Origin of the sequence: Streptomyces sp. NPDC050485 (assembly GCF_044458185.1) — a bacterium.
Taxonomy (GTDB): Bacteria; Actinomycetota; Actinomycetes; order Streptomycetales; family Streptomycetaceae; genus Streptomyces.
Genome location: NZ_JBITHR010000020.1, coordinates 1 through 55,206, shown reverse-complemented (window position 1 = coordinate 55,206; position 55,206 = coordinate 1). Strand labels below are relative to the sequence as shown.

Annotated in this window: 58 protein-coding genes and 2 pseudogenes (1 of these 60 only partly in view); 26 read left to right on the top strand and 34 right to left on the bottom strand. The window is 70.1% G+C overall.

What is annotated here, in order from left to right:
- The 4 genes from ACIBK6_RS31750 to ACIBK6_RS31735 form a co-directional block, all read right to left on the bottom strand.
- Positions 1-673, bottom strand: the 5' portion of a protein-coding gene (locus tag ACIBK6_RS31750) for a hypothetical protein (protein ID WP_399055034.1). The gene continues 551 nt to the left of window position 1, outside the view; only the first 673 of its 1,224 coding nucleotides appear in the window; it begins with the start codon at positions 671-673; its stop codon lies beyond the left edge, outside the window.
- Positions 674-839: 166 nt separating this feature from the next.
- Positions 840-2,471 (bottom strand): phospho-sugar mutase, encoded by a 1,632-nt coding sequence (locus ACIBK6_RS31745; protein WP_399055032.1) that lies wholly within the window; start codon positions 2,469-2,471, stop codon positions 840-842.
- A gap of 103 nt (positions 2,472-2,574) precedes the next feature.
- Positions 2,575-3,399 (bottom strand): purine-nucleoside phosphorylase, encoded by an 825-nt coding sequence (locus tag ACIBK6_RS31740; RefSeq protein ID WP_399055031.1) that lies wholly within the window; start codon positions 3,397-3,399, stop codon positions 2,575-2,577.
- Between the two features lie 243 nt (positions 3,400-3,642).
- Complete coding sequence (locus tag ACIBK6_RS31735; RefSeq protein WP_329463393.1) at positions 3,643-4,080, bottom strand: gamma-glutamylcyclotransferase; 438 nt, start codon at positions 4,078-4,080, stop codon at positions 3,643-3,645.
- A gap of 224 nt (positions 4,081-4,304) precedes the next feature.
- On the opposite strand from ACIBK6_RS31735, the gene ACIBK6_RS31730 reads away from it, so the two are divergent.
- On the top strand, positions 4,305-5,744 hold the full coding sequence (locus ACIBK6_RS31730; protein WP_399055028.1) for an NAD(P)H-quinone dehydrogenase: 1,440 nt from the start codon (positions 4,305-4,307) through the stop codon (positions 5,742-5,744).
- Between the two features lie 154 nt (positions 5,745-5,898).
- Positions 5,899-6,858: a DeoR/GlpR family DNA-binding transcription regulator gene (locus ACIBK6_RS31725; protein WP_399055026.1), complete on the top strand. Its 960-nt coding sequence runs from the start codon at positions 5,899-5,901 to the stop codon at positions 6,856-6,858.
- A gap of 46 nt (positions 6,859-6,904) precedes the next feature.
- Here ACIBK6_RS31725 and ACIBK6_RS31720 read toward each other — a convergent pair whose 3' ends face one another.
- The 4 genes from ACIBK6_RS31720 to ACIBK6_RS31705 form a co-directional block, all read right to left on the bottom strand.
- Complete coding sequence (locus ACIBK6_RS31720) at positions 6,905-7,483, bottom strand: TetR/AcrR family transcriptional regulator (RefSeq protein WP_399055024.1); 579 nt, start codon at positions 7,481-7,483, stop codon at positions 6,905-6,907.
- A gap of 40 nt (positions 7,484-7,523) precedes the next feature.
- Positions 7,524-8,711 carry a methyltransferase domain-containing protein gene (locus ACIBK6_RS31715; RefSeq protein WP_399055023.1) on the bottom strand — a complete coding sequence of 396 codons (1,188 nt, stop codon included), beginning with the start codon at positions 8,709-8,711 and terminating at the stop codon, positions 7,524-7,526.
- Positions 8,712-8,897: 186 nt separating this feature from the next.
- The gene (locus tag ACIBK6_RS31710) at positions 8,898-9,167 is read right to left on the bottom strand and encodes a hypothetical protein (protein ID WP_399055021.1); all 270 of its coding nucleotides are present in this window, start codon (positions 9,165-9,167) and stop codon (positions 8,898-8,900) included.
- 62 nt (positions 9,168-9,229) lie between these two features.
- Entirely contained in the window at positions 9,230-9,490 is a 261-nt protein-coding gene (locus ACIBK6_RS31705; RefSeq protein ID WP_399055018.1) for a hypothetical protein, read from the bottom strand.
- Between the two features lie 106 nt (positions 9,491-9,596).
- On the opposite strand from ACIBK6_RS31705, the gene ACIBK6_RS31700 reads away from it, so the two are divergent.
- The 4 genes from ACIBK6_RS31700 (at position 9,597) to ACIBK6_RS31685 (ending at position 11,512) form a co-directional block, all read left to right on the top strand.
- Positions 9,597-10,424, top strand: a complete 828-nt coding sequence (locus tag ACIBK6_RS31700) for a Scr1 family TA system antitoxin-like transcriptional regulator (RefSeq protein WP_399055016.1) — start codon at positions 9,597-9,599, stop codon at positions 10,422-10,424.
- Entirely contained in the window at positions 10,421-10,633 is a 213-nt protein-coding gene (locus ACIBK6_RS31695; RefSeq protein WP_399055014.1) for a DUF397 domain-containing protein, read from the top strand. The genes ACIBK6_RS31700 and ACIBK6_RS31695 overlap by 4 nt, the downstream gene beginning before the upstream one ends.
- 250 nt (positions 10,634-10,883) lie before the next feature.
- The gene (locus tag ACIBK6_RS31690; RefSeq protein WP_399055012.1) at positions 10,884-11,102 is read left to right on the top strand and encodes a hypothetical protein; all 219 of its coding nucleotides are present in this window, start codon (positions 10,884-10,886) and stop codon (positions 11,100-11,102) included.
- Positions 11,102-11,512: a type II toxin-antitoxin system VapC family toxin gene (locus ACIBK6_RS31685; RefSeq protein ID WP_399055011.1), complete on the top strand. Its 411-nt coding sequence runs from the start codon at positions 11,102-11,104 to the stop codon at positions 11,510-11,512. The genes ACIBK6_RS31690 and ACIBK6_RS31685 overlap by 1 nt, the downstream gene beginning before the upstream one ends.
- Before the next feature lie 138 nt (positions 11,513-11,650).
- Here the strand turns inward: ACIBK6_RS31685 and ACIBK6_RS31680 are convergent, their stop codons facing one another.
- Positions 11,651-13,405: an acetyl/propionyl/methylcrotonyl-CoA carboxylase subunit alpha gene (locus tag ACIBK6_RS31680; RefSeq protein ID WP_399055009.1), complete on the bottom strand. Its 1,755-nt coding sequence runs from the start codon at positions 13,403-13,405 to the stop codon at positions 11,651-11,653.
- Positions 13,406-13,826: 421 nt separating this feature from the next.
- Here ACIBK6_RS31680 and ACIBK6_RS31675 point away from each other — a divergent pair, with 421 nt between their 5' ends.
- Positions 13,827-14,282, top strand: a complete 456-nt coding sequence (locus ACIBK6_RS31675) for a hypothetical protein (protein WP_399055007.1) — start codon at positions 13,827-13,829, stop codon at positions 14,280-14,282.
- A 24-nt stretch (positions 14,283-14,306) separates the two neighbouring features.
- Here the strand turns inward: ACIBK6_RS31675 and ACIBK6_RS31670 are convergent, their stop codons facing one another.
- Together ACIBK6_RS31670 and mmpB are read right to left on the bottom strand one after the other, a co-directional pair.
- A complete protein-coding gene (locus ACIBK6_RS31670; protein WP_399055005.1) occupies positions 14,307-14,918 on the bottom strand; it encodes a Maf family protein in 612 nt (203 codons plus the stop codon).
- Between the two features lie 83 nt (positions 14,919-15,001).
- Positions 15,002-15,130 carry a morphogenic membrane protein MmpB gene (gene mmpB / locus ACIBK6_RS31665; RefSeq protein WP_399055003.1) on the bottom strand — a complete coding sequence of 43 codons (129 nt, stop codon included), beginning with the start codon at positions 15,128-15,130 and terminating at the stop codon, positions 15,002-15,004.
- 252 nt (positions 15,131-15,382) lie between these two features.
- Between mmpB and ACIBK6_RS31660 the strand changes: the two genes are divergently transcribed.
- A complete protein-coding gene (locus tag ACIBK6_RS31660) occupies positions 15,383-16,645 on the top strand; it encodes an SGNH/GDSL hydrolase family protein (protein ID WP_399055001.1) in 1,263 nt (420 codons plus the stop codon).
- Positions 16,646-16,734: 89 nt separating this feature from the next.
- Here the strand turns inward: ACIBK6_RS31660 and ACIBK6_RS31655 are convergent, their stop codons facing one another.
- Both ACIBK6_RS31655 and ACIBK6_RS31650 read right to left on the bottom strand, forming a co-directional pair.
- Complete coding sequence (locus ACIBK6_RS31655) at positions 16,735-16,941, bottom strand: acyl-CoA carboxylase epsilon subunit (protein ID WP_399054999.1); 207 nt, start codon at positions 16,939-16,941, stop codon at positions 16,735-16,737.
- Between the two features lie 20 nt (positions 16,942-16,961).
- Positions 16,962-18,575 (bottom strand): acyl-CoA carboxylase subunit beta, encoded by a 1,614-nt coding sequence (locus ACIBK6_RS31650; protein ID WP_399054997.1) that lies wholly within the window; start codon positions 18,573-18,575, stop codon positions 16,962-16,964.
- 131 nt (positions 18,576-18,706) lie between these two features.
- Between ACIBK6_RS31650 and ACIBK6_RS31645 the strand changes: the two genes are divergently transcribed.
- The 5 genes from ACIBK6_RS31645 (at position 18,707) to hutH (ending at position 24,880) form a co-directional block, all read left to right on the top strand.
- A complete protein-coding gene (locus tag ACIBK6_RS31645) occupies positions 18,707-19,567 on the top strand; it encodes a biotin--[acetyl-CoA-carboxylase] ligase (RefSeq protein ID WP_399054995.1) in 861 nt (286 codons plus the stop codon).
- Between the two features lie 186 nt (positions 19,568-19,753).
- Positions 19,754-20,935 (top strand): adenylate/guanylate cyclase domain-containing protein, encoded by a 1,182-nt coding sequence (locus tag ACIBK6_RS31640; RefSeq protein ID WP_399054993.1) that lies wholly within the window; start codon positions 19,754-19,756, stop codon positions 20,933-20,935.
- Between the two features lie 42 nt (positions 20,936-20,977).
- On the top strand, positions 20,978-21,766 hold the full coding sequence (locus ACIBK6_RS31635) for an enoyl-CoA hydratase/isomerase family protein (protein WP_399054991.1): 789 nt from the start codon (positions 20,978-20,980) through the stop codon (positions 21,764-21,766).
- 192 nt (positions 21,767-21,958) lie between these two features.
- Positions 21,959-23,119: a diguanylate cyclase domain-containing protein gene (locus ACIBK6_RS31630; protein ID WP_399054989.1), complete on the top strand. Its 1,161-nt coding sequence runs from the start codon at positions 21,959-21,961 to the stop codon at positions 23,117-23,119.
- A 219-nt stretch (positions 23,120-23,338) separates the two neighbouring features.
- Entirely contained in the window at positions 23,339-24,880 is a 1,542-nt protein-coding gene (gene hutH / locus ACIBK6_RS31625; protein WP_399055185.1) for a histidine ammonia-lyase, read from the top strand.
- Positions 24,881-24,977: 97 nt separating this feature from the next.
- Here hutH and ACIBK6_RS31620 read toward each other — a convergent pair whose 3' ends face one another.
- Entirely contained in the window at positions 24,978-25,259 is a 282-nt protein-coding gene (locus tag ACIBK6_RS31620) for an LPXTG cell wall anchor domain-containing protein (protein WP_399054987.1), read from the bottom strand.
- A 108-nt stretch (positions 25,260-25,367) separates the two neighbouring features.
- Here ACIBK6_RS31620 and ACIBK6_RS31615 point away from each other — a divergent pair, with 108 nt between their 5' ends.
- Both ACIBK6_RS31615 and ACIBK6_RS31610 read left to right on the top strand, forming a co-directional pair.
- Complete coding sequence (locus tag ACIBK6_RS31615; RefSeq protein ID WP_399054985.1) at positions 25,368-25,694, top strand: hypothetical protein; 327 nt, start codon at positions 25,368-25,370, stop codon at positions 25,692-25,694.
- A 257-nt stretch (positions 25,695-25,951) separates the two neighbouring features.
- The gene (locus ACIBK6_RS31610; protein ID WP_399054983.1) at positions 25,952-27,226 is read left to right on the top strand and encodes an Ig-like domain-containing protein; all 1,275 of its coding nucleotides are present in this window, start codon (positions 25,952-25,954) and stop codon (positions 27,224-27,226) included.
- A 43-nt stretch (positions 27,227-27,269) separates the two neighbouring features.
- On the opposite strand, the gene ACIBK6_RS31605 is transcribed toward ACIBK6_RS31610, so the two are convergent.
- Positions 27,270-28,124, bottom strand: a complete 855-nt coding sequence (locus ACIBK6_RS31605) for a helix-turn-helix domain-containing protein (RefSeq protein WP_399054981.1) — start codon at positions 28,122-28,124, stop codon at positions 27,270-27,272.
- Positions 28,125-28,281: 157 nt separating this feature from the next.
- Between ACIBK6_RS31605 and ACIBK6_RS31600 the strand changes: the two genes are divergently transcribed.
- Complete coding sequence (locus ACIBK6_RS31600; RefSeq protein WP_399054979.1) at positions 28,282-29,319, top strand: NAD(P)-dependent alcohol dehydrogenase; 1,038 nt, start codon at positions 28,282-28,284, stop codon at positions 29,317-29,319.
- Between the two features lie 149 nt (positions 29,320-29,468).
- Here ACIBK6_RS31600 and ACIBK6_RS31595 read toward each other — a convergent pair whose 3' ends face one another.
- On the bottom strand, positions 29,469-31,118 hold the full coding sequence (locus ACIBK6_RS31595) for a hypothetical protein (RefSeq protein WP_399055183.1): 1,650 nt from the start codon (positions 31,116-31,118) through the stop codon (positions 29,469-29,471).
- 391 nt (positions 31,119-31,509) lie between these two features.
- Positions 31,510-32,529 carry a multidrug resistance efflux transporter family protein gene (locus tag ACIBK6_RS31590; RefSeq protein WP_399054977.1) on the bottom strand — a complete coding sequence of 340 codons (1,020 nt, stop codon included), beginning with the start codon at positions 32,527-32,529 and terminating at the stop codon, positions 31,510-31,512.
- A gap of 43 nt (positions 32,530-32,572) precedes the next feature.
- Between ACIBK6_RS31590 and ACIBK6_RS31585 the strand changes: the two genes are divergently transcribed.
- Positions 32,573-33,232 carry a GntR family transcriptional regulator gene (locus ACIBK6_RS31585; protein WP_399054976.1) on the top strand — a complete coding sequence of 220 codons (660 nt, stop codon included), beginning with the start codon at positions 32,573-32,575 and terminating at the stop codon, positions 33,230-33,232.
- Positions 33,233-33,262: 30 nt separating this feature from the next.
- Here the strand turns inward: ACIBK6_RS31585 and ACIBK6_RS31580 are convergent, their stop codons facing one another.
- Both ACIBK6_RS31580 and ACIBK6_RS31575 read right to left on the bottom strand, forming a co-directional pair.
- Positions 33,263-33,862, bottom strand: coding sequence for a DUF4291 domain-containing protein (locus ACIBK6_RS31580; protein ID WP_399054973.1), 600 nt, complete (start codon positions 33,860-33,862; stop codon positions 33,263-33,265).
- Between the two features lie 53 nt (positions 33,863-33,915).
- Positions 33,916-34,362, bottom strand: coding sequence for a VOC family protein (locus tag ACIBK6_RS31575; RefSeq protein WP_399054970.1), 447 nt, complete (start codon positions 34,360-34,362; stop codon positions 33,916-33,918).
- Positions 34,363-34,680: 318 nt separating this feature from the next.
- Here ACIBK6_RS31575 and ACIBK6_RS31570 point away from each other — a divergent pair, with 318 nt between their 5' ends.
- The gene (locus tag ACIBK6_RS31570; protein ID WP_399054968.1) at positions 34,681-35,475 is read left to right on the top strand and encodes a helix-turn-helix domain-containing protein; all 795 of its coding nucleotides are present in this window, start codon (positions 34,681-34,683) and stop codon (positions 35,473-35,475) included.
- Between the two features lie 26 nt (positions 35,476-35,501).
- Here the strand turns inward: ACIBK6_RS31570 and ACIBK6_RS31565 are convergent, their stop codons facing one another.
- The 11 genes and pseudogenes from ACIBK6_RS31565 to ACIBK6_RS31515 all read right to left on the bottom strand — a co-directional run bounded on the left by ACIBK6_RS31565 (position 35,502) and on the right by ACIBK6_RS31515 (position 43,224).
- Complete coding sequence (locus tag ACIBK6_RS31565) at positions 35,502-35,702, bottom strand: hypothetical protein (RefSeq protein WP_399054966.1); 201 nt, start codon at positions 35,700-35,702, stop codon at positions 35,502-35,504.
- A gap of 671 nt (positions 35,703-36,373) precedes the next feature.
- On the bottom strand, positions 36,374-37,207 hold the full coding sequence (locus ACIBK6_RS31560) for a helix-turn-helix domain-containing protein (RefSeq protein WP_399054964.1): 834 nt from the start codon (positions 37,205-37,207) through the stop codon (positions 36,374-36,376).
- Positions 37,197-37,721 carry a DUF6879 family protein gene (locus ACIBK6_RS31555; protein ID WP_399054962.1) on the bottom strand — a complete coding sequence of 175 codons (525 nt, stop codon included), beginning with the start codon at positions 37,719-37,721 and terminating at the stop codon, positions 37,197-37,199. The genes ACIBK6_RS31560 and ACIBK6_RS31555 overlap by 11 nt, the downstream gene beginning before the upstream one ends.
- Positions 37,705-37,914, bottom strand: a complete 210-nt coding sequence (locus ACIBK6_RS31550; protein WP_399054960.1) for a hypothetical protein — start codon at positions 37,912-37,914, stop codon at positions 37,705-37,707. The genes ACIBK6_RS31555 and ACIBK6_RS31550 overlap by 17 nt, the downstream gene beginning before the upstream one ends.
- Before the next feature lie 452 nt (positions 37,915-38,366).
- The gene (locus ACIBK6_RS31545) at positions 38,367-38,783 is read right to left on the bottom strand and encodes a hypothetical protein (RefSeq protein ID WP_399054958.1); all 417 of its coding nucleotides are present in this window, start codon (positions 38,781-38,783) and stop codon (positions 38,367-38,369) included.
- Between the two features lie 161 nt (positions 38,784-38,944).
- Positions 38,945-39,100 (bottom strand): annotated as a pseudogene (locus ACIBK6_RS31540) (peptide-methionine (S)-S-oxide reductase); the annotation flags it as partial.
- Between the two features lie 98 nt (positions 39,101-39,198).
- Positions 39,199-39,285: pseudogene (locus tag ACIBK6_RS31535) on the bottom strand (DUF6879 family protein); the annotation flags it as partial.
- On the bottom strand, positions 39,282-39,455 hold the full coding sequence (locus ACIBK6_RS31530; protein WP_399054956.1) for a DUF6879 family protein: 174 nt from the start codon (positions 39,453-39,455) through the stop codon (positions 39,282-39,284). The pseudogene ACIBK6_RS31535 and the gene ACIBK6_RS31530, both read right to left, overlap by 4 nt.
- A 224-nt stretch (positions 39,456-39,679) precedes the next feature.
- Positions 39,680-41,071 (bottom strand): ATP-binding protein, encoded by a 1,392-nt coding sequence (locus tag ACIBK6_RS31525; RefSeq protein ID WP_399054954.1) that lies wholly within the window; start codon positions 41,069-41,071, stop codon positions 39,680-39,682.
- Positions 41,072-41,222: 151 nt separating this feature from the next.
- On the bottom strand, positions 41,223-41,897 hold the full coding sequence (gene msrA / locus ACIBK6_RS31520; RefSeq protein ID WP_399054952.1) for a peptide-methionine (S)-S-oxide reductase MsrA: 675 nt from the start codon (positions 41,895-41,897) through the stop codon (positions 41,223-41,225).
- A 223-nt stretch (positions 41,898-42,120) separates the two neighbouring features.
- Positions 42,121-43,224 (bottom strand): hypothetical protein, encoded by a 1,104-nt coding sequence (locus ACIBK6_RS31515; RefSeq protein WP_399054950.1) that lies wholly within the window; start codon positions 43,222-43,224, stop codon positions 42,121-42,123.
- An 85-nt stretch (positions 43,225-43,309) separates the two neighbouring features.
- On the opposite strand from ACIBK6_RS31515, the gene ACIBK6_RS31510 reads away from it, so the two are divergent.
- Positions 43,310-44,464 carry a cystathionine gamma-synthase gene (locus ACIBK6_RS31510; RefSeq protein ID WP_399054948.1) on the top strand — a complete coding sequence of 385 codons (1,155 nt, stop codon included), beginning with the start codon at positions 43,310-43,312 and terminating at the stop codon, positions 44,462-44,464.
- A gap of 295 nt (positions 44,465-44,759) precedes the next feature.
- On the opposite strand, the gene ACIBK6_RS31505 is transcribed toward ACIBK6_RS31510, so the two are convergent.
- Entirely contained in the window at positions 44,760-45,344 is a 585-nt protein-coding gene (locus ACIBK6_RS31505; RefSeq protein ID WP_399054946.1) for a sigma factor-like helix-turn-helix DNA-binding protein, read from the bottom strand.
- Between the two features lie 33 nt (positions 45,345-45,377).
- Positions 45,378-45,881: a MarR family winged helix-turn-helix transcriptional regulator gene (locus ACIBK6_RS31500; protein WP_399054944.1), complete on the bottom strand. Its 504-nt coding sequence runs from the start codon at positions 45,879-45,881 to the stop codon at positions 45,378-45,380.
- Between the two features lie 154 nt (positions 45,882-46,035).
- Here ACIBK6_RS31500 and ilvA point away from each other — a divergent pair, with 154 nt between their 5' ends.
- The 5 genes from ilvA to ACIBK6_RS31475 all read left to right on the top strand — a co-directional run bounded on the left by ilvA (position 46,036) and on the right by ACIBK6_RS31475 (position 52,630).
- Positions 46,036-47,265: a threonine ammonia-lyase gene (ilvA, locus tag ACIBK6_RS31495; protein WP_399054942.1), complete on the top strand. Its 1,230-nt coding sequence runs from the start codon at positions 46,036-46,038 to the stop codon at positions 47,263-47,265.
- Between the two features lie 183 nt (positions 47,266-47,448).
- Positions 47,449-48,465 carry an ATP-binding cassette domain-containing protein gene (locus ACIBK6_RS31490; protein WP_399054940.1) on the top strand — a complete coding sequence of 339 codons (1,017 nt, stop codon included), beginning with the start codon at positions 47,449-47,451 and terminating at the stop codon, positions 48,463-48,465.
- 17 nt (positions 48,466-48,482) lie between these two features.
- The gene (locus tag ACIBK6_RS31485; RefSeq protein ID WP_399055181.1) at positions 48,483-49,313 is read left to right on the top strand and encodes an ABC transporter permease; all 831 of its coding nucleotides are present in this window, start codon (positions 48,483-48,485) and stop codon (positions 49,311-49,313) included.
- 875 nt (positions 49,314-50,188) lie between these two features.
- On the top strand, positions 50,189-50,569 hold the full coding sequence (locus tag ACIBK6_RS31480) for a hypothetical protein (RefSeq protein ID WP_399054937.1): 381 nt from the start codon (positions 50,189-50,191) through the stop codon (positions 50,567-50,569).
- A 123-nt stretch (positions 50,570-50,692) separates the two neighbouring features.
- Positions 50,693-52,630, top strand: a complete 1,938-nt coding sequence (locus tag ACIBK6_RS31475; protein ID WP_399054936.1) for a recombinase family protein — start codon at positions 50,693-50,695, stop codon at positions 52,628-52,630.
- Positions 52,631-52,748: 118 nt separating this feature from the next.
- Here ACIBK6_RS31475 and greA read toward each other — a convergent pair whose 3' ends face one another.
- Positions 52,749-53,246, bottom strand: a complete 498-nt coding sequence (gene greA, locus ACIBK6_RS31470) for a transcription elongation factor GreA (RefSeq protein ID WP_399054934.1) — start codon at positions 53,244-53,246, stop codon at positions 52,749-52,751.
- A gap of 201 nt (positions 53,247-53,447) precedes the next feature.
- Positions 53,448-53,849 (bottom strand): DUF4307 domain-containing protein, encoded by a 402-nt coding sequence (locus ACIBK6_RS31465; protein WP_399054932.1) that lies wholly within the window; start codon positions 53,847-53,849, stop codon positions 53,448-53,450.
- A gap of 127 nt (positions 53,850-53,976) precedes the next feature.
- Here ACIBK6_RS31465 and mca point away from each other — a divergent pair, with 127 nt between their 5' ends.
- Positions 53,977-54,858 (top strand): mycothiol conjugate amidase Mca, encoded by an 882-nt coding sequence (gene mca, locus ACIBK6_RS31460; protein WP_399054930.1) that lies wholly within the window; start codon positions 53,977-53,979, stop codon positions 54,856-54,858.
- Entirely contained in the window at positions 54,851-55,087 is a 237-nt protein-coding gene (locus tag ACIBK6_RS31455) for a hypothetical protein (protein ID WP_399054928.1), read from the top strand. Before mca ends, ACIBK6_RS31455 begins: the two co-directional genes overlap by 8 nt.
- The last annotated feature ends 119 nt before the right edge of the window (positions 55,088-55,206 follow it).

Here is a 55,206-nt window from a genome sequence, read left to right as displayed (position 1 = left end):
CCGCGAGCGCGATGCCGGTGGGGCGGGTCAGACCGGCCAGCGCGGCGAGCGTGCCGGCCCAGATCCAGCGCCGGGTCAGGACGCAGTGCAGCGACCACGCGGTCAGCGCCGTGAACAGCGACTCGGTGTAGCCCATCCACTGGACGACGCCGACCGGCAGCGCGCCCCACAGCACCGTGAGCAGGGTGCCCGTGCGGCGGCCGTGCAGGCGGTCGCCGACCGCGAACACCCCCCACGCGGCGACCAGCGAGAACCCGATCGCGATCAGCAGCCCGACATCGGCTCGCGAGCCCGGGGTGACGGCGGCGACCGCCTTCACCAGGAGCGGGTACAGCGGGAAGAAGGCCAGGTTGTTCCACTGCTCGGCATGGATCGCATGGTCGTAGCCGTGGTCGGCGATGCCGAGGTACCAGTTGGAGTCCCAGGACGTGGCGAGCACCGGCCAGAGCCCGTGGTGTCTGAGGTGCACCCACTTCGCGAGGACCAGCACCCCGAAGAGGCGGACCGCGAGATAGCCGAGCAGGGCGGGAGCGGCGTACCGAAGGGCGGTGCGCGCCCGCTGCCGGGCCGGGGGCCGGCCGGCCGCGCCGCTCGGAGCCGGGCGCCTGCGGGCGGCGGGGACGGGGCGGCGACGGACCGGGGAGGTCGCCGGTGACGGCGCGGTCGGGGGCACTGCGACAGCTCCTTGGCTCGGGCACGGCGAGAGGTACGGGTCACCCTTTCTCGCAAGTCCCCGCAAGGTGCCGCACCGCTGCGTCAACTGCCGTACGAAATCACTCGGACGAGTGGCAGGGGCGGTGGTCGATTGACCACCGCCCCTGCCACTCGCCTGCCGTCCGTCAGATGCCGGCGGCCGCCGCGAGGTCCTTCTTGATGCCGGCGAGCAGCTCGGCGCCCCGGGCGCGGGCCGCACCGAGGTCGTCGCGGGAGCCCACCGGGACCACGACCTCCAGGTAGCACTTGAGCTTCGGCTCGGTGCCGCTCGGGCGCACGATCACCCGGGCGCCCTCCAGGTAGTAGCGCAGACCGTCGGTGGGCGGCAGCTGCTCGGTGCCCTCCGTCAGGTCCTCGGCCTTCGTCACCGCGAGGCCCGCGAGCTCGGTCGGCGGCTGCTCGCGCAGGCGCGCCATCGCGTCCGAGATGATGCTCAGGTCATCGACGCGGACCGACAGCTGGTCGGTGGCGTGCAGGCCGTGCGCCAGGGCCAGGTCGTCCAGGAGGTCCAGGACGGTGCGGCCCTGCTCCTTCAGGACGGAGGCGAGCTCGGCGACCAGGAGCGCGGCCGTGATGCCGTCCTTGTCGCGCACGCCCTCGGGGTCGACGCAGTAGCCGAGCGCCTCCTCGTAGCCGTAGCGCAGACCGTCCACCCGGGCGATCCACTTGAACCCGGTGAGCGTCTCCTCGTACCCGAGCCCGGCCGCCTCGGCGATGCGGCCGAGCAGCGAGGACGACACGATCGACTCGGCGAAGACGCCGGAGACGCCCTTGGTGACGAGGTGGGCGGCGAGCAGCGCGCCGACCTCGTCGCCGCGCAGCATGCGCCACTCGCCGCCGTCGAGCACCGCCGCCGCGCAGCGGTCGGCGTCCGGGTCGTTGGCGATGATGATGTCCGGGTTCGCGCGGCGGGCCGTCGCGAACGCGAGGTCCATCGCGCCCGGCTCCTCCGGGTTGGGGAAGGCGACCGTGGGGAACGCCGGGTCGGGCTCGGCCTGTTCGGCCACAAGCACCGGCTCGGGGAACCCGGCCCGCGCGAAGGCGGCGAGCAGCACGTCCTTGCCGACGCCGTGCATCGCCGTGTAGACGACGTTCGCGGTGCGCGGCGAGCCGGAGCTCAACACCGTGTCCGTACGCGCCAGATAGGCCTCCAGGACCTCGTCCCCGAGCACCTCCCAGCCCTCCTGGGGCCGCGGTACGTCGTCGAGGCTCCGGACGGCGTCGATCGCGGCGGCGATCTCCGCGTCGGCGGGCGGCACGATCTGCGAGCCGTCGCCGAGGTACACCTTGTAGCCGTTGTCCCGCGGCGGGTTGTGACTGGCCGTCACCTCGACACCGGCGACGGCGCCCAAGTGCCTTATGGCGTAGGCGAGTACGGGCGTCGGCAGCGGACGCGGCAGGACCGCGGCGCGCAGCCCCGCGCCCGTCATCACGGCCGCCGTGTCCCGCGCGAAGTCCGCGGACTTGTAGCGGGCGTCGTAGCCGATGACGACGAGCCCGTCGCCCTGCCCCTTCGCCTTCAGGTACGCGGCGAGTCCGGCGGCGGCGCGGATGACGACCGAGCGGTTCATCCGCATCGGCCCGGCGCCGAGCTCGCCGCGCAGCCCGGCGGTGCCGAACTGCAGCGTGCCGCTGAACCGTGCGGCCAATTCCTCGACGTCAGCGCTCTCGATGAGCTTGGCGAGCTCATCGCGCGTCTCGCTGTCGGGGTCCTCGGCCAGCCAGGCCTGGGCCCGCGCGATCAGGTCCTGCGTCACGTTGTCAGCCTTTCGGGAAGGGCTTGGAAGGGCTTGCGGGAAGGGCTTTCGGGGGCGTTCACGAAGGCGGGGGCTTCCGTGAAGGCGGGTGCCTTCGCGAAGGTCAGATGCGGTCGAGCACCCGGGTCAGCAGCTCGCCCATGCGCGCCGCCGAGTCGCGGCCCGCCTGGAGCACCTCTTCGTGGTTGAGGGGCTCACCGGTCAGACCGGCGGCGAGGTTGGTGACGAGCGAGATCCCGAGGACCTCGGCACCGGCCTCGCGGGCGGCGATGGCTTCGAGCACGGTCGACATGCCGACCAGGTCGCCGCCGAGCACGCGCACCATGTTGATCTCGGCCGGGGTCTCGTAGTGCGGGCCGGGGAACTGGACGTACACGCCCTCTTCCAGCGTCTCGTCGACCTCCTTGCACAGCGCGCGAAGCCGCGGCGAGTACAGGTCGGTGAGGTCCACGAAGTTGGCGCCGATGATCGGCGAGGTGGCTGTCAGGTTGATGTGGTCGCTGATGAGGACCGGCTGGCCGGGGCGCATGCCCTCGCGCAGACCGCCGCAGCCGTTCGTCAGCACGACGGTCTTGCAGCCGGCGGCGACGGCGGTGCGCACGCCGTGCGAGACGGCGGCGACGCCGCGGCCCTCGTAGAAGTGCGTACGGCCGAGGAAGAGCAGCGCGCGCTTCTCACCGATCTTGTACGAGCGGATCTTGCCGCCGTGTCCCTCGACGGCCGGCGGGGGGAAGCCCGGCAGCTCGGTCACGGGGAACTCGGCCTCGGGGGCGCCGAGGGCGTCGACGGCCGGCGCCCAGCCGGAGCCCATCACCAGGGCGACGTCGTGGGTCTCGGCGCCGGTGAGCTCGCGCAGGCGCGCGGCGGCGGCGTCGGCGGCGGCGTGGGGGTCGTCCTGGAGCAGGTCCGGGGTGGCAGATGCGTTCACTGGGTTTCTCGCCTCGCGAAGGAACGTCGTCCCGCCCGGTGACTGTCCGGCCGGGTCCGGGGGGTTTTCCCCCGGTAAAGAAGAATTACGCGCACGAGCGTAACCGCTGAAGTCCTACGCGCGTAGATGTGCAGGATAACGGACCTGGCCGCCGCCTTTGTGGCTTCGCACGAGAGCCGGCTCGCGAACGGCCGGATCCAGCCCCTGAGCAGGGACCGGACCGACGGCGGGCCGCGGGCGGGCTCAGCAGGGGCGCTTGCGGAGCTCCATCACATAGTCGTGCGGCGCGCCCGCGGACTCGGCCGCGTCGGCCAGCTCGCCCAGGTACCGCGCGGAGGGCAGCCCGCCCTCGTACCCGTTCAGCACGTACAGCCAGGCCGGCTCCTCGCCGTCCAGCGTGTGCACCCGCACCCGCATCCGGCGATATATGTCGAGGCCGACGCCCTCCCACCGGTCCATCGACTCCTCGTCGAGCGGCGCGATGTCGTACAGCGCGACGAAGACCTGCGAGCGGGGCGCCTCGACAATGGTCGCGAGGGCGCCCTCCCAGCCCATCTGCTCCCCGCCGAACGTGAGGCGCCAGCCGTTGAGCCAGCCGGTGCCGCGCAGCGGTGAGTGCGGGGCGCGGCGGGTCATCAGCCGCGGATCCAGGTTGCCGGCGTACGCGGCGTAGAGCGACATGGTGTCGAGGGTACGACAGTGACCCGTGGGGGCACTTCGCGCGGCCCGCCCGCACCACGGCCCCGCCGCATCCCGCCACGGCGGCCGAATGACGCCCCCGTGGCGAGAACACTTGAAGCGTGCGGGACAATGAGGTACGTACTGCGTTCCCCCGGGGCCCCGCCCCGGACCCCCGGCCGGGCGGGCAGGCAGGCCGGGATCGACACTACGAGGCGGACTTTTTCGTGACGCGGATCGTGATCATCGGTGGCGGACCGGGCGGATACGAGGCGGCCCTGGTGGGCGCCCAGCTCGGTGCGGAGGTGACCGTCGTGGACTGCGACGGTCTGGGCGGGGCGTCGGTGCTGACCGACTGCGTGCCGTCGAAGACCCTGATCGCGACGGCCGAGGTGATGACCACCTTCGACTCTTCGTACGAGGAGTTGGGCATCCTCGTCGCCGACGACACGCCTCCCGAGGAGCAGTCCGCCCGGGTCGTGGGGGTGGACCTCGGCAAGGTCAACCGGCGTGTCAAGCGCCTCGCGCTCGCCCAGTCCCACGACATCACCGCCTCCGTGACCCGCGCGGGCGCCCGGGTCATGCGCGGGCGCGGCCGGCTCGCCGGGCCGCAGGGCATCGACGGCACCCGCGACGTGATCGTCACCGCCGCCGACGGCACCGAGGAGATGCTCACCTGCGAGGCCGTCCTCATCGCCACCGGCGGCAGCCCGCGCGAGCTGCCCGACGCCCAGCCGGACGGCGAGCGGATCCTCAACTGGACGCAGGTGTACGACCTGGACGAGCTCCCCGAGGAGCTCATCGTGGTCGGCTCCGGCGTCACCGGCGCCGAGTTCGCCGGCGCGTACCAGGCGCTCGGCTCCAAGGTCACCCTCGTCTCCTCCCGCGACCGGGTGCTGCCCGGCGAGGACCCGGACGCGGCCGCCGTCCTGGAGGACGTGTTCCGCCGCCGCGGCATGAACGTCATGGCCCGCTCGCGCGCCGAGTCCGCCAAGCGCGTCGGCGACCGCGTCGAGGTCACCCTCTCCGACGGCCGCGTCATCAGCGGCACGCACTGCCTGATGGCCGTCGGCGCGATCCCGAACACCGCGAACATGGCCCTGGAGGAGTCGGGCGTACGCCTCAAGGAGTCCGGCCACATCTGGACCGACAAGGTCTCGCGCACCTCCGCGCCCGGTGTGTACGCGGCCGGCGACGTGACCGGCATCTTCGCGCTGGCCTCGGTCGCCGCCATGCAGGGCCGGATCGCGATGTACCACTTCCTGGGCGACGCGGTGACCCCGCTGAACCTGAAGACGGTCTCCTCCAACGTCTTCACCGACCCCGAGATCGCGACCGTCGGCTACACGCAGGCCGACGTGGACGCGGGCAAGATCGAGGCCCGGGTCGTCAAGCTGCCGCTGCTTCGCAACCCGCGCGCCAAGATGCAGGGCATCCGGGACGGCTTCGTCAAGATCTTCTGCCGTCCGGGCACCGGCATCATCGTCGGCGGCTGCGTCGTCGCACCGCGCGCCAGCGAACTGATCCACCCCATCTCGATCGCGGTCGACAACAATCTGACGGTGGAACAGATCGCGAATGCGTTCACCGTGTACCCGTCGCTGTCGGGCTCGATCGCCGAAGTGGCCCGGCAGTTGCACACCCGAAAGAAGGCCGGCGAGGCGTAACTCCCCTGGTGGGACAGGGGGTTGCCGAGTGGGAGGCGGGGCCTTCGGGGCGCCTGGAAGGCGTATACCACTCAGTGACCCCCTTTGGGTGCACCTTCTGTTATTCGGCGCAAACTGCTGAAAACATTCGGCCGCTCAAGTTACTGTCAGTTTCGTGTTCGCTGCAGAACGTCGCCAATTGATCCTCGAAATGGTGCGCGCCAACGGGGCGGTATCGCTCCGTGAGCTCGCCCGCGTCGTCCAGACCTCCGAAGTGACCGTACGGCGGGACGTGCGGGCGCTGGAGGCAGAAGGACTCCTCGACCGCCGGCACGGCGGTGCGGTCCTGCCGGGCGGGTTCACCCGCGAATCCGGCTTTCCGCAGAAATCCCATCTAGCGACCGCGGAGAAGACGGCCATCGCCGACCTCGCCGCCGGTCTCGTCGAAGAGGGCGAGGCCATCGTGGTCGGCGCGGGGACGACCACGCAGGAGCTGGCCCGCCGGCTCGCGCGGGTCCCCGGTCTGACCGTCGTCACCAACTCCCTGCTGGTGGCACAGGCGTTGGCGCACGCCAACCGGGTCGAGGTCGTCATGACCGGAGGCACCCTGCGCGGCTCCAACTACGCCCTGGTGGGCAGTGGTGCCGAGCAGTCCCTCCAGGGCCTCAGGGTCTCCCGGGCCTTCCTGTCCGGAAGCGGACTGACCGCCGAGCGCGGCCTGTCCACCTCCAACATGCTCTCGGCCAGCGTGGACCGCGCCCTGGTCCAGGCGGCGGCCGAGGTGGTGGTCCTCGCCGACCACACCAAACTCGGCGCCGACACCATGTTCCAGACGGTCCCGACCGACGTGATCACGCGCCTCGTCACCGACGAGCCGCCGGGCCACGACGACCGGGCCGCCACGGAGTTGCAGGCGCTGGCCGACCAGGGGGTGCAGATCGCCGTGGCGGGCCCGTCGGGCGCGGGCGCGGAGGCCCCGCCGCCCGGCCGCCCGCCCCGCCGCGACATGCCGCTGCCCGGCCAGCGCCGCAGCCACGCCCCCGGCTCGGGCCCGCAACTGCGCAGCGCCGCGGCGATGGGGGAGCAGCAGACGCCGGGGGACCGGGCGCGGGTGGCGGACCTGCGGCGGCGTTAGTGGTGCGGGTTCGGTGACGGTGTGCGAGTGCCGACCTGCGCAGGGGCTACTTCTTCAGGCCCCGGTACGTCAGCGCAAGTAGCCGGTCGGCCAATTCCGGGTCGTCCGGGGCCTGTTCGGCCGCGAGCGCGATGGCGTTGGTCAGCTGCATGAGGTCGGCGATGGTGACGCCGGGGCGTACGGCTCCGGCGTCCCGGGCCCGTACGAGCAGGGCGCCGCCCGCCTCCCGCATCGGCTCGCTGCACTGCGCGAGCGCCGAACTCGCGTCGTGCGAGGCCGACATGAGGGCTCGGGCGAGCCCGCGGTACACCCCCGCGTGCGTGATGATGGCGCGCAGCCACTCGATGAGCGCGGTGCAGGGCTGCTCGGCGGCCAGCAACTCCCGTGACCGTACGAGGAGTACGTCCACCTCGCTCTGGAACACCGCGCTCAGCAGGGCGTGCCGGGTGGGGAAGTGCCGGTACAGCGTGCCGATGCCGACCCCGGCGCGCCGGGCCACGTCCTCCAGGGAGGTGTCCGTGCCGTGCTCGGCGAAGGCGGTGCGGGCGACGGCAAGGAGCCGCTCGTGATTGCGCCGGGCGTCGGCGCGGAGGGGCCGGGGGGTGGCGCTGGGGATGCCTGCCATGCCCCCAGCATGCCACCCGGGGCGCGTGGGCCCCTCGGGACTACCTCCCCGAGCGGACCGGTACGAGCTGGTCCGGCGTATCCAGCCAGGCATGTTCCCCCGCACTGTTCAAGGTCAGTCCGAAACGATCGAAGCCGGGCCGACTCCGACCGTTCCACCACAGCAGCGCGGCGTGCACTTCGTCCCAGAGGCGGCGAGGCCCCGACTGCCAGACCCGGGCCGTGTCCCCCTCACGGAACTGGACGCAGGCCCACGAACGGTCCGACAGGCCGTAGAACCAGACCGGCCGGGCACCCTCGCGCTTCTCGTCAACGGTGAGCACGCAATCAGGGACGCACAGCCCCAGGGCGAACTCCTGCGGGCTGAAACGTCCGCGCATGAACTCGCCTTCCGTGATGGCGGTAGCAGACTCATCGCCTTCGGCCACGCCGTTCGGAACGTACGCGGAATGGGACACGAGTGGTCGGCGCTGATCGCGCAGCTTCATGAACTCGACCGGGCCCGTGAACCCGCCCGACGCGCTCCGCCCATCGCCGGAGACGACCAATCGGGCCACCGCGTCCCCGTGGGTGTAGTGCGTGCCCCAGGGGGCCACGATCACTCCACCGGGTCGGCACTGCTCCACCCACGCGAAGGGGATCGACCGAAGCCCGCACGTGGCGATGATCCGGTCGTACGGTGCTGCCTCGGCGCAGCCTCTGAAGCCGTCGCCGCAGATGACGTGAACGCCCGCGCCAGCGCCCTCAAGTGCCTTGCGGGCGGCTGTCGTTACGGCTGCGTCCACCTCCACGGAGACGACCTGCCCGGCGCCCAGCCGATACGCGAGCAGCGCGGCGTTCCAGCCGGTGCCGGTGCCGATCTCCAACGCGCGGTCTCCGGGCCGCACGCCCAGGTCCCGGAGCATCGAGAAAACGACACTCGGCATGGACGCGGAGCTGGTTGAGACGTGTCCGGGCTGAGCGCCGGAGTGGGCGCCGTCGTCCCATTGCGTGACGATCGGTACATCAGCGTCGGCGTACTGATACCAGCGCTCCGGCTCCTGCGACCGGGAGACGGGCACACTCTGTCCCGTCTTCATGTCGAAGGGCCAGATGAGGTCTGGCAGGAAGGCCGAGCGCGGCACGGCACCGAACGCGGGTGCCCAATCGGAAGAGAGCACGCCTTGGGACATGAGGACGCGCCCCAGTTCTGTACGACTGGGGCGGTCCTGGTGTGCGTTGTCGGTCACCGGCTATCCGGCCTTCGGAGGGTTCGGAACACCGGGGCCGCTATCAGGGGTTGGTGGTTGATGCGGTCCGGGGTAAGGCTCGCCCGGAAGCTTGTCTCCGCCGTTGGCCACTGTGACATCCACTGCGCACTCTCCTTCACCGTCGAACGCGGAGTATCCCGCGCGATTGTCTGGCCCGCGCCCAAGTCAGGCAGTGGGGAGGGCCGATGCGCTGACCACGCGTTTTGCATGCAACTCCACGCTGGATCCGCCTCGGCAGACCCGCACGTGGGCGGCCTCGCCCGCCATCAGAGCCGCGAACAGCGCCCACTGCGCGGTGTCGTTGCGCAGCCATGCCTGGAGCTGCCTGCTCGATACGTCGTCGCGGCCCAACTGGCCCGCACACCAGTCAGCTTGACCCCGCAGCCATGACGCGGCGAGGAGCGCCGATGGGGTGCCGTGAGAGTTGATCAGCATCGCGATGCTGCGTCCCTCGACCCGTAGCGTCGCTCGGACGTTGCATCGGTACTCGACGGGCTTCACAGCACGTCTCCCCGACTCCGGGCATTGCACCGCGTGTTCTCGGCGCCGAGCCGCTCCATGGCGGTCGCGGGACGGACCGTCGCCGGTTCCGCCTCCCATTCGGTTCCCCCGTTCATCGGGCGGAGTGACCAGTACGGGCCGGCGACTCCCCGGAACTCTCCAACACGGCCACCACGGCTGATGTCCACCATGAGCGTGCCGGGATCCGGGACACGGGCGGGTTCCTGCCTGTCTGTGGAAACGTCCTGCGCACACACCGCAGCTCCTCTCTGTAGCGGTTTCGCTACCAGGGGTGTTCAGCGTGGCTTAGAGTCGGGGACCATTCAACGTGTCAGGAAAGGACGAAAGGTTGGTGTCAGCCCTTTGAACGTCAAGGAGTTGGACCCGGAAAGCTCTCCGCAAGCTGCGTTCGGAGCGCGTCTACGCAGGTCTCGCGCAGAGCACGGCTGGACCCAGGACCACCTGGGCGAGCAGATGGGGTATTCCAGTACGCACATCTCATCGGTTGAAACTGGTCGCAAGCTGCCAACCTTGCGCCTTGCGCGTCGTGCTGACGTGGCGTTAGGAACCGGGGACGCGTTCGAGCGCGAGTGGCGCGAGCTCCGGCACGGCGCGCTGCTGGAGGGCTTCCCGGAGTACGTTGGGCATGAAGGACGGGCAGTTGAGATCCGGCTGTACGAAATCGGCATCATCCCAGGGCTGTTGCAAACACCGGACTACGCACGCGTGTTGGCGGACAGCGCCGTACGACGGGGGGCGATCACGCCCGAGCAAGCCGCCGAGCGAGTCGCGTTCCTGGCAGAGCGCCAAGAGGCTCTGGAGCGGCAACGTCCCCCCATGGTGATGGTGGTGATGGACGAAAGTTGCATCCGGCGACCCATCGGAGGGCGCGAGGTCATGGACGCGCAGCTTGAGCGACTGGTCGAGTTCGCCGCTCACCCCACCACGGTGCTACAGGTGGCGCCGTTCGACATAGGCGAGCTCCGCCCGTTCGACCTGCCGGTCAACTTGCTGACGATGCCTGACCGATCGGTCGTCGCCTATGCCGAGTCTCAGACGCAAGGGCACCTGGACCGTGACACCACCTCCGTGCTCCCCATGCTGACGACCTACCATCAACTACAGGCCGAAGCGCTGTCGCAGGCGGCATCCGTGGCCATGATCAACGAGGTACGAAAGGGCACCCCGTGACGACCGACCAAACCCCCCGCTGGTTCACATCCTCCTACAGCAACAACGGCGGTAACTGCGTTGAGGTCGCCGCCAACCTCGTCGCTTCGCGCGGCGTGGTCCCTGTCCGTGACTCAAAGAACCGGCGCGGTCCGGTTCTCGACCTCTCTGCCGGTGCGTTCGCCGACTTCGTGGCAGGCGTCAAGGCCGGAGAGTTCGGCACCGTCTGACCGTCCAACTGGCGCACCCTGGTGTGGAGTTGACCCAAACGCAGGAGCCCCGGCCGTGAACTGCGGCCGGGGCTCCTCGCGTTACGCGGGGGCGAATCAGTCCTTGATCTCGCAGATCATCGCGCCGGACGACACCGACGCGCCCGACCTCCGTCGTCAGCGCTCCGTCAGAGATCTAGACCACTTGGTTTCGGCAGACCAACCGGCTCCGACGTTTCCCGTGCTCGGCGGTTGTCCCTATCCTGGTCTTATGAGCACCTTGCGGCAAGAACTGCACGAGCTGATCGACCGCCTGCCGGAGTCGCAGGTCGCGCCGATACTCGCCCTGGTGCGGGAGAGCACCCCCGCCGACGACGGGGGGGAGGAGTGGCCGCTGCCTGACTTCGTCGGCGCGCTGTCCAGCGGCAAGGGCGACCTGGCCGCTCGTTCCGGCGAGATCCTGCGCGCCGAGCTGGGACGTGACACCTAGTGATCATCTGGGACACCGGAGCGCTGGTCGCCGCCGCCGATGCCGACGATCAGGATCATGCGCGCTGTGTCGAGCTGATGCGGCGTACTCCGCGCCCGCTGCTCGTGCCCTACCCGGTCCTCACCGAGGTCTGCTACCTCCTGGAGCGCGAGCACGGCACCCGCGCCGAGGCCGCCTTCCTGCGCTCCGTGAGCCTCGGGCAGGTCAGTCTGATCCCGCTGGCTGCCGCAGACATCGACCGCATGGTCGAACTGGTCGAGAAGTACGCCGACTTCCCCCTGGGCGCGGTCGACGCCTCCGTCTTCGCCATCGCCGAGCGGCTCGGCGCGGACGCCATCGCAACCCTGGACCGCCGTCACTTCAGCGTCGTCCGCCCCAAGACGCCCCAGCCCTTCACCCTCCTGCCGTAATCCCGCGCGCCCCGCTGACGCGCCCTCCCGCGCGGGGTTGGCGCTAGGCCTCCTTTCACACCCGAACACAGGGCGTCAAAAGGAAGGAGCCCCGGCCGTGAACTGCGGCCGGGGCTCCTCGCGTTACGCGGGGGCGAATCAGTCCTTGATCTCGCAGATCATCGCGCCGGACGACACCGACGCGCCGACCTCCGCCGACAGCCCCTTGATCGTGCCGGAGCGGTGTGCGTTGAGCGGCTGCTCCATCTTCATGGCTTCGAGGACCACGATCAGGTCGCCTTCTTTGACCTCCTGGCCCTCCTCGACGGCGACCTTGACGATCGTGCCCTGCATCGGGGATGCGAGGGTGTCGCCGGACGCCGCCGAACCCGCCTTCTTCGCCGCGCGCCGCTTCGGCTTGGCGCCACCGGCAGCGGCGGTACGGGCCAGGGACATGCCCAGGGAGGACGGCAGGGAGACCTCAAGCCGCTTGCCGCCTACCTCGACGACGACCGTCTCGCGGCCCGGCTCCTCGTCCGTCTCCACGTCGGCCGGAGCCGTGAACGCGGGGATCTCGTTGACGAATTCGGTCTCGATCCAGCGGGTGTGGATGCTGAAGGGGTCCGAGGTGAACGCCGGGTCGGCGACGACCGCGCGGTGGAAGGGGATGGCGGTGGCCATGCCCTCGACCTCGAACTCGGCCAGCGCGCGGGCGGCGCGCTGGAGCGCCTGTTCGCGGGTGGCGCCGGTGACGATGAGCTTGGCGAGCAGCGAGTCCCAGGCGGGGCCGATCACGCTGCCGGACTCCACGCCCGCGTCCAGGCGGACGCCAGGGCCGGAGGGGGCGGCGAACTTGGTGACCGTGCCGGGCGCGGGCAGGAAGCCCCGGCCCGGGTCCTCGCCGTTGATGCGGAACTCGAAGGAGTGGCCGCGCAGGACGGGGTCGCCGTAGCCGAGCTCTTCGCCGTCGGCGATGCGGAACATCTCGCGGACCAGGTCGATGCCCGCGACTTCTTCGGTGACGGGGTGCTCGACCTGGAGGCGGGTGTTGACCTCCAGGAAGGAGATCGTGCCGTCGGTGCCGACCAGGAACTCCACGGTGCCCGCGCCGACGTAACCGGCCTCGCGCAGGATCGCCTTGGAGGCGGCGTACAGCTCGGCGTTCTGCGCCTCGCTGAGGAACGGCGCGGGGGCCTCCTCGACCAGCTTCTGGTGGCGGCGCTGGAGGGAGCAGTCACGCGTGGAGACGACCACGACGTTGCCGTGCGAGTCGGCCAGGCACTGCGTCTCGACGTGACGCGGCTTGTCGAGGTAGCGCTCCACGAAGCACTCACCGCGCCCGAAGGCCGCGACGGCCTCGCGCACCGCGGACTCGTACAGCTCGGGAACTTCTTCAAGGGTGCGGGCGACCTTCAGCCCGCGCCCGCCGCCACCGAACGCGGCCTTGATCGCGATCGGCAGGCCGTGTTCCTGCGCGAAGGCGACGACCTCGTCGGCACCCGACACCGGGTCCGGCGTACCGGCCACCAGAGGTGCCCCCGCGCGCTGGGCGATGTGACGGGCCGCCACCTTGTCGCCGAGGTCGCGGATGGCCTGCGGCGGCGGGCCGATCCAGGTCAGGCCCGCGTCCAGGACGGCCTGGGCGAACTCGGCGTTCTCCGACAGGAATCCGTAGCCGGGGTGGATGGCGTCCGCGCCCGAATCGGCGGCGGCAGCAAGCACCTTGGCAATGTCCAGGTAGCTGGCGGCCGGGGTGTCACCGCCCAGGGCGAACGCCTCGTCCGCTGCCCGGACATGCAGTGCATCCCGGTCCGGATCGGCGTAGACGGCTACGCTCGCGATTCCGGCATCCCGGCAGGCCCGGGCAACGCGGACAGCGATTTCGCCACGGTTGGCGATGAGCACCTTGCGCACGATGGCTCCCTCCTTGAAACAAGCTGAGTTTAGGGAAGCCGCACACTGGCTTACGACCCATCCCCAATGGTGAGCTTGCCCACACGGAGTGTGATTCGAGGCGCGCTCAAGTCGCGAAATCCCTTGTCGCACCACGGTACGCCTGGCTCCCGTACCGCACAGTAGCGGTGTGGTGTGGTCAAGGTCTCTGTCCCGGCGGCCAGCAGCACCCCGCGTTTCTTTGTGGAGTCCCTACGAATGGCCGCATGATTCTTTGCGGCCGGGCCCCCGCGTGCCGCACCTCGGGGCGAAGATCGGCCAGTGTTCCTGTCCGGACCCTTGTACGAAGTACTACTGGCCCCCAAGCTCTTGAAGAGCAGGGGGGACCCCCATGTAGCGTGCGCCCTGTCGACGTACTAGGGGTAACAGGGGGTGCAGCGCCATGCTGCGCAGACCGATCGCCATCGTGGCCGCGCTCATTCTCTTCGCCGAGGCCTGCGGCATCGTGCTCGTCAACTGGGTGCTCGGCACGGTCGCCGGCCATCAGCACATGTCCCTCGCCGGGATCGACCCGAAGGCGATATCCACCGGAGCCTTCGTCGCGGGCGGGCTGTTCGGCCTCTTCCTCGCCGGCTGCGGAGTCGTCCTGCTGGTCATCGGCATACGCGACCGCGCTCCCGGCCGCTTCGGCCGCATCGCGGTGATCTCCTGCGCTGTGGCGCACGGCGTACTCGGCGCGCTGACGGTCGGCCTCGTCGGCTGGACCGCCTTCGCCCTCCTGATGGTCGTGCTCGCGCTGATCGTCTACGTACTCCTGGCGTACGTGCAGGAGCACCCGGCGCCCGAGCCGGAGGACGGCGCTCCCGGCGCCCACGACGGCGCCCCGGCCGCCGCCTGACGCCCCCCGGCGCGCGCCGCGCCGCTACACCCAGAGGTCGGTGATCGAGATGCCGAGCTCGCCGAGCAGCTGGCGCAGCATCGGCAGCGAGAGCCCGATGACGTTGCCGTGGTTGCCCTCGATGGCGTCCACGAAGGGCGCCGAACGGCCGTCGAGGGTGAACGCGCCTGCCACGTAAAGGGGTTCACCGCTCGCCACGTACGCCGCGATCTCCGCGTCCGTGGGGTCGCCGAACCGTACGACCGTCGAGGCGGTCGCCGACGCACGCTCACCCGTCGCCGTGTCGATCACGCAGTGGCCGGTCTGGAGGATGCCCGCGCGGCCGCGCATCGACTTCCAGCGGGCCGTCGCGTCCTCGGCGTCGGCGGGCTTGCCGAGCGCCTCGCCGTCGAGTTCGAGTACCGAGTCGCAGCCGATGACCAGTGCCCCGGCGGCCTCGCCGCGCCCGGCCACCGCCGCCGCCTTCGCCTCGGCGAGTACGCGGGCGAGTTCTGCGGGGCTCGGCGCGGTCACCGCGTCCTCGTCCACACCGCTGACGATCACCTCGGGGGCCAGACCGGCCTGGCGGAGCAGCCCGAGCCGGGCGGGCGATTGGGAGGCGAGGACGAGGCGGCGCTGGGCAGGCTGAGCAGTCATGAGCGCCATCGTAGGCGCCCACGCGGGGGGCGCCAGGGGTGACCCGGGGCTCAGCCGGCGCCCGTACGGGGGGCTGCCGGGGCTCAGTGGATGCTGACGACGATCATCGCCACGACCATGGCCAGGGCGAGGAGCAGGCCCGCCCGGCGCATCATCGCCTGCGCGTCCCGCAGTTCCTTGGGCGGCTCGTCCTTCGGGTCTGACCACAGCATGCAATCGATGGTGCGACCCGGGCCGTTGGCGCGCCTGAGTACCCGTACTCAGGCGCACCGGTGCCAATTGACTAATTCCGGACCGGTACTTCATCCATCGTTCACCTGCGGCCTGCCCGTATCCGATCGGTAAACGGGTTCACGGTTCCATTAGTCGTTGCGGACTGCTACTGTCCTGACTAACGGAACCAGCAAACCATTAATGGTCCCTGATTGTTCTGGCCTGGTCGTTCCAGATGGGGGAGATCCGCCATGAAGGTGAACACGAACATGAACGCGTCCGTCCGCCGCGCAGCCGCCCCGCTGGCCGCCGCCGCAGCCGCGCTCGCCCTGCTCGGCTCCGCGCAGCCGTCCGCCGCGCAGCCGGTCGGCTGGGGTGCCGCCTGGGCCGCGTCCCCGCAGCTCCCGGCCACCGGGTTCACCCCCAACTGGTCGCAGGAGGGCTTCTCGCACCAGAGCGTGCGCCAGGTCGTCCGCGTCACCGAGGGCGGCGACCGCGCCCGCATCCGGCTCTCCAACGCCTACGGCACCTCACCGCTCACCATCACCGGCGCCACCATCGCCCGGACCGGCCGGGGTGCGGACGTCCAGCCCGGCTCCACAAGGGAGTTGACCTTCGGCGGCAAGAAGTCCGTGAGCATCCCCGCCCATGGCGAACTGCGCAGCGACGCCGCCCAACTCGCCCTGAAACCCCTGGAGTCGGTGACCCTCACGCTCTACTTCGCCGGGACGACCGGCCCCGCCACCTTCCACGCGCAGGGCTTCGCCGACACCTTCCGGGCCGAGGGCGACCACCGCGCCGACGCGTCGGGCCGGGCCTTCACCGAGTCCACCCAGTCCTGGTACTACCTGTCCGGAGTCGAGGTCGGCGGCCGGGCCAGGGGCGACGGCATCGCCCTGTTCGGGGACTCCATCACGGACGGCTTCGGTTCCACCCCGGGCGCCAACCACCGCTACTCCGACGCCCTCGCCGAACAGACCGGCAGGCCCGTCGTCAACGCGGGCATCGGCGGCAACCTCGTACTCAACGACTCGGCCTGGTACGGCGAACGCTCCACCGCGCGGTTCGGCCGCGACGTCCTCGACCAGCCCGGTGTGTCCACCGTCGTCGTCCTCGAAGGCCTCAACGACATCGGCTTCAGTGAAGCCCAGAAGGGCCCGAAGCCGCAGCCCACATACAAGCCCGCACCCGTCGTCTCCAGTGCCGAACTCATCGCCGGATACCGGGAGTTGATCCGCCAGGCGCACGGCAGGGGGCTGAAGGCCGTCGGCGCCACGCTGCTTCCGCTGAAGGGCTCCGACCACTGGGGCGCGCACTCGGCCCGGGTCAGCGACGAGGTCAACGACTGGATCCGCGGCTCCGGCGCGTTCGACGCGGTGGTCGACTTCGACAAGGCGCTCGCCTCGAAGACCGACCCCGACCGGCTCGCCGCGGCCTACGACTCGGGCGACGCCCTGCACCCCAATGACGCGGGCTACCGCGCGATGGCTGAGGCGCTGGCCAAGGTTCTCTGAGACGCCCTCGCGGACCTCTTGTGCGGCTTGTTCGACATCAACAAGGCGGCCGGACCCCCACCTGGGGTCCGGCCGCCGTCGTTCGCCGCCTAGGCCGGCCAGTACGTCCGGGCCCAGGAGCGGGTGCCCGGCTTCGGCAGGGTGCGGCGGGCGATGCGCGCGGGGTCGGACCAGCCCTCGGGCGGCAGCGGCGCACCGGGCGCGGCCGAAGCCGTCGCCGCGGCGCGCGCCTGGACCACCGCCAGTGCGGCGGCCAGCTCCTCCGGGGTCGGATTGCCCCGTACGACCTTGATCACAGCGGCTCCTTGCTGGGGGGCTAGAGGGGGATGTTGCCGTGCTTCTTCGGAGGGAGGGATTCCCGCTTCGTCCGCAGCTGACGCAGGCCGCGCACGATGTGCGCGCGGGTCTCCGACGGCATGATCACCGCGTCGACGTAGCCGCGCTCGGCCGCGATGTACGGGTTGAGGAGGGTGTCCTCGTAGTCCGCGATCAGCTCGGCGCGGGTGGTCTCCGCCTCCTCGGGATCCGTGACCGCCGCGATCGTGCGGCGGTGCAGGATGTTGACCGCGCCCTGCGCGCCCATCACCGCGATCTGCGCGGTCGGCCAGGCCAGGTTGAGGTCGGCGCCCAGGTGCTTGGAGCCCATGACGTCGTACGCGCCGCCGAACGCCTTGCGGGTGATCACGGTGATCAGCGGGACGGTCGCCTCGGCGTAGGCGTAGATCAGCTTGGCGCCGCGGCGGATGATGCCGCCGTACTCCTGGTCGACGCCCGGCAGGAAGCCCGGTACGTCCACGAAGGTGAGGACCGGGACGTTGAACGCGTCGCAGGTGCGGACGAACCGCGCCGCCTTCTCGGAGGCGTTGATGTCCAGGCAGCCCGCGAACTGCATCGGCTGGTTGGCGACGACGCCGACCGGGTAGCCCTCGACGCGGCCGAAGCCGGTGATGATGTTCGGCGCGAACAGGGCCTGGGTCTCCAGGAACTCGCCGTCGTCCAGGACGTGCTCGATGGCCGTGTGCATGTCGTACGGCTGGTTCGCGGAGTCCGGGATGAGCGTGTCCAACTCCCGGTCCTCGTCGGAGACTTCGAGATCGGCCTCCTCGGGGAAGGCCGGGGCCTCGCTCAGGTTGTTCGAAGGGAGGTAGGAGAGCAGCGACTTGACGTAGTCGATCGCGTCCTTCTCGTCGCCCGCCATGTGGTGCGCCACGCCCGACGTGGTGTTGTGGGTGCGGGCGCCGCCGAGCTCCTCGAATCCGACGTCCTCGCCGGTCACCGTCTTGATGACGTCGGGTCCTGTGATGAACATGTGCGAGGTCTGGTCGACCATGACCGTGAAGTCGGTGATGGCGGGCGAGTAGACGGCGCCGCCTGCGCACGGTCCGACGATGAGGGAGATCTGCGGGACGACGCCCGAGGCGTGCACGTTCCGGCGGAAGATCTCGGCGAACAGGCCGAGGGCGACGACGCCCTCCTGGATCCTGGCCCCGCCGCCGTCGTTGATGCCGATGACCGGGCAGCCGGTCTTCAGCGCGAAGTCCATGACCTTGACGATCTTCTCGCCGTACACCTCGCCGAGCGAACCGCCGAAGATGGTGAAGTCCTGCGAGTAGACGCACACCGGGCGGCCGTCGACGGTCCCGTAACCGGTGACCACGCCGTCCCCGTACGGGCGGTTCTTCTCGATCCCGAAGTTGGTCGAACGGTGCCGGGCGAACTCGTCCAGCTCCACGAACGAGCCCTCGTCCAGGAGCAGTTCGACCCGCTCACGGGCCGTCAACTTGCCCTTGGCGTGCTGCTTTTCGACCGCGCGCGCGGAGCCGGCGTGCGTCGCCTCGTCGATACGGCGCTGAAGGTCCGCGATCTTTCCGGCGGTGGTGTGAATGTCATTAGCGTCGGCGGCGGCGTCGTGCTTTTCCGGCTCGGACATCGGGATGCGGCTCCCTGCCTGGTCACGGGGATGGTGGCTACTGACTCGTAGGGTAGTGGCGGGGATACGGTTCGGCAGTGCGGCGTTGGCCACACCCCGGTGGCCTTGCAATTGCCGCCTAACCTGGCTGCATGACACCCCCGGACGCATCCGACAGCCGCTGGTCCGACCTCGACCGGCCGCCCCTGAACGTCACCGCGCTGCGCCGCGCCCTGCTGCGGCCGGACGCCCTGTGGACCTCGCTTGACGTGGTGACCGCGACCGGCTCCACCAACTCCGACCTCGCCGCGAAGGCGGACGCGCTGGCGGAGGGGGCGGTGCTGGTCGCCGAGGAGCAGACCGCCGGGCGCGGCCGCCTGGACCGGCGCTGGTCGGCGCCGGCCCGCTCCGGGCTCTTCTTCTCCGTACTGCTGAAGCCGGGGGAGTCGGTGCCGGTCGAGCGCTGGGGGTGGCTGCCGCTGCTCACCGGGGTCGCGGTGGCGACCGGCCTTGCGCGCGCGGCGGGCGTCGACACGGCGCTGAAATGGCCCAACGACCTGCTGGTCTCGGTGGACGCCGAGGAGCGCAAGGCGGGCGGGATCCTCGCGGAGCGGGCCGGTTCGGAGAGCGTCGTCGTCGGCATCGGCCTCAACGTCACCCTGCGCGCCGACGAACTCCCCGTGCCGGGTGCGGGCTCCCTCGCGCTGGCGGGGGCCGTCTCCACGGACCGCGACACCCTGCTGCGGGCGGTGCTGCGCTCGCTGGAGGAGTGGTACGGGTCGTGGCGCGCGGCATCCGGCGACCCGGCGGCGTCCGGGCTCCAGGAGGCCTACGCGGCGGCCTGCGCGACGCTGGGCCGCACGGTGCGGGCGGAGCTGCCCGGGGGGCAGTCGGTACAGGGTGAGGCGGTGGCGGTGGACGGGGATGGGCGGCTCGTCCTGGCCACGTCCGAGGGTGTCCAGCGGCCGGTCGCGGCGGGCGACATCGTCCACCTGCGCCCTGCGGCGCCGTAAGCGGCCCCGTTTCTCTTCCCACCCGCCCTTCGCAGGGGGCTGAACCCGGCGGGCGGGTGGGAGAACCGGCCCCGGCCAGCTCCCCGGGGGAGCGGACGTGAGCTACGGCACACCTGCCGTATCGTTGAGGCCGATCCAGCGACAGATCGGCAGGGCAGTGCGCAGGCAACGGGCAGGAGGCGGCCGGTGACCGTCGACGAGACACGGTCCGGTGCGGACGCCGGTATCGGCGACGGCGGCTCCGCCGGCACCCCCTCGGATCCCCCTACCTCCGCGTATCCGACCCCGCACCACGCCGTCGACCACACCGCCGAGCCGACCGACGACCCGCTCGCCATCCGGCTTGAGCAGCTGATCCTCGGTGCGGACCGGCGCTACACCCCCTTCCAGGCGGCCCGTACCGCCGGGGTCTCCATGGAGCTGGCGTCCCGGTTCTGGCGGGCCATGGGGTTCGCCGACATCGGGCAGGCCAAGGCGCTCACCGAGGCGGACGTGCTCGCCCTGCGGCGGCTCGCCGGACTCGTGGAGGCGGGGCTGCTCAGCGAGCCGATGGCGGTGCAGGTGGCCCGCTCCACCGGGCAGACCACCGCCCGGCTGGCCGAATGGCAGATTGATTCTTTTCTGGAGGGCCTGACCGAGCCGCCCGAGCCCGGCATGACCCGTACGGAAGTCACGTACCCCCTGGTCGAACTGCTCCTGCCCGAGCTCCAGGAGTTCCTCGTCTACGTCTGGCGGCGCCAGCTCGCCGCCGCCACCGGGCGCGTGGTGCAGGCCGCCGACGACGAGGAGATGGTGGACCGCCGCCTGGCGGTGGGCTTCGCCGACCTCGTGGGGTTCACCCGGCTCACCCGGCGCCTGGAGGAGGAGGAGCTCGGCGAGCTGGTCGAGGCGTTCGAGACGACCGCGGCGGATCTGGTCGCCGCGCACGGCGGGCGGCTCATCAAGACGCTGGGCGACGAAGTCCTGTTCGCCGCGGACGACGCCGGGACCGCCGCCGAGATCTCGCTGCGGCTCATCGAGACCATGGCGGGCGACGAGACGATGCCCGCCCTGCGCGTGGGCATCGCGTTCGGCACGGTCACGACCCGGATGGGCGACGTGTTCGGCACGACCGTGAACCTCGCGAGCCGGCTCACCTCGATAGCCCCGAAGGACGCCGTCCTGGTCGACGGAGCGTTCGCCGAGGAACTCGCCCGTACCGGCGACGCCCCCGTCTCCGAGGCGCAGGCCGCAGAGGACGCCGCGGCCGCCGAGAAGGAGGGCGAGGAGCCCCCCGCGTACCGCTTCGCACTCCAGCCCATGTGGCAGCGCCCGGTGCGCGGCCTGGGCGTCGTGGAACCCTGGCTCCTGCACCGCCGCGAAGCCTAGGATCGGCCCCGACGTAACGTTCGTTAACGCGGAGGGGTTCGCATGGCTGAGCAGCGGTTCGGGGAGTACGTCGTCGTACGGCGCGAGGGGTTCGTCGCCGAGCTGGTGCTCGACCGGCCCAAGGCGATGAACGCGGTCTCGACGGAGATGGCCCGCTCCATCGCCGCCGCCTGCGACGCGCTCGCCGCCGACCGCGACGCCAGGGTCACCGTGCTGACGTCGACCCACGAGCGGGCGTTCTGCGTCGGCGCCGACCTGAAGGAGCGCAACTCCCTCACGGACGCGGAGCTCGTACGCCAGCGGCCCACCGCGCGCGCCGCGTACACCGGTGTGCTCGAACTGCCCATGCCCACCGTCGCCGCCGTGCACGGCTTCGCGCTGGGCGGCGGCTTCGAGCTGGCGCTGGCCTGCGATGTGATCGTGGCGGACGCGACCGCCGTGGTGGGGCTGCCCGAGGTGTCGGTCGGCGTCATCCCCGGCGGCGGCGGTACGCAGCTGCTTCCGCGCCGGGTCGGTGCGGCCCGTGCCGCCGAGCTGGTCTTCACCGCGCGCCGCGTCGAGGCCCTGGAGGCAAGGGAGTTGGGGCTCGTCGACGTACTGGCCGACGACGCCCGTACGGAGGCGCTCGCGCTCGCGGGGCGGATGGCCGCCAACTCGCCCGTCGGGCTGCGGGCGGCGAAGCGGGCGATGCGGCTCGGGCAAGGGCTCGATCTGCGGGCCGGTCTTGAGGTCGAGGACGCGGCGTGGCGGTCGGTGGCGTTCTCGGGGGACCGCGCGGAGGGCGTGGCCGCGTTCAACGAGAAGCGGAAGCCGGTGTGGCCCGGGGAGTGATCCCGGGCGCCGGGTCGAGTCCCCGCGGCGGGCCGGCGGTGTGATCCTTTGTGGTCGGTTCGCGGACCGGCTCCCGCGTGGCGATCCACCTGCGCGGCCCCATGCGGCCGGTCCGCGGGCATGATCCTTTGCGTCGGGTGCGCGGTGGCGTTCCGGCCGTCAAAACTTCTCATACCTCCCTAAGCTGGAGGAATGGGTGGAGAGGATGCCCGGCTGCGGGCCGTGGTTTCGCTGGCGCAGGCCATGGCCGCGGCGCACACGCCGCGCGAGTCCTGGCGGGCCGCGGCGCACGGTGCGCGCGACGCGCTCGGCGGGAACTTCGCCGCGCTCTCGGTGTGGGAGCGCGAGCTCGGCCGGCTGCGGGTGCTGGTGAACGATGGCGAACGGGCCGAGGGGGAGGAGGAGTTCCCCGAGGACGAGACGTACCCGGTGCACCAGTTCCCCGAGATCACCGAGTTCCTGCACGAGCGGTGGGCGGGTGGCGGCGAGCCGAACGCCTGGGTCGAGACCGCTCTGGCGCCGCCCGAGGGGGAGGCGGGTGACCGCCACGTGGGGGCACCTCCCAGCGGTAGCTGGGGGAGGGTGACCGCCCTGCGCCGGCGCGGCCGGGGCTGCTGCGTGGTCGCGCCGATCGTGCTGCACGGCCGGGCCTGGGGCGAGCTGTATGTGGCGCGGCCGGTCGGGGCGCCGCTGTTCGACGCCGCCGACGCGGACTTCGCGACCGTGCTCGCCTCGGTCGCGGCGGCGGGCATCGCGCAGACCGAACGGCTCGAAGAGGTACGCCGCCTCGCCTTCACCGACCCGCTCACCGGGCTCGCCAACCGGCGGGCCGTGGACATGAAGCTGGATGAGGCGGTCGAGCGGCACCGGTCCGAAGGGGCGGTCGTCAGCCTCGTCGTCTGCGATCTGAACGGGCTCAAGCGGGTCAACGACACCCGGGGCCACGCCGTCGGCGACCGGCTCCTGGAACGCTTCGGCTCGGTGCTCTCGCTGTGCGGGGCGATGCTGCCGGGGGCGCTGGCCGCACGGCTCGGCGGCGACGAGTTCTGCCTGCTCTCGGTGGGGCCGTCCGCCGACGAGGTGGTGGCGGTCGGCGAGGAACTCTGCCTGCGGGCAGGGGAGTTGGAGCTCGGCGAGGGGGTCGCGTGCGGGGTGGCCTCCACGGGCGACCCCATCGGCGAGGTGCGCTCGGCCCGCCGTCTGTTCCGCCTCGCGGACGCGGCCCAGTACCGCGCGAAGGCCGCGCGTTCGGCCAAGCCGGTGGTGGCTGGGCGGGACGGTGCGGTGCTGCGCCTCGCGGACACCCCGCCGTCCGGCCCGCACGACCGGCGGCGGTTCCGGGGGCGGGGTTAGATGCTGGGGGGTGCGCCCCCAGACCCCCATAGCCCTTGGTCTGCGGACCGCGGTCCGTTGTGCCCACCCTCCCCCAAGCTCTTAAGGAGCAGGGGGGACCCCCATCGACCTGCGGAACGATTGCCCACAACGGAAGGGGAACGGATCAGGGGTAAGGACCCCACCCCCGCCCTGCTAGTGACATGACGGGATTCAATCCGTAGGGTGCTGAATATGGATATGCACACTGTCGTGGTGGGGACCTCCGGGACCACCCCCGAGGACGTCATCGCCGTGGCCCGGGACAACGCCCGGGTCGAGCTCTCCGCCGAGGCCGTCGACGCCCTGGCCAAGGCGCGCGAGATCGTTGACGCGCTGGCTGCCAAGCCGGAGCCGGTGTACGGCGTCTCCACCGGCTTCGGTGCCCTCGCCTCCCGGCACATCAGCCCCGATCTCCGCGCCCAGCTCCAGCGCAACATCGTGCGCTCGCACGCGGCCGGCATGGGCCCGAGGGTCGAGCGCGAAGTCGTGCGCGCGCTCATGTTCCTGCGGCTCAAGACCGTCGCCTCCGGGCACACCGGCGTACGGCCCGCCGTCGCCCAGACGATGGCCGACGTACTCAACGCGGGCATCACGCCGGTCGTCCACGAGTACGGCTCGCTCGGCTGCTCCGGAGACCTCGCGCCGCTCTCGCACTGCGCGCTGACGCTGATGGGCGAGGGCGACGCCGAGGGCCCCGACGGCGTCGTGCAGCCCGCCGGTGAGCTGCTCGCCGCGGCCGGCATCACCCCCGTCGAGCTGCGCGAGAAGGAGGGCCTCGCCCTCCTCAACGGCACCGACGGCATGCTCGGCATGCTGTGCATGGCCATCGCCGACCTGAAGAAGCTCTACACCTCCGCCGACATCACCGCCGCGCTCACCCTCGAAGCGCTGCTCGGCACCGACAAGGTGCTCGCCCCCGAACTGCACGCCATCCGCCCGCACCCCGGCCAGGGCGCGGCCGCCGCCAACATGCTGGCCGTGCTGAAGGGTTCGGGCCTGACCGGCCACTTCCAGGAGGAAGAGGCGCCCCGCGTGCAGGACGCGTACTCGGTACGCTGCGCCCCGCAGGTCAACGGCGCCGGACGCGACACGATCGCCTACGCGCTGACCGTCGCCGAACGCGAACTCGCCTCCGCCGTCGACAACCCCGTCGTGCTGCCCGACGGCCGCGTCGAGTCCAACGGCAACTTCCACGGTGCCCCGGTCGCCTACGTCCTGGACTTCCTCGCCATCGCCGCCGCCGACCTCGGCTCCATCACCGAGCGCCGCACCGACCGCCTCCTCGACAAGAACCGCAGCCACGGCCTGCCGCCGTTCCTCGCCGACGACGCCGGTGTGGACTCGGGCCTGATGATCGCCCAGTACACGCAGGCCGCCCTGGTCAGCGAGATGAAGCGGCTCGCGGTGCCCGCGTCCGCCGACTCCATCCCGTCCTCCGCCATGCAGGAGGACCACGTCTCCATGGGCTGGTCGGCCGCCCGCAAGCTGCGTACGGCAGTCGACAACCTCACCCGGATCATCGCCGTCGAGATGTACGCGGCGACCCGCGGCATCGAGCTGCGCAAGGGCCTCACCCCCGCGCCCGCCTCGCAGGCCGCCATCGCCGCGGCCCGCGCGGCCGGCATCCAGGGCCCCGGCCCGGACCGCTTCCTCGCGCCCGACCTGGCCGCGGCGGAGGCCTTCGTACGCGAAGGGAAGCTGGTCGCCGCGGTGGAGCCGGTGACGGGCCCGCTCGCCTGAGTCACGTTGGCCGTACGGAAAGGGCCGCCCGGGATGTCGAATCCCGGGCGGCCCATTTTCCGTACGCGCGAGGGCAGTTGAGGGGCGTACCGCCGCCTCAGCAGCTCCTCGATCTGCGGACCGAGTACGTCACGAACCCGGCCCCAAGGCCCAGGAACAGCGAGCCGCCGACCAGGTAGGGGGAGGTGTCCGCGCCGCCGGTGTCGGCGAGCGCGAGGGTGTCCGCGGCGGTGGCCGGGGCGGCCCGGTCCGCGGTGTGCGCGGGGGCGGACGAAGGGCGCTGCTCGTCCGTCGCGTTGGCGGACGGCACGAACCACAGGGCGCAGAGCAGGGAGCCGGCGGCGGTGGCGGTGAGCAGGGGACGACGAGCGACGGACAAGTGAGCGATCCCCTTGCGAGTACGTCGAATTGGCGGGATGCGCTGATGCTAGTGAAAGCAGCGGGTCGCGGGAAAGTCGCGCGTGCCCCGGGCCCTACGCTCCCTCGCATGAGCGAAGCAGAGACATCACGATATGTACGCCTCCGCGTCGATTTGGTCCTTGAGATCGAGGACGCGGACACCCTGGCGGCGGCCGCCCTCGGCCGCATCGCCGAGGATCCCGAGATGCGGGCCGAAGAACGCGCGCATGCGGACGCCGCGGTGCGGGAAGACGGAGCGGAGGCCCTCGCCTACCTCGTGGACCCGGTCGGCCTCGTGGAGGCGCTGCCGGGCGTGGAACTGGCCCAGGCCTCCTGGAGCAGCGAGCGGATCGGCTACGACCCCGACGACGAGGAGTGGGACCTGGACGAGGAGGACACCAACGACGAGGACTGACGGACGAAGGACTGACGCGGAGCGCCGAACCGGACGGCGGGCGGCGGACGGCGGACCGGAGGGCTGCGGGGTGGAAGGCGGACGGCGAGCCGGACGGCGGGCGGACAGTGGCGGGCGCGGGGCGGCTTTCGGTGATCTTGCACCGTCCCGCCCCACCCCGTCCGCCGACGCGTGGTGTGCCCCACATTCACCCCCGCTGCGGAACGCGAACCCGCCGTCTGATGTTCTAGACGTGATGGATCCGGGGGACGGCGACGATGGAGATGCGTGTGAAGACGGAGAGTAAGCGGCGCAAGCAGAGCCTCATGGCCGCGTGCGCGGTGGTCGGCGGCGTACTGGTCCTCTCGGCCTGCAACGGCGGCGGTGGCACGGGCGGCCAGGCCGACAGCTCGAAGTCGGCGCAGTCGCAGGCGCAGGCCGACAAGGCCGCCGAGAAGGACACCTCGGCCGCGAAGATCACCATCACTCCGAAGAACGGCGCGAACAACGTCGGCATCAACAACGACACCAAGGTCGCCGTCGCCGACGGCAAGCTGACCGCCGTCACCCTGACCTCCGCCGACGGCGCCGAGGTCGCCGGGAAGATATCCGCCGACGGGCTCGGCTGGACGCCCGACAAGGCGCTGCAGCGTTCGGCGACGTACAAGATGACGGCGACCGCGGTGGACGCCAAGGGGCGCGAGGCGCACGAGAACGCCTCCTTCACCACCGTCTCGCCGAAGAACAGCTTCATAGGCAACTTCACGCCCGAGGACGGCTCCACCGTCGGCGTCGGCATGCCGGTGTCGGTCAACTTCGACAAGCCGGTGACCAACAAGAAGGACGTGCAGTCCCACATCACCGTCTCCTCCAGCGGCGGGCAGGAGGTCGTCGGGCACTGGTTCGGCTCGCAGCGCCTCGACTTCCGCCCGCAGGACTACTGGAAGGAGAACTCGACGGTCACCATGAAGATGAACCTGGACGGCGTCGAGGCCTCCAACGGCATCACCGGCGTCCAGGAGAAGACGGTCACCTTCAAGATCGGCCGCAACCAGGTCTCCACCGTGGACGCGAACACCCACACCATGACCGTCACCCAGGACGGCAAGGTCGTGAAGACGATCCCGATCTCCGCGGGCTCCCCCGACCACCCGACCTACAACGGCCAGATGGTGATCTCCGAGAAGTACAAGGAGACCCGCATGAACGGTGCGACGGTCGGCTTCACGGACAACGACGGCAAGGGCGAGTACGACATCAAGGACGTGCCGCACGCCATGCGCCTGTCCGCCTCCGGCACCTTCATCCACGGCAACTACTGGGGCGCCAAGTCCATCTTCGGCAGCGCCAACACCAGCCACGGCTGCGTCGGCCTCTCCGACACCAAGGGCGCGAACGACGACGGCACCACGGCCGCCTGGTTCTACGACAACTCGATCACCGGCGACGTCGTCATCGTCAAGAACTCCCACGACAAGACGATCCAGCCCGACAACGGCTTCAACGGCTGGAACATGAGCTGGGCCCAGTGGAAGGCCGGCTCCGCCGTCTGACCCCCGGGCCCCCGGGTCCGCGAAACCCGGGCCCGCGGGCTCCTCAGGCCCGTACCGGCTGCTCGGCGCTCCAACTGCCGAGCAGCCGCAGCGACTCCGCCGACACCGAACCCGGCTCCGCGTGGAAGGTGACAAGCGACAGGTCGTGCTCGTCGGGCAGCTTCAGCGTCTCGTACGCGAGGGTCAGCTCGCCCACCACCGGATGGCGCAGCCGCTTGACGCCATGGCCCTTGTCGGCGACCGTGTGGGCCGCCCACATGCTGCGGAACTCCTCGCTCTTGACCGACAACTCGCCGACCAGCGCGGTCAGTTGCGGGTCGTCCGGATAGCAGCCCGCGCACAGCCGCAGCACGCTCACCACATCGACGGCCTTGTTGTGCCAGTCGACGTACAGCGCCCGCGCGGCCGGGTCCAGGAAGACATGGCGGGCCAGGTTCCGCTCCTGCGGCGGCAGTTCGGACAGATCGCCCAGGAGCGCCGCCGCCATCCGGTTCCAGCCGAGGATGTCGAGGCGGCGGCCGACGATGTAGGCGGGCACGCCCTCCATCGCGTCGATCAGCTGCTGGAGCGCCGGGCGCACCTGCTGCGGCCGGGCGGCGGCCGCGCGCTTCTTCCTCGGCTTGCCCTTCGCGAGGTGGCTGAGGTGGTTCTGCTCGGTGTCGGTCAGCCGCAGCGCCCGCCCGATCGCCTCCAGGACCTCCACGGAGACGTTCTGCGCGTTGCCCTGCTCCAGGCGCGTGTAGTACGCCACCGACACCCCGGCCAGCTGCGCCAGCTCCTCCCGGCGCAGACCGGGCACCCTGCGGTGCCGCCCGTGGTCGGGCAGCCCCACGTCCTCGGGCTTCAGCCGGGCCCGGCGGGAGTGGAGGAATTCGCTGAGTTCGGCACGCTGGTCCATGACACCCCAGTATCCGCCGCCGCCGGGGTGGTCGTACGACCGTGAGCCTGACCCTGCCAGTGGTACGCACGCTGGACGTAGGCAGCACAGGGACCTGGGTGACCTGCGCGGATTCGGGCAGGCTGGGCGCGTACCCCAAAGATCTGAGGAGAACGGCATGACCACCGTCGCCGCCTACGCCGCCCCCGCCGCCAAGGCCCCGCTGGAGCGCACCACCGTCGAGCGCCGCCCGGTGGGCGCGAACGACGTGCTCATCGAGATCAAGTACGCCGGTATCTGCCACTCCGACATCCACCAGGCGCGCGAGGGCTGGGGCGAGGCCGTCTTCCCGATGGTGCCCGGCCACGAGATCGCCGGCGTGATCACCGAAGTCGGCTCCGCCGTCACCACGTTCCAGGTCGGCGACCGTGCAGGGGTCGGCTGCTTCGTCGACTCCTGCGGCGAGTGCGAGACCTGTCTTGCCGGGCAGAACCAGTTCTGCGCGACCGGCACCGCCACGTACAACTCGATCGGCAGGGACGGGCTGCCCACCTACGGCGGCTACTCCACCCACATCGTGGTCGACGCCGACCACACCCTGCGCATCCCCGACAGCATCCCGCTGGACGTCGCGGCCCCGCTGCTGTGCGCGGGCATCACCCTGTACTCGCCGCTCAAGCGCTGGCAGGCGGGCCCCGGCAAGAAGGTCGCCATCCTCGGACTCGGCGGCCTCGGCCACATGGGCGTGAAGATCGCCCACGCGCTCGGCGCCGAGGTGACCGTGCTCAGCCAGTCGCTGCGCAAGAAGGACGACGGCCTGAAGCTCGGCGCCGACCACTACTACGCGACCAGCGACGCGGACACCTTCAAGGAGCTCGCGGGCTCCCTCGACCTGATCGTGTCGACCGTCTCCGCCCCGCTCGACCTGGGCGCGTACCTCTCGCTCCTGAAGACGGGCGGCGCGTTCGTCAACGTGGGCGCCCCCGAGGAGCCGAACTCGCTCAACATGTTCGGCCTCATCGGCGGCAACAAGATCCTCGCCGGTTCGATGATCGGCGGCATCGCCGAGACCCAGGAGATGCTGGACTTCTGCGCCGAGCACGGCCTGGGCGCCGAGATCGAGCTGATCCGCGCGGACCAGATCAACGAGGCGTACGAGCGGGTGCTGGCCAGCGACGTGCGCTACCGGTTCGTGATCGACACCGCGACGATCTAGCCGATCCGGCTCTGAGCGATTCAGCTTCGGTGAAACCCCGGAGGCCCGGTGCCTCCGGGGTTTCGCGCTACCTCCCAGGAGACGGCGGCGGCGCTGCGCGAGATGCAATCTGAACCAGAACTCCCTTGTCAGGGAAGATAGTTGGAGAATCAGGGAAGGTAGTTGGAGCCGAGGCGGTAGGTGCCGGGGACGGTGACCGTGAGGCGGGTCCAGCCGTCCGGGCCCTGCGCCACGCGGGCGCCCTTGGCCCGCAGCCACGGCGAGTACGCGATCCGTACGGTCGCCGAGCCCGGCCGGTCCATCTGTACGACCAGTTCGGCGTCGTCGCCCGAGAGCGCGGTGCCGGGGGCCGAGACGAGGGGCACGGCGTCGCGGACCCGGTAGACCTTCCAGTGCGCGTCCTGCCAGACCGGCTCCAGCCAGGGCGCCCCGCCGCGCACGAGGGCGGCCTCGGCTTCGGCGGGACCGTCCGGGCGGCCGTCGGGCACCACGACGAAGCCGACGGCCAGGCGGTCCAGCCAGGCGCGGTAGGTGTCCCGGTCCAGCGTGCCGTCGTAGAAGAGCCGGCCGCGCTCGACATCGAGCTGCCGGTTCCAGCCCCGGGCGTTGTTGACGTACGCCGCGAGTACGGACGCCTCGCGGTGGTTGCGGGCCGGGACCACCTCGACGCGGGTACGCTCCGCGCCGAGCCGGTCCAGCTCGGCGACGACCCCGTCGGTGTGCGCGGCCCAGGCGGGCACCTCGGTCGCCACCCGCAGATCGTCCATGGTCTTGTCGCGCAGCCAGACGATGGAGACGAGGCAGGTGAGGGCGAGGACGAGCCGACGGATCTGGCGGATCCGGTGGATTCGGCGGGTCTGGTGGGTCTGGTGGGTCTGGAGGATCCCGCCGGTCCTGTGGGGGGCGTTGCCCGGGTCGCGGCCGGCGTGCGGGGGCAGGGCTAGGGCGGCGGCGAGCAGCACCGGCGGGGCCGCGAGCCCGAAGAGCCGCTCCACGTTGGTGCCGATGGGGGAGGCGACGAGGTACGTGAGCACGACGCCCAGCGCGTAGACGGCCGCGCCGTACCGCACCAGCCGCCAGTCCCGCCCGCGCGGCGCGGCGCACACCAGCACGGCGCAGGCGGCGAGCGGCATCCACACCTTGCCGAGCGCCATGGGCTGTTCACCCTCGAAGGGGAAGAGCAGGCTGGTCGCGCCGACGACGACGAACGGCGGGAGCAGGAGCGCCGTCGCCGTACGCCACCGCCGGTCGAGCCCGTACGCGGCGGCGACCACGACGAGGAACAGCCCTGCGACGGGGCTGGCGGCGGTGGCGAGAGCGGCGCATGCGGCTGAGAGCAGGGCTCTGCGGTGAGGGCGGCGCTCTGAGATGAGAGCGATGCTCTCGGTATCGGTGAGGGTGGTGCGGCGAGAGTGCTGCTCTACGCGGCGGGCGGCGCTCTCTCCGCGCGCCCAGAGGCGAGCGCCCCGCTCCACAACGAGAGCGCCGCTCTCCCGCAACCCCCGGCGATCACCCTGCCCCGAACCGAGAGCGCTGCTCTCCCGTATCCCGCGATCACCCCGTCCTGAGCCGAGAGCGCCGCTCTCTCCAGCCCACAAGCAGGCGCCGAGGCCGAAGGCCACGCCCACCGCGAAGGTCGTCCGCCCCGATGCCACGTTGCACCACAGCGCACCGGCTCCGAGCAGCGTCGGCCACCACGGATTGCGTACCGACTCCGCGCGTACCAGGAGCCGGGCCATCAGCCACGTCGAGGCGAGGCCCGCCGCCACGGTCACCGTGCGCACCCCGAACGCCGCCATCAACCACGGCGTGAGCAGGCTGTAGTTGGCGGTGTGGGTGCCGCCGTACCAGGACAGGTTGTACGCCGACCCCGGGTGCCGCGCGGCGAACCCGGCCCAGGCGAACTGGGCCGAGAGGTCGCCCCCGCCGGTCGCGAGGAAGGCGGCCCACGCGGCGTACGCGGGAATCATGAGCGCCGTGAGGAGCACGGGCACCGCCGCCCGCCCCCGCCACCGGCCCCACCCCCCGGGCTCCGCCCCGCCCCGCTCACGCTCCTCGTCGCGTACGGGTATTCGTACGCGCATGCTCTCGCCGCTGCCCATCCGGCCACCCTACGATCCGGCCGATCGGGAGCCCGTACGCGCCGGTCCTACGCTCGAAGGCTGGTCAACTGGTCAACAGGTCGACAGGTCAAGGCGTTCGGGTAGACGGTGGCCGAGGGGCCGGGACCTCTGGGCGAGTTGGCGTGGCACTGGCCCAAGCGGTAGCCGGGGCCGGATCCTGGTCCCGGGACGGGTGCAGGGCGTGCAGGCAGAGCCCGCCGACGATGAGCGCGAGGCCCGTCCAGCCGGTCGGGGCCGGGGCCGAGATGCCGGTCACCAGGGCCTCGCCCGCCAGCGTGAAGGGCACCTCGGCGGCCTGGGTCGCCTCCACCGCACCCAGCGCGGCCGGCCGGTCCCGTACGAGATCGGTGGCGCGGAAGAACAGGGTGGTCGCCACCACCCCCGACACCAGGGCGACGATCAGGCACTGGACGACCTGATCGCGCCCGGGCGCACCGACGCGTACGCCCGCCGTACCGGCCAGAACCACCCACAGCGGCAGCGAGCCGACCGTCATGGCGAGCGTGCGCTGCACCCCGTCGAGGCCGTCGCGGCCGAGCAGCCTGCGGTTGCCGAGCGGGTACGCGACGGCCGCGACAAGGACCGGGACGACGACGCGCGCGACCGTGCCCGCGTCCATGCCGTGCGCGTTCTGGGTCTGCGCGAGGGCGACCCCGGCGACGATGAGCAGCGAGACCGCGAGCGTGCGACGCGGAACCCGCCCGCCGATCAGGATCCCCGCGACGATCACCAACTGCCAGGTCGCCGCGAGCAGCCAGCCCGCGCCCGCCCGGCTCGCCCAGGTCATCGGCGCGTAGAACAGCCCGAACCCGACCGTCGACCAGCCCAGCCACGACCAGGGCCGGGCCCGCAGACTCCGTACGACCCCGGGCAGCCCGCCCCGTATCCACACGATCAGCACGAGCGGCGGCAGCATGAACAGATAGCGCAGGCTCGCGGTCCACAGCCAGGACCCGCCCGCCACGCTCATCTGCCGATTGAGCACGAAGCTGGTCGCGAAACACCCGGCGGCGACGACGCCGAGCGCCATGGGCAGGGCGGTACTTCTGTGCACGCCCGCGCCCTTCGGGCCCTTCGTGTCGTTCACGTCCCACTCTCTCGCCGATCGGCCACGAACTAAAATGTTAGTTGTGACCCCAGAGCCGCCCGACGCCGCCCCCGCATCCGTCCCTGCCCCCACCTCCCGGCGCCTCCTGCGCGATGTCGCGTACGAGGCGCTGCTGTCGTCCATCGTCTCGGGCGAGTACGCGCCGGGCGCGAAGCTGAGCGACGCCGCGCTCGCCGCCCGCCTCGGTCTCTCCCGCGCCCCGGTCCGCGACGCCCTCGCCCGCCTCGCCGCGGAACGCCTGGTCGTGTCCAAACCGCAGAGCTATACCCGGGTGGCCCCGCTGGTCGCCGAAGAGATCCGGGGCGCGCTGGCCGTGGTCCGCGCGATGCACACCCTCGCGGTACGGGAGGCGCTGCCGCGCCTGAAGAAGAGCCACCTGGCCGAGATGCGCGCGGCGAACGCGGATTTCGTACGGGCGGTGGCGGCGGGCGACATCGCGGCGGCGATCGGCGCCGACGACGCCTTCCACGCCGTCCCGGTGTCGGCGAGCGGCAACCAGCCCCTGTCCGACACGGTGGCCCGCTACACCCCGCTGCTGCGCCGCCTGGAACACCAGCGCTTCTCCAGCGAGGCCGCCCGCGCGTCGGCGGCCCGCCACGAGGAGCTGATCGCGGCGTGCGAGGCGGGGGACGCGGAGCGGGCTGCGGAGATTTCGTACGAGATCTGGGCGGAGCTGGAATGAAGGGCCGGGGCTGCGGGGCACGAGCCCGGCTCAGCGGCCACGCGTGCCCGTCGGGGCATAGACCCGCTCGTCCGGCAACAGGGCGCGGGCGGCGTCGAGTTCACCGTCCCGTACGAGCGCGTGGACGCGGTGGGCGAGCGGGGTGACATCACGGATCCCGACGACCCACTCGTCTGTGTACCGCCGCACCGCCTCCCCGGCGAGCCCGAGCTGCAACGACCGGTACGGCAGCGGCTGGAGGCGCAGATCCCGCTCGGGATCCCACTGCACGCGCGCGGGCGCCAGCCTCAACTCCCGCTTCCAGCCAGCCTGTTCACCGTGCACTTCGGGCACGTAGTGCGAGAGGCAGGCGTGGTCGAGCGCCCAGTCGAACCCGTCCCGGCGGATCTCGACGGCGAGCACGGTCCGCTGCCCGTCCTTCAGGCCCCACCCCGAGCGGTACATCATCCACAGGAACGACGGCTTGACCCAGGTCATCCGCTCCCGCTTCCAGGCCGCCGGGAAGCGCCCGTCCCGGGCGGCGGGCAGCCCGAGCACCGGGTCGTACGCCTGGTAGACGGTGACGGTCGACGCGCTGTGCAGGGCGCGGATCTGCTGACGGGGCGGGGTGGGGCCGGTGCGGTCTTCCATGGGGGAAGCGTGACGCGGGCGGGTGGGGTGTGGCCAGCGAATATCGCCGACGGTTACAGCCCTTCGGGGGTGGGCCGGTGCTCGACGTACTCGATCACCGTGCCGTCCGGGTGCCGGGCGGTGAACCCCGAGCCCGTCGGCACCTGGTGCAGCGGTTCGAGGACCTCGGCGCCCCGGGCGGTCAGCCGGGCCAGATGCGCTGAGGCGTCGTCGACGAGCAGGGTGCCGTCGACGTCGAGGAACGGCGCGACGTCGTGGTCCGCCCCCTCGACGAGCAGGAACCCGCCGACCGTGGCCAGTGCGAGCCCCTTCTCCGGATAGCTGAACCACATGTCCCGTTCGACGCCGAGCACTTCCTCGTAGAAGCGGGTGAGTCCCCCAAGGGTGCCGGGTCCGGTGAAGACGCGGACGAAGGCGCGGGGGGAGGCAAGGGAGGACGAGTCGTTGCTGCGCCGCCGCATGACGGGGGCGGGGTGCGCGGTGGTGTCGTTGTCGGTCATGCGCCCAGCCTCCACCGCCGAACGAAGCCCGGCCAGAAGCCGGTTCATGCGGTGAGTGGGGGTCACAGGCTGGGCCATGGGCAGGGGGAATGGGGGCGGTGGGCATGGGTGTTGGCGGGGGAGAGGGCGTGGGTGCGGTGCGGCCGGGGCGGCGTGGCGGGGACAGAGGGACGGGGCGTGGGCGCGGTGCGGCCGAGGCGGTGGTGCGGCGTGGCGGGGACGGGAGAACGGGGCGTGGGTGCGGTGCGGCCGGGGTGGCGGTGCGGCGTGGTGGGGAGAGGGGGACGGGGCATGGGCGCCACAAGGCAGGGGGTGGGCGTGACCGGTGCGCGAGAGGGCGCCGACGCGGCGCGGCGACGCGAGCTCGGTGGATTCCTCCGCGCCCACCGCGAACGCCTCAGCCCCGCCGAGCTGGGCCTGCCGGCGGCCACCGCCCGGCGCCGCACCCCGGGCCTGCGCCGCGAGGAGGTCGCCGCGCTCTCCGGGGTGGGGGTGGCCTGGTACTCCTGGCTGGAGCAGGGCCGCGTGGAGACCTCCCGGCAGGTACTGGACGCGGTGAGCCGCACCCTGCGCCTGGACGCGACGGCCCGCGCGCACGTCCTGACCCTGGCGGGCTTCGCCGCGCCGGAGCGGGATGCCCTGCCGGTCGACCCCAACACCCTCGCATTGATGGGGAGTTGGCGCGAAACCCCGGCGCTCGCACTGGACCCGGCGCTCACGATCACGGCGTGGAACACGGCGTACGCGGGGCTCTGGCCCGACCCGGCGCGCATACCGCCACCGGACCGCAACCTGCTCCTCCTCCTGCTCACGGACCCGGCCCATCAGCGGCTGCTCCCCGACTGGCAGCCGGTGGCGATGGACCTGCACCGCCACTTCCGCACCCGCGCGGACCGTCACCCCCACGACGACCGCGTCCGCCGCCTGAACGCCCGCCTGCGCACGGCCCGCCCGGACCTCGCCGCCTGGTGGTCCTGCCGCACGGTGGGCGACTTCACCTCCCGTACGGTCGAACTGACCCCGGCCTCCGGCGCCCCCGCGCTGCGCTCGACGATGACCCTGCTCTACCCGGCGTCCACCGCCGACGCGATCCTGGCCCAACACGTGCACTGACCGGGGCCCGTCGACCCGGGGGCGAGTCACCGCCCCCGCCGCAGATGGGGATGGTGCCGGATCTCCACATCCGCATCCGTGGCCGCAGAAAGATCCCCCCGCGCCCGGGCCGCCCGCCGCCGGGCGACCAGCTCCGCACACACCGCGCACCCCTTCGCGGGCTGCGGCGGCGCATGCGGCAGCGTCAGATGCACCGGGTCCCCCATCGTCGTCCTCGGGTCGCTCACGCCTGCCGCCTTTCCGGCCGAATTGCTGTTTCCCAGCAATTCACCCCGAACCCGACCCGTGGTACTCCGGCAACCCGGCGGACTCCCCCGAACGGCGGCGTGGCCCGTCCGACGGATGCGGCTCAGCGGTCCGCCGGGCGACACGCAATACCTTGGCCAGCTCCTCGACAAGACCGGCGTCTATCACGCCGACGTCTACCTGTGCCGCGCCCCTGTAGTGCACCTGAGGGCGGATCGCACCCCATGCCGACTCAGGGAACCCAAGCCCCTCCAGCGCCTCCCTGAGGGTGTTGCAGGCGTCGTCTGCCCGCGTCCACGCATCGCGCCATGTTTGCATTTCCATCAGGCCAATGCCTCCACGCGCGTCGTCGAGGCCGGTCCGTCGGTGTGTGCGGGATGCTTTCCAATCTCCCGACCGGCATCGAATGCCACCCCATGCAGCCCCTGCTTCAGAGCCGCTTCGACTTCCCGTGCCGGCGTGCCGCAGATATCGCACCCAGCGACTCCAACGGTCACGCACAGCCAACTGCCGATGGGCTCCACCGGATTCTCCGGGTGGCCGACTGGCCCCGCCATAGCTGCCCCTCACTCTTTTCCACCCTCGATGTGCGCTTAAGTTTGGCCGCGTTGGCGACACCATTCAACGGCTATTCGCGTTGTGGGGTAGACGATCACGAGCGGCAGGAATCTGCCCATTCTCCAAGCGTCGCCCTGGCCTCTTCATCAAAGAGCGCGTGTCGCTCGTAGAGGCCGAATACCTCGAGTTGTTCAGCAATGTCCCTGGCGTCTTGGAAAACGATCCGTCCGGTGAAGGTCTCGACCGTGGCCAAGCGTTGGTCGTAGACGGTAAAGGTATTCAAAGGGCCTCGGCTTATCGCCGTATCGAGGGGCAGCATGCCGATGCGGACGTTGGGTAGATAAGTGAGCGACGCAAGACGGTCCATCTGTACTGCCATAGCGGGCTTGGGGACGACGGGCCATCTCACGGCTTGCTCGGTCAGGAGGAAGGTGAAGCGCTTGGTGATGTCGTACAGGATCGTCTGGCGCTCCAACTTCTTCGCCACCGTCTTGGAGACATCGCCCGGTGAATGGCTGAGGCTGGCTCGGATGTACTCCGGGGTGGCCAGTAGGCCGGTCACCATCGCGGGCAGGAAATACCGCAGTGTCCTCGCCTCGGCTTCGAGGCCGGCCAGTTCTGCCTGGCGCTTCTCCAAGCCCTTGCGCCACGAAGCCCGTTTGCCCTGCCACTCCGTATTGGCCAACCGCGCGAGGGTCGTTACCTCTGCGACGAGTTCCGGTGGAGCATCAAGGGCTCTGAGGATCAGTTCGGTGTCGACAAGGGTCGGTGTTGCCCGGCCAGTCTCCATATTGCTGAGCTTCGTCTGCGACATGTTGCAGCGCCGAGCGAGCCAGACCTGAGTGCGGTTGGCTCGCTTGCGCAGTGCGCGGAGTGTCTCTGCCAGGTCGGCTTTCGACTGACCCAGCTGCCCGGGGTCAAACGCCAAGGCCCTTCACGTACTCCTTGAAGGGCACAGCGTGCTCCAGGGCGATCCGCTTCCATTCCCGGTGAGCGGCAGGGTCTCCCTCGAATACCTCGCGATTGATCTGAGTGCCGTCCGGCCGGAAGTTGAGGTGCACCACGCTGGCTTCGTCGAACATCCACCAGTCTTGGCCAGTGAGGGGCAGGCCGTAATCGGCTCGGGTCACGTCCAGTACGCGGATGTCTTCGCCTGCCCGAATGTTTCCGGGGATTCCCCAGGCGAATTGGTACCGCTGATATTCGGTCAGTGGCTGGTGCACGATGCGAACACGGCCAATGCTGCGGCCCGATTCGACGTACGCCCGCACTCGTTCATGCCATCGCGCATTGTGATCCGCAGGCTTCTCCTCGCCCCTCAGGAAGCGGGCCACGTTCTCTTGTTCTCTCGGCATCGTGTACGTGGGCTGCGCCTCGAAGCGCCATGCCTCCCGCTCGAATGCGTCGAAGAAGCGACGCCAGTCCTCACCATCCAAGAGCACGGACAGCCTCCCTGAGAACCGCCTCGGGGATCTCTACCAGTCCCTCGCCGTCGGGCGGTGTGAACGCGCGGGACACGTCTCCCTGGATGACGAATGCCCCGCTCTCCCTCCGGTAGACGTTGGCGCAATCGTCGTCGTCGCAGTTGGGTCCGCCAACATTGCCGGTAAGGCGGGTCAGATCGTTGCGCGCCATTGCGCCCCCTTCGTCCGCACAGGGTTGATCCCTGCCGTCAGTGGAGACGTTAGGTCGGCCGTCCTGGCACGTCCATGGCGGAACGCCAATATTCGCGTTGTCGGGTAGACGATCACCGCACGCCTGCGGCGGCCCCCCAAGCCGTCACGAACTCGGCTCAGGGGGAAGCGATTTAGAGGAATCACCCGTCGGCCTTGGCCACGCCGATCGGGCAGGACACCCCGGTCCCCGCCCAGCCTGTGGTGGATGTGCCCCCACGGCGGGCATCTATCGTCTGAGAGGTTGCCGTCTTAGGCTGTTTGGCGTCGGTAGGTTCGGTCGCGCCTGCGTGCGAGCCACGAATCGGGCCGGCGGTGCGAGTGAGCTAGGCATTAGCTTGGGGAATTGTGAGCCTGCACCCCCATGTGACCCGTTGCGCTTTGCTAGTTGCTGCTGGGTGGCCACAGGTGTGGTCAATTGAGAGCCGCACCGGGGATGAAGGCCACGAGGCCGGAGAGGACGCTGCCGATCGCAGCCAGCGTCACGAGGGCGGCCTTGCCATCTGTGAAAAGTCCTGAGCAGAAGGTGCGGACCTGGCGTCGCAAGATCAGCATCTTGAGCTTCTGCCAACGATGCTGGCGGATGTGGCAGCCCATAAGGAGTCCGGCCGCGTTGTTGCGGCAACCATCTTCCCGCCCTCTGACAGGGGCGCCGCATGTCACTGGCGCTTGGAAGAGAGACCAGATCAGGACCAGAGCTGACAGAGCGGCGACAACCGCCGGCCCCGCTGCCTTGTTGATCCATGCGGCGATCAGCAATGCCGCCGCGATGATGCCCCACCATTGCCCCAAACCGCCGAGTCGACTGCTTCTCGCCCCCGAAGTTGCCATGGTCTCCATGGTGGCGAGACGTGTGCGTCCTAGCGGCCCGCCCTGACTTCCTGGCCGAAAAGGGCCTGAAGGTGGCTGATGAACGATATCGGACAACCCTCTGTGGCCCTGGGCGGAGGACCACGCTACAGAGGTCACTGACGTACTGAGGTGGTCAGCAGCTACTTGCCAACTTCCGTCGCAGGCGCGATCCCCGTCGGGCAGGACGCCCCCAGATCGTTTCGAACGGGTCGCCTAGCTTGACCCCCGTCCCCCCGTCCCCCCGTCCCCCCGCCCCAGCAGTACCCCGCCGGATTGTTGTCGAGGTACTGCTGGTGGTCGTCGAACAATCAGCAGTCGTGATTAGGCAGGCCGGGCAGTCCTGCTCAGTCTGATCGATGATGCCGATGGTCTCGCCTGCCGTGACGCTGCCCGGGTAGGCGGCGAGTTCGTACCGCAGGTAGTCGGTCAGCGGAGACCGGAGCACGTGGACGCGCGAGACTTCCTTGCCTTTGTCGGTCATCGACCGCACCCACGGGTTGTCGTCCCAGGCAGGCCCATGTCCCCGCCAGCCAGGAAGCGTTCGAAGTCCTCCCGCTCCTCCTCCACGCTGTAGACGGAGAGTGTCTCCAGACGGAAGGCGGTCCGCTCGAAGGTCTCGAAGAGACGGCCGAACTCCTTACCGCTGAGCACGGAAGAATTCCTCCAGCACCGCAGCCGGGACCACGACGGCGGTCTCGCCCTCGGGCAGGTCCAGCTGCGCCAGCCGCTCGGGGTCGCTGACACGTCGGCGTAACGCCTGTCGCGTTCGATGTTCCCGAGCTGGTCGTGATGAGGTCAAGTACCGAGACTTTCCAGAACGGGAAAGTGCTTGAGAGCTGGGTGGCCAGCGTGTTGCCATCGGCATGGACAGGCCGCTACGGCGTGCCGTCCGCAGACGCGCGCCTATATGCTGATGCGCTGCCCGCTTTCCCAGGGACTCGTTCAATTTGCCCTGCCTTAATTAGGCGAAGGAAGATTGTCTTAACTCTATTCTCCGACCCGATTCCGGTCAGGCTTCTTACGGTTCTATTGTTAATTTCGGCGTGGGTGTCCAGATATTGCATGACGATCTCTTCGGGCGAGCCGAGCCGTTCGTGGCGAATGTTGACGCGGACCGAGTTGTCCCGCTCCTCGATTACCGGATCCTTCAACTTGAGCCGCTTCATTGCGGCGAAGGCTGTAGCCAACCCTTCGCCGACATCCTTGTTGGGTGGGTTCGGAAATTTGTTGATCAAGCGTACGACTGCGCCATTGCGTGAGAACCTCTCCTTGAGAATGTTCGTTGTTGTGATGTGGGCCGGCAGGCGCCCTGGACTCTCGACTTCCACGCGGTTGTCGAAGATGCGGACGTGGACGTCGTCTGCCGTGGCGTAGTCGCGGTGAATCACCGCATTGGTGATGATCTCGTGGAGAGTCTCGAAGGGGTACGTGATAGGGGTGAGCCCCTCAGGTCCGAGCACCTTAACCCCCTCGATGAGCTCAGAGGTCTTCGCGACAGCCTGCTTGATCTGCTCGTACAGTGAGCCCTCGACTGTGATCGGGTCGAAGGCGAGGGTCTCGCGAGCCCCTTCGGCATCGGTGGTCTTGTACCGATAGATCTTGATCGCGCAGCGCTTGGGCAGGGCGGCTTGGGGTTCGTCGGCGTACAGCAGGAGCCCCGCGACTGTCGGATTGCCGCCGATGATCATCATCTGCTTCCGCAGCCACACCTCGGGTTCGGCGCTGGGGATGCTACTCAGCATGAAGTCGATGATTGTGAGCGAGTTTGAGATCAAGTCGACGGGGGCGGCGACAGTCTCTGATTCGAACGATGTGATTCCCTTGTTGCGCCGAAGCCGCTCCATCCCTTCGGGGTTTACCGGCAGACTCTGGCTTCCGCGTCGAACGTAGGCTTTTCTGTCGCTGGCGCATTTGATCTCTTTTGTCTTCTGGATGATTATGTGTAACACGAGGCCGGGCTCGCCATCGCAGAAAAGGAATTCGTAAAGGAAGTCGCCGCCAAGCGGGAACAGTTCCTCGAACACTTGGAGGTGGCCGTTTGCGGCCTCCATGTTGGCGAACCCGCGCCACCGGTGATTCTTGCCTCCGGGGCCTTCGTCGACCCCTACGTACAGTTCGCCGCCATCCGCGTTAGCGAAGGCGGCGATCGCCTTGGTTAGTTTTGCAGGAGCGATCTCAATGGCCTTCAGGTCGGTAAAATGGCCCTCTTCGAGTTGGAGGACTTTAAAGACCTGGCCCTTAGGAACTGAGACCTTCTGGATCGTCACCGCGGTTCCGCCCCTCGCTCGCCCGCCTGATCGCTTCGGATCGTAGCCAGGCTCGAGGCTCCCGTCTTGAAGTTCGGCAAGTCGGGGAAGGGGGGCGCTGGAGCCCCAAGGTCTCCCACGGGTCTCCAGCGTTAGCGGCGGTGTATGTGTGTCAGGCGTCCGTCGACGGAGCATCGGCGATGCCGATCGGGCAGGACACCCCCGTCCCCCCGATCCCGCAGTACCCCGCCGGATTCTTGTCCAAGTACTGCTGGTGATGAGGCTCCGCAGCGTAAAAGGGCCGCCCCTCCGCGGGGAGCAGTTCCGTCGTGATCGTGCCGTAGCCCGAGCCCGTCAGGACCTTCTGGTAGGCCTCGCGGGAGGACTGGGCCGTGGTGGCCTGGGCCGGGGTGTGGGTGTAGATCGCCGAGCGGTACTGGGTGCCGACGTCGTTGCCCTGGCGGAAGCCCTGGGTCGGGTCGTGGGACTCCCAGAACACCTTCAGGAGCTGCTCGTACGAGACGAGCGCGGGGTCGTAGACAACCCGGACCGCCTCGGTGTGGCCGGTCAGGCCCGAGCAGACCTCCTCGTACGCGGGGTTCACCGTGCTCCCGCCCTGGTACCCGACCAGCGTCGTCCAGACCCCCGGCGTCTGCCAGAACTTGCGCTCGGCTCCCCAGAAACACCCCATCCCGAAGTCCGCGACCTCCAGCCCCTCGGGGTACGGGCCGACGAGCGGGTTGCCCAGCACCGTGTGCCGGGAGGGGACGGTGAATTCGGGCTCCGGTCGGCCCTTCAGGGCCTGCTCGGGGGTGGGCAGCTCGGGCGTGCGGCGGCCGAAGATCATAGGGGGCTCCTCGGAAGACTGTGGGTACCTAGGGCAACGTACGGTCGGCGCGGGAGATTCCAGCCCGAGGGGGCAGAACCCCACGGGCAGGGTGCCACGGGGCCAGGGCGCCGGGGCCAGGGACCCATGGCCGGAGGGCGCCGCCGCCCCGCCCCTCGCGGCCCCGCCGCAGTGACCGCCCCCTACCGACGCCCCGCCCCTCGCGCCCCCCAAGCCACACCCCCTACCGCCGCAGCGTCGCCGGGCTCCCCCCATTCGCCTCGTACCCCGCCACCGCCAGTGCCCGGCACAGGGCGTAGCTCTCTGCCGGGTCCTCGCAGACCGTCCAGGGGAGCGCGCCCACGTAGCCGTCCAGGGCTACGAACTGGTCCATCGACTCCGCCCAGCGTTCGGCGCGGACCAGGAACAGGACCAGGAGGTGGCGGACGTGGGGCAGGACCGGGTCGTCGGGGCGGGCCTGGTGGGCCGCGTGCAGGGCGCCGTCCATCGCGCGGCCGACCACCGCAGTGCGGTAGAAGTCGCGCACGATGACGACCTCGGGGAGGTGCTCGTACACCGCGAAGAGGGGGAGCGCGGAGAGCAGCGAGCCGCGCGGCGCACGCGCGGCGGACGCCGTCGCGAACTCGTCGGCCTGCGCACGCGAGCCGTGCCACTTCTCGCAGTGGTAGTGCAGCGCCGCGAGATGCGCGCCCATGTGGTGCGGGGCGCGGTCCAGGACCTCGGCCCACAACTGGTCGAACTCCGGGCGGGGGTAGGCCAGTCCGCGGGCGACCGCCAGTTCGGTGATGTACGGGACCGGGTCGTCCGGCGCAAGCCCCGCCGCCTCCGCGCACACCGTGCGGGCCTCCTCCAGGATGATGCGGAAGTCGTCCCGGTGCGCGGACGAGGACCGCCAGGCCTGCTGGACCAGGAACTCCGCGTGGACCTGCGCCGCCCCCGCGTCCTGCGGCGCCTCCGACCGCCACGTGCGCAGCCACGCCCCGCCGGCGCCGGGGCGCTGGGCCAGTTCAAGGGAGGCCGCGCCCGCGAAGGCCTGCACGCGCTGCCAGCGCCGCTCGCCCTCCGGCGGCGTGCCGGCGAGCAGCTGTGAGGCCGCCTTCCAGTCCTGCGTCGCCTGCACCACCGCGAGCACGTCGAGGAGATCCTGGTCGGGTCCTGGCAGGCGTACGTCGAGCTCCTCCTGGCGTACGAAGCCGTAGGCCGCCGGGTCCGCGGCGTCCGGCGCACCGGGCCGGGCCAGCCGGATGCCGCCCTGGCGCCGGAACACCAGGCGACTCACGATCGCGATGAGCAGGGCCAGCGCCAACAGGGTCCACAGAATCTCCATGACCACCAGCGAACCAGACGGCGCCCGGATATGACGAACGCGGAAGTGGCGAACCCGGGGATCCGACGAACTAGGCTCTGGAGCCATGAGCCACGAGCACCTCGACAAGAACTTCGAGACCATCGCGATCCATGCCGGGAACACCGCGGATCCGCTGACCGGTGCGGTCGTACCCCCGATCTACCAGGTCTCCACCTACAAGCAGGACGGCGTCGGCGGCCTGCGCGGCGGCTACGAGTACAGCCGCAGCGCCAACCCGACCCGGACCGCCCTCGAAGAGAACCTGGCGGCCCTGGAAGGCGGCCGGCGCGGTCTCGCCTTCGCCTCCGGGCTCGCCGCCGAGGACTGCCTGCTGCGTACGCTGCTCACGCCCGGCGACCACGTGGTGATCCCGAACGACGCCTACGGCGGCACCTTCCGCCTGTTCGCGAAGGTCGTCTCCCGCTGGGGCGTCGAGTGGTCGGTCGCCGACACCTCCGACCCGGCCTCGGTGCGGGCCGCCGTCACCGACCGTACGAAGGTCATCTGGGTCGAGACGCCCTCCAACCCGCTGCTCGGCATCACCGACATCGCGGCCGTGGCCCAGGTCGCCTCCGACGCCGGCGCCCGGCTCGTCGTCGACAACACCTTCGCCAGTCCCTACCTCCAGCAGCCGCTCGCGCTCGGCGCGGACATCGTGGTGCACTCGCTGACCAAGTACATGGGCGGGCACTCCGACGTCGTGGGCGGCGCGCTCATCACCAACTCCGCCGAGATCGGCGAGGAGTTGGCCTACCACCAGAACGCGATGGGCGCCGTCGCCGGCCCCTTCGACTCCTGGCTGGTGCTGCGCGGCATCAAGACGCTGCCCGTGCGCATGGACCGGCACAGCGAGAACGCGGGCAAGGTCGCCGAGATGCTGACCCGGCACGCCAAGGTCACCCGGGTCCTCTACCCGGGGCTGCCCGAGCACCCGGGCCACGACATCGCCGCCAAGCAGATGCGCGCCTTCGGCGGCATGGTCTCCTTCCTCGTCGAGGGCGGCGAGCAGGCGGCGGTCGAGGTCTGCAACCGTACGAAGCTGTTCACGCTCGGCGAGTCCCTCGGCGGTGTCGAGTCGCTGATCGAGCACCCGGGCCGGATGACGCACGCCAGCGTCGTGGGCTCCGCCCTTGAGGTCCCGGCGGACCTCGTGCGGGTCTCGGTGGGCATCGAGAACGCGGACGACCTGATCGCCGACCTGCAGCAGGCGCTGGGTTAACAGCCAGCCCGGCCACAGCCCCTCCACGGGTGGCGTCACCGTAGAAGGCGGCGTCACCCACGGCTTGGCCATCGAGGCCCAGACCGCGAGGGCGATCACCGCCACCGCGAGCAGTAGCCACAGCGCGCGGCGCGCGATGCGGCGCCGGTGCAGCATCCGCAGTCCCAACTCGGCCGCACGGACGGCGAGTTCGGCCGGTACGGCGGGATGCGGGCCGCCCTCCAGGAGTCGGCGGACCTCGGCGGTCTTGCGGTCCGGGGTGTTCACCGGGCGGCCGCCCGTCCGCCGGGCGCGTTCATGTGGCCACCCCGGGAGCGGTGCCGGCGGGCGGCGTCGGAGGGGTGCTGCGCATCGTGGCGATCGCCCTAGTGCAGATCGCCCGCACCCGGTCCGCCGGAAGCCCGACCAGCGCGGCCGTCTGCTCCTCGGCGACGCCTTCGTACAGGCGCAGTACGAGGATGAGCCGTTCCTGCGGGGTCAGCCGGGCCAGCAGCCCGCCGCCGGCTCTGCGCTGTGTCGTCCCGGGGAACGCCGCGCCCTTCAGCAGCTTCGCTGCGGGCCGGACCCCCGGCCGGTGCCGTGTCGTCCCGGGGGACACCCCTCGGACCCCCGGCCGGTGGAACCGCCAGGCGGCGCGGGCGAAGCGGGCGGCGAGTTCCTGGCGGGTGCGGTCGTACGGGTCCTCGCCGTGCAGCCGGTGCCAGCGGGCGTACGTCTCGGCCAGGGCGGTGGTCAACAGGCGCCGGGCGCGCGGATTGTCGTCGGGGGGTTCGGCGGTCAGCAGGGTGGCGGCGTGCAGCAGCCGACCGCCCGCGCCCGCCACGAATGCCTCGAACTCCCGGGTGCGGCGGCGGTGTTGGTTGGAGCGCCGCTCGCGCATGAGCCTCATATGAGGGCAGGCGCGAGCCCCGGGTCAAGAGGTCGGCGCGGCCGGCTCCTGCGCGGCCGACTGGCGGGCCGAGAGGGCGGAGTTGAAACGGGTCAGCAGGGTGCAGAACGACTCGCGTTCCTGCTCCGTCCAGCCGTCGGTGACCTGCGCCATCAGCTCGCGCCGCGAGGAGCGGACCTCTTCGAGGCGGGCCTGGCCGCGCGGCGAGAGCTGGAGCACGACCGCCCGCCCGTCCTCCGGGTGCGAAGTGCGCTTGACCAGGCCGGTGTCGACGAGCGGCGCGACCTGGCGGGTCACCGTCGACGAGTCGATCCCCATGCCCGCGGCGAGCGCCTTCACGCCCATCGGGCCTTCCAGGTCCAGCCGGTTGAGGAGCAGATACGCGGCCCGGTCCATCGAGTTGCGGACCTGGCCGACGCCGCCGAGCCGGGTCTGCTCGGCACGGCGGGCGAACACGGCCACCTGGTGCTGGAGGGCATCGAGGAGACCGGGATCAAGCGGGGGAGTCATGTCCTGAACTGGGGGCATGGCCGGGGCTCTCTCGTGCGGGGGTCGTGTGGTGGGGGAAAGAGTACGCGGCCCGGCCGCCATACGTACCGGCGGTGCGCAAACCTGTGAACGAGTGACCGGCGGTTCTGGATCCCCACCGCCGTAAGGGCCGTGAGCTGCAAGACTTGATGTCATGACCTTCAGTACGTCTGGCCCCTTGCACCACCTCATCCTCGATGACATCCGCGGCGCGCAGAAGATGCTGTCGGGGGTGGCCCGCACCACCGCGATGGAGGGCTCCCGCCATCTGTCGTCGCTGGTGGGCGCCCCGGTCCACCTCAAGTGCGAGAACCTCCAGCGCACCGGCTCGTTCAAGCTGCGCGGCGCGTACGTGCGGATCTCCGGGCTGCGTCCCGAGGAGCGGGCGGCCGGGGTGGTCGCGGCGAGCGCGGGCAACCACGCGCAGGGCGTGGCGCTGGCCTCCTCGCTGCTCGGCGTGCACTCGACGGTCTTCATGCCGATGGGCGCCCCGCTGCCCAAGGTCGCCGCGACCCGGCACTACGGCGCGGAGGTGATCCTGCACGGCGCGGTGGTCGACGAGACGCTGGCCGCCGCCGAGGCGTACGCGCGCGAGACGGGCGCGGTGTTCATCCACCCCTTCGACCACCCGGACATCATCGCGGGGCAGGGCACGGTGGGTCTGGAGATCCTGGAGCAGTGCCCGGAGGTGCGCACCATCGTGGTCGGCATCGGTGGCGGCGGGCTCGCGGCGGGGATCGCGGTCGCGGTGAAGGCGCTGCGGCCGGACGTCAGGATCATCGGGGTGCAGGCGGCGGCGGCCGCCGCCTATCCGCCCTCGCTGGCCGTCGGGCATCCGGTCGCGATCGACCCGGCTCCGACGATGGCCGACGGCATCAAGGTGGGGCGGCCCGGCGACATACCGTTCGCGCTGGTCAGCGAGCTGGTCGATGAAGTACGTACGGTTTCGGAGGACGCTCTTTCCAGTGCGCTGCTGCTCTGTCTTGAGCGGGCCAAGCTGGTGGTGGAGCCCGCCGGGGCGAGCCCGGTGGCGGCGCTCCTGAGCGAGCCCGAGTCGTTCCGGGGGCCGGTGGTCGCGGTGCTTTCGGGCGGCAACGTCGACCCGCTGCTGCTGCAGCGCATCCTGCGGCACGGCATGTCGGCGGCGGGCCGCTACCTGTCGCTGCGGCTGCGTCTGACGGACCGGCCCGGGGCGCTGGCCTCGCTGCTCGGGGAATTGTCAGTGCTGGATGCCAATGTTCTCGATGTGAGTCACGTACGGACCGATCCGCGGCTCGGACTCACGGAAGTGGAGGTGGAGTTGCACCTGGAGACGAAGGGCCCGGAGCACTGCGCCGAGGTGGCGTCGGCGCTGCGGGAGGCGGGCTACACCGTCATGAGCTGAGCCGGCACCGGCGACCGGGCGAGAGATGAGGGGGCGCGGGGCGAGGAAGGTCGCGCAGGACGGCTGACAGGACGCGATGTATCGCGTTATGGTGTGGACGCGACAGCGACTCCACCGGGCGCTCGATACCCGGAAAATCTAGGATTTGTCCCGGAAGTCACAGCCAAAACTGGGGGTACCCACATGCCAGGCGCCATCTACGCCGAAGGCCTGGTGAAGACGTTCGGCGATGTCACGGCTCTGGACGGCGTGGACCTCGATGTCCCTGAGGGCACGGTCCTCGGCCTGCTCGGCCCCAACGGCGCCGGCAAGACCACCACCGTCCGCGTCCTGACCACCCTGCTGCAGCCCGATCGCGGCAAGGCGGTCGTCGCGGGCATCGACGTCCTCAAGCATCCCAACGAAGTCCGCCGCTCCATCGGCCTGTCCGGCCAGTTCGCGGCCGTCGACGAATACCTCACCGGCCGCGAGAACCTGCACATGGTCGGCAAGCTCTACCAGATGAACGGCAAGGCCGCGAAGGTCCGGGCGGGCGAGCTGCTCGACCGCTTCAACCTGGCGGACGCCGCCGACCGGCCCGCCAAGACGTACTCCGGCGGCATGCGCCGCCGCCTCGACCTCGCGGCCGCCCTCGTGGTCTCGCCGCCCGTCATGTTCATGGACGAGCCGACCACCGGCCTCGACCCGCGCAACCGGCAGCAACTGTGGGAAGTCATCCAGGAGTTGGTGGCCGGCGGCACCACCCTGCTGCTGACCACCCAGTACCTGGAAGAGGCCGACCGCCTCGCCCACGACATCTGCGTCGTGGACCACGGCAAGGTCATCGCCCGCGGCAGCTCCGACCAGCTCAAGGCCCGTACCGGCGGCGAGCGCGTCGAAGTCGTCGTCCACCAGAGCGACCAGATCGCCCCGGCCCGGGACGTGCTCGCGGGCTTCGGCAAGGGCGAGGTGAAGGTCGAGGAGCACACCCGCCGCCTCACCGTGCCGGTCACCGGCGGCGCCAAGCTGCTCGCCGAGGTCATCCGCGAACTCGACACCAGGGGCGTCGAGATCGACGACATCGGCCTGCGCCGCCCGACCCTGGACGACGTCTTCATCTCGCTGACCGGCCACGCGGCCGAGACCGGCAAGGAGGGCGACAACGAGGGCACCGACACCCACGACAAGAAGTCCCGGGGCCGCAAGGAGGCTGCCAAGTGAGCGCCATCACCGACGCCATGCCCACTCCCCGCGCCGGTGGCGGCATCGGCAGGTCCATCAGGGACTCGCTCGTCGTCGCCCAGCGGAATCTGATCCGGATGCGTCGGATTCCGGAAGTGGTACTTTTCGGGCTTATCCAGCCAATCATGTTCGTGGTGCTGTTCACCTACGTCTTCGGCGGGTCCATCCAGGTCGGCGGCTCGCTCTCCCAACACAGCTACCGCGAGTTCCTGATGGCGGGCATCTTCGCGCAGACCGTCACCTTCGCCACGGCAGGCGCGGGAGCCGGTATCGCCGACGACATGCACAAGGGCCTCATCGACCGTTTCCGCTCCCTGCCCATGGCGCGCGGCGCGGTCCTCACTGGCCGCACCCTGGCGGACTTGGCGCAGACCGCCGTGACCCTGGTGGTCCTGGCCGGGGTCGCGCTGCTGATCGGCTGGCGCATCCACAACGGCATCCCGAAGGCGCTCGGCGCCTTCGCGCTGCTGCTCCTGCTCGGGTACGCGTTCTCCTGGATCGGCGCTCTGATCGGCCTCACGGTCCGTACACCGGAGGCGGCTACCTCCGGCGGACTGATCTGGCTGTTCCCGCTGACGTTCATCTCCAACGCTTTCGTGGACTCCAACCATCTGCCGACGTTCTTCCGGCACATCGCGGAGTGGAACCCGTTCAGCACCACTGTCCAGGCGGCGAGAGAGCTGTTCGGTAACCTGCCGCCCGGCTTCAAGGCCCCGGACGCCTGGCCCATGCAGCATCCGGTCCTGGCCTCCGTGTTGTGGTCGGTGCTGATTCTGATGGTCTTCCGTACGCTCGCGGTCCGTAAGTACCGCCGCGCAGCCGGTTAACGGCTGCGCGTTCCCGGATCAGTAGCCAGCGCGCTGCCCCCGCCGAATGGCGGGGGCAGCGCCCGTCGATCGGCGGGCGCTGCCCGGCTTCCTTTTCCGCCAAGCTCATGCATGCCCAACAGGCTTCGGCTAGTACTGGCCCGTGCGCCGACCACAGTTGTCGCCGCCCCACGGGGTCATTCAGCCTCCCCGCCATTCGAGCCAAATCAGTGCAGTTCCCTGCCACGAGGCGGCATCCCTGCGGATAGGCGCGTTGACGTTGGGAAGGGGCGAGCGGGGGCGCGTTGCCTCTGACGGAAACCTGAAGGGATTCAACGGCATGAACTTGAAGCGTTGCACAGTAGTCACTGGTGCGGCCGTGTTGGCGGTTGTCGCGAGTACTGCAACAGCCCATGCGGTGGATATATCGGCCAAGACGCCTTACTTGAGCGGCGGCCGCATCTACGCCAGTGGAAATCTGTCCGGCCCGAACCCGCCGACCAAGGTCTGTGTCAATCTCCTGGCTGAACACCCCATGAGCCCGGACGTCCCGATTGCAAGCGACTGCAAGACAATCGCAGCTGGAACAGTGACCGTGTCTGCCCCTTACTCCTGCGGGAACTACACGACGTTCATCAGTGTGCAACGCGACGGTAAGACGCTGCGTACGCAGAAGTCGAGCAGTACGGCGATCTGTCACAGGTAGTCGGCCTCAGGTGGCCTGCACACCATCCCGAGGAACCGCACTAGAGAGGGCTGCCAGTTGATGCTGGCGGCCGCCCGGAGCGAGCCAACGTCGCAGGCTCCCCCAACACTTCGGACGGCTCAGTCAGCGGCCGGTCCTCGGCGTCCCCCGTCGTCGGTGACCGGCCGTCATGCACCGAGGAGCGCTCCTCATGAACACCGTCGACTCACTGGGGCATGAGCGGGACCCCCGTATCGGGAGACGGGTCCGCGACATCGCCTCGAAGGGCGAAGGCGAACTGACCGCGGCCGTCCGCGAGAAGGTCTCCGGCAGCGAAGACGAGCCCCGGTACTCGCGGCTCGCCCTACATCAAGGTCCCGTCCGGCGTCGAGTGGTCCACCGTCCCGGAGAACATCGAGGTACTGCGATGAGCGCCCGCCACCGCCCCGAGCCCGAGCCCGTCCGGTTACCTGGCGTCGGATTGTTGGCGATGCTGCTCGGCATCGGGTTCGCCGGCCCCGCCATCGTCTTCCGCGATCGCGTCGCCGACTTCTGCCAGGTTGTTCGGACGCCACACCAAAATGCCGTCTGAGAAGCCGAGTTGAAGTTCTGGCCAGTCGGCTGACAACCGAGACATGTACGCTGCAAGCATCACATGAGTGACCCCGGCAGCGCGGCAACGCTCCGGGGTCTGGCCAGTCACGAGAGGACTGACATGAGCAAGGATATCCTTGCGCGCCGTCGCACGGCGCGTGCGCTGGTTCGTGTAGCCATATACCTTCGCGTATCGACGGCACAGCAGCTTGAGGGCTACGGCCTGAAGGTGCAGGAGGATCAATGCCGAGCGTGGATCGCGTACGCGATGCGAGGCGTGAAGTTCGCGATCGTTGACGTCTACGTAGACGGCGGCGTCTCAGGAAAGCTGGCCAACCGCGACGACCTGGACCGCCTCACCCTCGACGTCACGGGTGGCCGGATCGACCTTGTCGTATTCGGCAAGCTCGACCGCATCGGCCGCACGATGAAGAACATCCACCGCTGGGTGTACGACGTCACCGACAAGGGCGTCCGTGTCGCCACCGCAGACGGCCGGATCGACAGCGAAGACGACATGTTCGGCATCCAGCTCTCTCTTCTCGCCTACATGGCCGAGGTCGAGCACGCCCTCATCCTGGAGCGGACCATGGGTGGCCGGATGCAGAAGGTCGCGGCCGGTGGCTGGCCTCTCGGCGAACCGCCCTTCGGCATCATGCTCGACTCGGACGGCAATCCGGTCCTCAACCCGGCCGAGATCAAGCAGATCGAAGAGTTCGCCAGCTTCGTGATCGACGCGCCCGAGCCCGTGACTCGGGAGGATGCAGCTCGCCATCTCAATGCTCTCGGCCACCGCACGCGCCGAGGCAAGGAGTGGGAGGGTGGCAACCTCGTCGCCCGCGTGCTCAAGGGCCTGAAGGGCTACGTCGAGTTCGTTTTCGCTGGAGAGAACGAGGACGGTGAGGAGATCACCACCTCCTTCCGCGTCAACATCCCCAAGACTCTGCCCGACGACCGAGCCGAGGCTCTGAAGGCTGCCTTGGCCCGCGGCTCCCGCGTCAAGAGCAAGCACAGCAAGTATCTACTGTCGAACCGCCTGTTCAGTGTGTGCGGTGTCCACCGCACCGGCGCCACTACCGCAGAGCACGGCCGTTACTACCGATGCATGGCCGGCAGGCAGGGCAACCCGGTCAACGAGCGGCATGAGGACTGCTGGGAGATCCCGGTTGACGAGGTCGAGACCGCCGTCTGGAGCGAGGTCAGGGCCCTACTGTCCGAACTGTCCGACAAGGGCAAGATGCGCGCGCTGGTTGAGGAGACCCTAGGCTCCGTCCCGGACCGCGCCGAGTCCTACCGTCGTCGCTTGATCGAACTGGACGGGCTGATCGAGAAGAAGCAAGACAGCCGTAAGCGCAAGATCGTGTTTCTCCTAGCATCCGTCGAGGATGACGACGAGAACGACGCTCAGCTCGTCGCGGAGCTGAAGGTGGAGCTCAAGGAGCAGGAGGACCGGCTCGCCGAGGAGCGCGAGCGTGTCGCCGACTGGCTGTACGAGGTCGAGGGGCAGGAGGGGCGGGCGAAGGAACTGCTGGCCGTGATCGACAATCTCGACAGTCGCCTGGACGACTTCACCCTCGAGCAACAGCTCAATCTGCTCGATCTGCTCGACGTCCGAGTCCAGATCACAGGGAAGGGAGAGCCCCGGCACAAGGGACTGGCCGACCCGATTACTGAGTGGCACCGCGAGACCGGGGTGACCATCCCGAGCCGGGTTACTGACGACCAGTGGGCCATGGTGGAGCCGATCCTGTCCGGGAATCGACAGTGGAAGGACGTGCGCGGCGGGTTCGAGGCGATGCTCGACAAGCTGCGCACCGGGCGGTCCTGGAACGACTACAGCGGGTGCGAGGCCATCGGAGGGCGGAGCTACGGCGCCCTGTATCGGCGCGTGACGCACTGGTTCGGCTCTGGAGAGTACGAACGGGCCCTCGAGGCCCTGACGCCCTATGAGGGGGTCTCTGCGCCCCCTGCGTACGTCCTGCCGCCGATGGAAGTGACTGGCTCAGCTGACTCGAAGTACACCACCGAACGTGCAGCTCAGGGCTCGGCGACTGCCTGACCCCGTACCGCTCGGCGACCGCCTGACCGCCTGACCGCGTACAGCGCGAAGCCCCCGGCCGCTCATGCAGGGCGACCGGGGGCTTCACCGCGTGGCTTCACCGCGTACGGCGAAAAAATCAGCCGGTGAACGGGGTGGCCGCGAGGATCTTCACCGAGGCCTTCTTGCCGTTGGGCAGCTCGTACTCGGCGTCCTCGCCGACCTTCTTGCCGTTCACGCCGGAGCCGAGCGGCGACTGCGGCGAATACGTCTCGAAGTCGCCCGACGCGTATTCGCGGGAGGCCATCAGGAACTGCAGGGTGTCGTCCTCGTCGCCGTCGAAGGCGATCGTGACGAGCATGCCGGGAGCCACCACACCGTCCGCCGTGGGGGCCTCGCCGACCTTGGCGTGCTCCAGGAGCTGGGTGAGCTGGCGCACCCGGAGCTCCATCTTGCCCTGCTCCTCCTTGGCCGCGTGGTACCCGCCGTTCTCCCGGAGGTCACCCTCCTCACGGGCCGCCGCGATCTTTACGGCGATCTCCGTGCGCGCGGGACCAGACAGGTACTCCAGCTCGGCCTTGAGCTGGTTGTACGCCTCCTGGGTCAGCCAGGTGACGTTGTCGCTGGTCTGGGTCACAGGTGCTCCTCGTCGGTACTGGGAATACAAAGCATCGCCCTACCCAAAGCATGTGCCTGGTTGGGTGGGCGAAACCACGAGCCTAACAATTCCGGCGCCGTAGGGGGAGGACATAAACCGCTAGAACTGCATCAATGCAGGTCAGCGAGTGCGTCCCGTCAACGTTGATCAGCAGCGTGAGCAGTACGGGGCCCGGCGGGCTCAGCCGGACTGGCAGCTGACCACGCTTGCGCTGGTCGCCAGCGAGGTCGTCGTGATCGTGACGACCCTGTCGACCTGCTTGACCGGCTCGTCGAACCGGAAGTCCGCCCGGCCCACGTCGTCACCGCTCTTCTTCTGGGCGCGCAGGGTGCAGGTGCCCTTGGCGTCCTTGTCCTTGACGACTTCGATGTGGACCTCGATCGCGGTGTCGGAGACCGCCTTGAACTTGATCACCTGTCCGGAGAGCGACTGGCCGGCCACGTAGTCGTAACCGATCCAGCCGACCACGCCGAGCAGCGCCGCTCCGAGCACCGAGCCGACGATCCTCAGCTTGCGGTCCGCGCGCTCGTCCGCCGAGCGCCCGTAGCGCCCCTGGGGGGGCTGCTCGCGAACAGCGGCCATGATCGTCCTCCTGCTGGTGGGGCCCACCGGAATTTTCCGTCCCCCGATTCGGTCACTATAGAAGCCGCACATTGCGCCGATCACAGAGGGCGCCGAATTCACTTACTGAGTCACTGAGGATCGAGTCTTGACTGAGCAGCTGCGACTGATGGCCGTCCACGCCCACCCCGACGACGAGTCGAGCAAGGGCGCGGCCACCATGGCGAAGTATGTGTCCGAGGGGGTGGACGTGCTGGTCGTGACCTGCACGGGAGGCGAGCGAGGCTCCATCCTCAACCCCAAGCTCCAGGGCGACAAGTACATCGAGGAGCACATCCACGAGGTCCGCAAGAGAGAGATGGACGAGGCCCGCGAGATCCTCGGCGTCAGCCAGGAATGGCTCGGCTTCGTCGACTCCGGACTGCCCGAGGGCGACCCGCTGCCGCCGCTTCCCGAGGGCTGCTTCGCCCTGGAGGACGTGGACGTCGCCGCCGGGCGCCTGGTGCGGTCCATCCGCGCGTTCCGTCCGCAGGTCATCACGACGTACGACGAGAACGGCGGCTACCCGCACCCCGACCACATCATGACCCACAAGATCTCGATGGTCGCCTTCGAAGGCGCGGGGGACGCCGAGAAGTTCCCCGAGGACGAGTTCGGCCCCGTCTACCAGCCGCAGAAGCTCTACTACAACCAGGGCTTCAACAAGCCGCGCACGGTCGCCCTGCACGAGGCGCTGCTCGCCCGTGGCATGGACTCCCCGTACGGCGAGTGGCTGGAGCGCTGGAAGGAGTTCGAGCGCGCCGAACGCACGCTGACCACGTACGTTCCGTGCGCGGAGTTCTTCGAGATCCGCGACAAGGCGCTCATCGCGCACGCCACCCAGATCGACCCCGACGGCGGCTGGTTCCGGGTGCCGCTCGACCTCCAGAAGGAGGTCTGGCCGACCGAGGAGTACGAGCTGGCGAAGTCGCTCGTGGACACTTCCCTCCCCGAGGACGACCTCTTCGCGGGCGTACGCGACAATGCCTGATATGAGCGCAAGCCTGGCACTGACGCATCTCGTCCCTCTGGCCCAAGAGGTCGACAACAACAAGGTGACGCCCGGCGTCCTCGGCTTCATCGTCTTCGCGGCCCTCGCGCTGGGCGTGTGGAGGCTGATGAAGTCGATGAACCGCCACATGGGCAAGGTCGACTTCGAGGAGACCCCCGAGTCGGAGCCCGGCTCCGGCCCGGCCAAGGGCGCGCCCAAGAGCGCCTAGGCTCCCGGTTCGCCGAGCGGGGTGGGGGGGGGGGGGGGGGGGGGCGGGGGGCGGGGCGCGGCCGGCGGGGGGGCCGGGCGGGGGGCGCCGCCGCCGGGGGGCGGGGGGGGGGGTGGGGC

Bases quoted from the DNA above. Each gene is read 5' to 3' on its own strand.
- ACIBK6_RS31735 (WP_329463393.1), bottom strand. From the start codon at position 4,080: ATGTCGCTCTACGCCGCGTACGCCGGCAACCTGGATCCGCGGCTGATG.
- ACIBK6_RS31720 (WP_399055024.1), bottom strand. From the start codon at position 7,483: ATGGCAGGCATCCCCAGCGCCACCCCCCGGCCCCTCCGCGCCGACGCC.
- ACIBK6_RS31710 (WP_399055021.1), bottom strand. From the start codon at position 9,167: ATGCTGATCAACTCTCACGGCACCCCATCGGCGCTCCTCGCCGCGTCA.
- ACIBK6_RS31690 (WP_399055012.1), top strand. From the start codon at position 10,884: ATGAGCACCTTGCGGCAAGAACTGCACGAGCTGATCGACCGCCTGCCG.
- ACIBK6_RS31675 (WP_399055007.1), top strand. From the start codon at position 13,827: ATGCTGCGCAGACCGATCGCCATCGTGGCCGCGCTCATTCTCTTCGCC.
- ACIBK6_RS31670 (WP_399055005.1), bottom strand. From the start codon at position 14,918: ATGACTGCTCAGCCTGCCCAGCGCCGCCTCGTCCTCGCCTCCCAATCG.
- mmpB (WP_399055003.1), bottom strand. From the start codon at position 15,130: ATGCTGTGGTCAGACCCGAAGGACGAGCCGCCCAAGGAACTGCGGGAC.
- ACIBK6_RS31660 (WP_399055001.1), top strand. From the start codon at position 15,383: ATGAAGGTGAACACGAACATGAACGCGTCCGTCCGCCGCGCAGCCGCC.
- ACIBK6_RS31650 (WP_399054997.1), bottom strand. From the start codon at position 18,575: ATGTCCGAGCCGGAAAAGCACGACGCCGCCGCCGACGCTAATGACATT.
- ACIBK6_RS31645 (WP_399054995.1), top strand. From the start codon at position 18,707: ATGACACCCCCGGACGCATCCGACAGCCGCTGGTCCGACCTCGACCGG.
- ACIBK6_RS31635 (WP_399054991.1), top strand. From the start codon at position 20,978: ATGGCTGAGCAGCGGTTCGGGGAGTACGTCGTCGTACGGCGCGAGGGG.
- ACIBK6_RS31630 (WP_399054989.1), top strand. From the start codon at position 21,959: ATGGGTGGAGAGGATGCCCGGCTGCGGGCCGTGGTTTCGCTGGCGCAG.
- hutH (WP_399055185.1), top strand. From the start codon at position 23,339: ATGCACACTGTCGTGGTGGGGACCTCCGGGACCACCCCCGAGGACGTC.
- ACIBK6_RS31615 (WP_399054985.1), top strand. From the start codon at position 25,368: ATGAGCGAAGCAGAGACATCACGATATGTACGCCTCCGCGTCGATTTG.
- ACIBK6_RS31610 (WP_399054983.1), top strand. From the start codon at position 25,952: ATGGAGATGCGTGTGAAGACGGAGAGTAAGCGGCGCAAGCAGAGCCTC.
- ACIBK6_RS31605 (WP_399054981.1), bottom strand. From the start codon at position 28,124: ATGGACCAGCGTGCCGAACTCAGCGAATTCCTCCACTCCCGCCGGGCC.
- ACIBK6_RS31600 (WP_399054979.1), top strand. From the start codon at position 28,282: ATGACCACCGTCGCCGCCTACGCCGCCCCCGCCGCCAAGGCCCCGCTG.
- ACIBK6_RS31595 (WP_399055183.1), bottom strand. From the start codon at position 31,118: ATGGCGGCGTTCGGGGTGCGCACGGTGACCGTGGCGGCGGGCCTCGCC.
- ACIBK6_RS31580 (WP_399054973.1), bottom strand. From the start codon at position 33,862: ATGGAAGACCGCACCGGCCCCACCCCGCCCCGTCAGCAGATCCGCGCC.
- ACIBK6_RS31575 (WP_399054970.1), bottom strand. From the start codon at position 34,362: ATGACCGACAACGACACCACCGCGCACCCCGCCCCCGTCATGCGGCGG.
- ACIBK6_RS31550 (WP_399054960.1), bottom strand. From the start codon at position 37,914: ATGGCGCGCAACGATCTGACCCGCCTTACCGGCAATGTTGGCGGACCC.
- ACIBK6_RS31545 (WP_399054958.1), bottom strand. From the start codon at position 38,783: ATGGCAACTTCGGGGGCGAGAAGCAGTCGACTCGGCGGTTTGGGGCAA.
- msrA (WP_399054952.1), bottom strand. From the start codon at position 41,897: ATGATCTTCGGCCGCCGCACGCCCGAGCTGCCCACCCCCGAGCAGGCC.
- ACIBK6_RS31515 (WP_399054950.1), bottom strand. From the start codon at position 43,224: ATGGAGATTCTGTGGACCCTGTTGGCGCTGGCCCTGCTCATCGCGATC.
- ACIBK6_RS31510 (WP_399054948.1), top strand. From the start codon at position 43,310: ATGAGCCACGAGCACCTCGACAAGAACTTCGAGACCATCGCGATCCAT.
- ACIBK6_RS31505 (WP_399054946.1), bottom strand. From the start codon at position 45,344: ATGCGCGAGCGGCGCTCCAACCAACACCGCCGCCGCACCCGGGAGTTC.
- ACIBK6_RS31500 (WP_399054944.1), bottom strand. From the start codon at position 45,881: ATGCCCCCAGTTCAGGACATGACTCCCCCGCTTGATCCCGGTCTCCTC.
- ilvA (WP_399054942.1), top strand. From the start codon at position 46,036: ATGACCTTCAGTACGTCTGGCCCCTTGCACCACCTCATCCTCGATGAC.
- ACIBK6_RS31490 (WP_399054940.1), top strand. From the start codon at position 47,449: ATGCCAGGCGCCATCTACGCCGAAGGCCTGGTGAAGACGTTCGGCGAT.
- ACIBK6_RS31485 (WP_399055181.1), top strand. From the start codon at position 48,483: ATGCCCACTCCCCGCGCCGGTGGCGGCATCGGCAGGTCCATCAGGGAC.
- ACIBK6_RS31480 (WP_399054937.1), top strand. From the start codon at position 50,189: ATGAACACCGTCGACTCACTGGGGCATGAGCGGGACCCCCGTATCGGG.
- ACIBK6_RS31475 (WP_399054936.1), top strand. From the start codon at position 50,693: ATGAGCAAGGATATCCTTGCGCGCCGTCGCACGGCGCGTGCGCTGGTT.
- ACIBK6_RS31465 (WP_399054932.1), bottom strand. From the start codon at position 53,849: ATGGCCGCTGTTCGCGAGCAGCCCCCCCAGGGGCGCTACGGGCGCTCG.
- ACIBK6_RS31455 (WP_399054928.1), top strand. From the start codon at position 54,851: ATGCCTGATATGAGCGCAAGCCTGGCACTGACGCATCTCGTCCCTCTG.